Source organism: Pseudomonas sp. A25(2017), from assembly GCF_002001065.1.
GTDB lineage: Bacteria > Pseudomonadota > Gammaproteobacteria > Pseudomonadales > Pseudomonadaceae > Aquipseudomonas > Aquipseudomonas kilonensis.
Window position 1 is genome coordinate 1 of the sequence record NZ_MUOA01000055.1, and the last position, 56207, is coordinate 56207.

General features: G+C 60.8%; 59 protein-coding genes (1 of these 59 running past the window's edge). 31 read left to right on the top strand and 28 right to left on the bottom strand.

The window, feature by feature from the left end:
* Window positions 1–490, bottom strand: a 490-nt coding sequence (locus B0E42_RS11070) for a CaiB/BaiF CoA-transferase family protein (protein ID WP_174599576.1), incomplete at its 3' end; no start/stop codon positions are given.
* Window positions 491–503: 13 nt separating this feature from the next.
* Window positions 504–1685 (bottom strand): acyl-CoA dehydrogenase, encoded by a 1182-nt coding sequence (locus B0E42_RS11075; RefSeq protein WP_014335919.1) that lies wholly within the window; start codon window positions 1683–1685, stop codon window positions 504–506.
* A gap of 156 nt (window positions 1686–1841) precedes the next feature.
* Between B0E42_RS11075 and B0E42_RS11080 the strand changes: the two genes are divergently transcribed.
* The 10 genes from B0E42_RS11080 (at window position 1842) to B0E42_RS11125 (ending at window position 11679) form a co-directional block, all read left to right on the top strand.
* Window positions 1842–2738, top strand: a complete 897-nt coding sequence (locus B0E42_RS11080; RefSeq protein WP_053177483.1) for a LysR family transcriptional regulator — start codon at window positions 1842–1844, stop codon at window positions 2736–2738.
* Window positions 2739–3172: 434 nt separating this feature from the next.
* A complete protein-coding gene (locus B0E42_RS11085) occupies window positions 3173–4294 on the top strand; it encodes a Re/Si-specific NAD(P)(+) transhydrogenase subunit alpha (RefSeq protein WP_077506379.1) in 1122 nt (373 codons plus the stop codon).
* 15 nt (window positions 4295–4309) lie between these two features.
* Complete coding sequence (locus B0E42_RS11090) at window positions 4310–4633, top strand: NAD(P) transhydrogenase subunit alpha (protein WP_003187010.1); 324 nt, start codon at window positions 4310–4312, stop codon at window positions 4631–4633.
* Window positions 4633–6069 carry an NAD(P)(+) transhydrogenase (Re/Si-specific) subunit beta gene (locus B0E42_RS11095; RefSeq protein ID WP_053177479.1) on the top strand — a complete coding sequence of 479 codons (1437 nt, stop codon included), beginning with the start codon at window positions 4633–4635 and terminating at the stop codon, window positions 6067–6069. The genes B0E42_RS11090 and B0E42_RS11095 overlap by 1 nt, the downstream gene beginning before the upstream one ends.
* A 199-nt stretch (window positions 6070–6268) precedes the next feature.
* Window positions 6269–7762: an acetyl-CoA hydrolase/transferase family protein gene (locus B0E42_RS11100; RefSeq protein WP_024616320.1), complete on the top strand. Its 1494-nt coding sequence runs from the start codon at window positions 6269–6271 to the stop codon at window positions 7760–7762.
* 319 nt (window positions 7763–8081) lie between these two features.
* Entirely contained in the window at window positions 8082–8297 is a 216-nt protein-coding gene (locus B0E42_RS11105; RefSeq protein WP_003187014.1) for a DUF1127 domain-containing protein, read from the top strand.
* Between the two features lie 343 nt (window positions 8298–8640).
* Entirely contained in the window at window positions 8641–8958 is a 318-nt protein-coding gene (locus tag B0E42_RS11110; protein ID WP_003196441.1) for a DUF2388 domain-containing protein, read from the top strand.
* Between the two features lie 106 nt (window positions 8959–9064).
* Window positions 9065–9373: a DUF2388 domain-containing protein gene (locus tag B0E42_RS11115; protein WP_024616321.1), complete on the top strand. Its 309-nt coding sequence runs from the start codon at window positions 9065–9067 to the stop codon at window positions 9371–9373.
* A gap of 27 nt (window positions 9374–9400) precedes the next feature.
* Window positions 9401–9721, top strand: coding sequence for a DUF2388 domain-containing protein (locus B0E42_RS11120; RefSeq protein ID WP_003187020.1), 321 nt, complete (start codon window positions 9401–9403; stop codon window positions 9719–9721).
* Window positions 9718–11679: a DUF4105 domain-containing protein gene (locus tag B0E42_RS11125; protein ID WP_053177477.1), complete on the top strand. Its 1962-nt coding sequence runs from the start codon at window positions 9718–9720 to the stop codon at window positions 11677–11679. The genes B0E42_RS11120 and B0E42_RS11125 overlap by 4 nt, the downstream gene beginning before the upstream one ends.
* Before the next feature lie 258 nt (window positions 11680–11937).
* Here B0E42_RS11125 and trpA read toward each other — a convergent pair whose 3' ends face one another.
* Together trpA and trpB are read right to left on the bottom strand one after the other, a co-directional pair.
* Entirely contained in the window at window positions 11938–12750 is an 813-nt protein-coding gene (trpA, locus tag B0E42_RS11130) for a tryptophan synthase subunit alpha (protein WP_018609915.1), read from the bottom strand.
* Complete coding sequence (gene trpB / locus B0E42_RS11135; RefSeq protein ID WP_014335911.1) at window positions 12750–13982, bottom strand: tryptophan synthase subunit beta; 1233 nt, start codon at window positions 13980–13982, stop codon at window positions 12750–12752. Before trpB ends, trpA begins: the two co-directional genes overlap by 1 nt.
* A gap of 112 nt (window positions 13983–14094) precedes the next feature.
* On the opposite strand from trpB, the gene B0E42_RS11140 reads away from it, so the two are divergent.
* Window positions 14095–15012: a LysR family transcriptional regulator gene (locus B0E42_RS11140; RefSeq protein WP_077506380.1), complete on the top strand. Its 918-nt coding sequence runs from the start codon at window positions 14095–14097 to the stop codon at window positions 15010–15012.
* Here B0E42_RS11140 and B0E42_RS11145 read toward each other — a convergent pair.
* Window positions 14985–15311 carry a YqjD family protein gene (locus B0E42_RS11145; RefSeq protein ID WP_003196426.1) on the bottom strand — a complete coding sequence of 109 codons (327 nt, stop codon included), beginning with the start codon at window positions 15309–15311 and terminating at the stop codon, window positions 14985–14987. The two genes, B0E42_RS11140 and B0E42_RS11145, sit on opposite strands and share 28 nt — an antisense overlap.
* 155 nt (window positions 15312–15466) lie before the next feature.
* Here B0E42_RS11145 and B0E42_RS11150 point away from each other — a divergent pair, with 155 nt between their 5' ends.
* Both B0E42_RS11150 and B0E42_RS11155 read left to right on the top strand, forming a co-directional pair.
* The gene (locus B0E42_RS11150) at window positions 15467–15682 is read left to right on the top strand and encodes a dodecin (RefSeq protein ID WP_014335909.1); all 216 of its coding nucleotides are present in this window, start codon (window positions 15467–15469) and stop codon (window positions 15680–15682) included.
* 115 nt (window positions 15683–15797) lie between these two features.
* Entirely contained in the window at window positions 15798–16019 is a 222-nt protein-coding gene (locus tag B0E42_RS11155) for a DUF1161 domain-containing protein (protein ID WP_018609939.1), read from the top strand.
* A 54-nt stretch (window positions 16020–16073) separates the two neighbouring features.
* On the opposite strand, the gene B0E42_RS11160 is transcribed toward B0E42_RS11155, so the two are convergent.
* Window positions 16074–17075 carry an LLM class flavin-dependent oxidoreductase gene (locus B0E42_RS11160; RefSeq protein ID WP_053177472.1) on the bottom strand — a complete coding sequence of 334 codons (1002 nt, stop codon included), beginning with the start codon at window positions 17073–17075 and terminating at the stop codon, window positions 16074–16076.
* Window positions 17076–17313: 238 nt separating this feature from the next.
* Here B0E42_RS11160 and B0E42_RS11165 point away from each other — a divergent pair, with 238 nt between their 5' ends.
* Window positions 17314–17745: an OsmC family protein gene (locus B0E42_RS11165; RefSeq protein ID WP_077506381.1), complete on the top strand. Its 432-nt coding sequence runs from the start codon at window positions 17314–17316 to the stop codon at window positions 17743–17745.
* A gap of 149 nt (window positions 17746–17894) precedes the next feature.
* A complete protein-coding gene (locus tag B0E42_RS11170) occupies window positions 17895–18128 on the top strand; it encodes a DUF1161 domain-containing protein (RefSeq protein WP_018609944.1) in 234 nt (77 codons plus the stop codon).
* A gap of 6 nt (window positions 18129–18134) precedes the next feature.
* Here the strand turns inward: B0E42_RS11170 and B0E42_RS11175 are convergent, their stop codons facing one another.
* Together B0E42_RS11175 and B0E42_RS11180 are read right to left on the bottom strand one after the other, a co-directional pair.
* The gene (locus tag B0E42_RS11175; RefSeq protein ID WP_053177469.1) at window positions 18135–18560 is read right to left on the bottom strand and encodes a hypothetical protein; all 426 of its coding nucleotides are present in this window, start codon (window positions 18558–18560) and stop codon (window positions 18135–18137) included.
* Window positions 18561–18599: 39 nt separating this feature from the next.
* Entirely contained in the window at window positions 18600–19013 is a 414-nt protein-coding gene (locus B0E42_RS11180) for a hypothetical protein (RefSeq protein ID WP_053177467.1), read from the bottom strand.
* Between the two features lie 58 nt (window positions 19014–19071).
* Between B0E42_RS11180 and B0E42_RS11185 the strand changes: the two genes are divergently transcribed.
* Window positions 19072–20163: an aminopeptidase gene (locus tag B0E42_RS11185; protein ID WP_077506382.1), complete on the top strand. Its 1092-nt coding sequence runs from the start codon at window positions 19072–19074 to the stop codon at window positions 20161–20163.
* Between the two features lie 235 nt (window positions 20164–20398).
* On the opposite strand, the gene B0E42_RS11190 is transcribed toward B0E42_RS11185, so the two are convergent.
* The 3 genes from B0E42_RS11190 to B0E42_RS11200 all read right to left on the bottom strand — a co-directional run bounded on the left by B0E42_RS11190 (window position 20399) and on the right by B0E42_RS11200 (window position 22223).
* The gene (locus B0E42_RS11190; protein WP_003177201.1) at window positions 20399–20674 is read right to left on the bottom strand and encodes an HU family DNA-binding protein; all 276 of its coding nucleotides are present in this window, start codon (window positions 20672–20674) and stop codon (window positions 20399–20401) included.
* 191 nt (window positions 20675–20865) lie between these two features.
* Window positions 20866–22014 carry an NAD(P)/FAD-dependent oxidoreductase gene (locus B0E42_RS11195; protein ID WP_077506396.1) on the bottom strand — a complete coding sequence of 383 codons (1149 nt, stop codon included), beginning with the start codon at window positions 22012–22014 and terminating at the stop codon, window positions 20866–20868.
* Between the two features lie 41 nt (window positions 22015–22055).
* A complete protein-coding gene (locus tag B0E42_RS11200; protein WP_003177199.1) occupies window positions 22056–22223 on the bottom strand; it encodes a rubredoxin in 168 nt (55 codons plus the stop codon).
* A gap of 176 nt (window positions 22224–22399) precedes the next feature.
* On the opposite strand from B0E42_RS11200, the gene B0E42_RS11205 reads away from it, so the two are divergent.
* Both B0E42_RS11205 and ubiA read left to right on the top strand, forming a co-directional pair.
* Complete coding sequence (locus B0E42_RS11205) at window positions 22400–22963, top strand: chorismate lyase (RefSeq protein ID WP_033062741.1); 564 nt, start codon at window positions 22400–22402, stop codon at window positions 22961–22963.
* Window positions 22963–23853, top strand: a complete 891-nt coding sequence (gene ubiA / locus B0E42_RS11210; protein ID WP_018609961.1) for a 4-hydroxybenzoate octaprenyltransferase — start codon at window positions 22963–22965, stop codon at window positions 23851–23853. The genes B0E42_RS11205 and ubiA overlap by 1 nt, the downstream gene beginning before the upstream one ends.
* Window positions 23854–24016: 163 nt before the next feature.
* Here the strand turns inward: ubiA and B0E42_RS11220 are convergent, their stop codons facing one another.
* Entirely contained in the window at window positions 24017–24397 is a 381-nt protein-coding gene (locus B0E42_RS11220; RefSeq protein ID WP_077506383.1) for a hypothetical protein, read from the bottom strand.
* 152 nt (window positions 24398–24549) lie between these two features.
* Here B0E42_RS11220 and phoB point away from each other — a divergent pair, with 152 nt between their 5' ends.
* The 3 genes from phoB to B0E42_RS11235 all read left to right on the top strand — a co-directional run bounded on the left by phoB (window position 24550) and on the right by B0E42_RS11235 (window position 28061).
* Complete coding sequence (phoB, locus tag B0E42_RS11225; protein WP_003177195.1) at window positions 24550–25239, top strand: phosphate regulon transcriptional regulator PhoB; 690 nt, start codon at window positions 24550–24552, stop codon at window positions 25237–25239.
* 81 nt (window positions 25240–25320) lie between these two features.
* Window positions 25321–26607, top strand: a complete 1287-nt coding sequence (gene phoR, locus B0E42_RS11230; protein WP_256578287.1) for a phosphate regulon sensor histidine kinase PhoR — start codon at window positions 25321–25323, stop codon at window positions 26605–26607.
* A 113-nt stretch (window positions 26608–26720) separates the two neighbouring features.
* Window positions 26721–28061 carry a hemolysin family protein gene (locus tag B0E42_RS11235; RefSeq protein WP_014335895.1) on the top strand — a complete coding sequence of 447 codons (1341 nt, stop codon included), beginning with the start codon at window positions 26721–26723 and terminating at the stop codon, window positions 28059–28061.
* A 163-nt stretch (window positions 28062–28224) separates the two neighbouring features.
* Here B0E42_RS11235 and B0E42_RS11240 read toward each other — a convergent pair whose 3' ends face one another.
* From B0E42_RS11240 to B0E42_RS11275, 8 genes are all read right to left on the bottom strand, one after another.
* The gene (locus B0E42_RS11240; protein WP_077506385.1) at window positions 28225–29121 is read right to left on the bottom strand and encodes a M23 family metallopeptidase; all 897 of its coding nucleotides are present in this window, start codon (window positions 29119–29121) and stop codon (window positions 28225–28227) included.
* Window positions 29122–29361: 240 nt separating this feature from the next.
* Window positions 29362–30312, bottom strand: a complete 951-nt coding sequence (locus tag B0E42_RS11245; RefSeq protein ID WP_077506386.1) for a response regulator — start codon at window positions 30310–30312, stop codon at window positions 29362–29364.
* Between the two features lie 167 nt (window positions 30313–30479).
* Window positions 30480–31241, bottom strand: coding sequence for a phosphate signaling complex protein PhoU (gene phoU, locus B0E42_RS11250; RefSeq protein ID WP_018609970.1), 762 nt, complete (start codon window positions 31239–31241; stop codon window positions 30480–30482).
* A 97-nt stretch (window positions 31242–31338) separates the two neighbouring features.
* Window positions 31339–32172 (bottom strand): phosphate ABC transporter ATP-binding protein PstB, encoded by an 834-nt coding sequence (pstB, locus tag B0E42_RS11255; RefSeq protein WP_014335891.1) that lies wholly within the window; start codon window positions 32170–32172, stop codon window positions 31339–31341.
* A 175-nt stretch (window positions 32173–32347) separates the two neighbouring features.
* Window positions 32348–34018 (bottom strand): phosphate ABC transporter permease PstA, encoded by a 1671-nt coding sequence (gene pstA, locus B0E42_RS11260; RefSeq protein WP_018609972.1) that lies wholly within the window; start codon window positions 34016–34018, stop codon window positions 32348–32350.
* Between the two features lie 15 nt (window positions 34019–34033).
* On the bottom strand, window positions 34034–36319 hold the full coding sequence (locus B0E42_RS11265; protein ID WP_077506387.1) for an ABC transporter permease subunit: 2286 nt from the start codon (window positions 36317–36319) through the stop codon (window positions 34034–34036).
* Between the two features lie 153 nt (window positions 36320–36472).
* Complete coding sequence (locus B0E42_RS11270; RefSeq protein WP_018609977.1) at window positions 36473–37471, bottom strand: phosphate ABC transporter substrate-binding protein PstS family protein; 999 nt, start codon at window positions 37469–37471, stop codon at window positions 36473–36475.
* Between the two features lie 238 nt (window positions 37472–37709).
* Window positions 37710–39008 carry an MFS transporter gene (locus tag B0E42_RS11275; RefSeq protein WP_018609979.1) on the bottom strand — a complete coding sequence of 433 codons (1299 nt, stop codon included), beginning with the start codon at window positions 39006–39008 and terminating at the stop codon, window positions 37710–37712.
* A gap of 377 nt (window positions 39009–39385) precedes the next feature.
* Between B0E42_RS11275 and B0E42_RS11280 the strand changes: the two genes are divergently transcribed.
* Both B0E42_RS11280 and B0E42_RS11285 read left to right on the top strand, forming a co-directional pair.
* Complete coding sequence (locus tag B0E42_RS11280) at window positions 39386–39790, top strand: acyl-CoA thioesterase (protein WP_003177184.1); 405 nt, start codon at window positions 39386–39388, stop codon at window positions 39788–39790.
* A 57-nt stretch (window positions 39791–39847) separates the two neighbouring features.
* Window positions 39848–40747, top strand: coding sequence for a D-hexose-6-phosphate mutarotase (locus B0E42_RS11285; protein ID WP_077506388.1), 900 nt, complete (start codon window positions 39848–39850; stop codon window positions 40745–40747).
* 142 nt (window positions 40748–40889) lie between these two features.
* Here B0E42_RS11285 and B0E42_RS11290 read toward each other — a convergent pair whose 3' ends face one another.
* From B0E42_RS11290 to B0E42_RS11310, 5 genes are all read right to left on the bottom strand, one after another.
* A complete protein-coding gene (locus tag B0E42_RS11290; protein ID WP_050585389.1) occupies window positions 40890–41426 on the bottom strand; it encodes a DUF3299 domain-containing protein in 537 nt (178 codons plus the stop codon).
* An 89-nt stretch (window positions 41427–41515) separates the two neighbouring features.
* Complete coding sequence (locus tag B0E42_RS11295; RefSeq protein WP_003196372.1) at window positions 41516–41761, bottom strand: GlsB/YeaQ/YmgE family stress response membrane protein; 246 nt, start codon at window positions 41759–41761, stop codon at window positions 41516–41518.
* 102 nt (window positions 41762–41863) lie between these two features.
* On the bottom strand, window positions 41864–42949 hold the full coding sequence (locus tag B0E42_RS11300) for a 5-(carboxyamino)imidazole ribonucleotide synthase (RefSeq protein ID WP_018604709.1): 1086 nt from the start codon (window positions 42947–42949) through the stop codon (window positions 41864–41866).
* Between the two features lie 12 nt (window positions 42950–42961).
* Window positions 42962–43453, bottom strand: a complete 492-nt coding sequence (purE, locus tag B0E42_RS11305; protein ID WP_018604706.1) for a 5-(carboxyamino)imidazole ribonucleotide mutase — start codon at window positions 43451–43453, stop codon at window positions 42962–42964.
* Between the two features lie 333 nt (window positions 43454–43786).
* Window positions 43787–44704: a LysR substrate-binding domain-containing protein gene (locus tag B0E42_RS11310; RefSeq protein WP_018604704.1), complete on the bottom strand. Its 918-nt coding sequence runs from the start codon at window positions 44702–44704 to the stop codon at window positions 43787–43789.
* A gap of 179 nt (window positions 44705–44883) precedes the next feature.
* Between B0E42_RS11310 and aspA the strand changes: the two genes are divergently transcribed.
* The 5 genes from aspA to B0E42_RS11335 all read left to right on the top strand — a co-directional run bounded on the left by aspA (window position 44884) and on the right by B0E42_RS11335 (window position 51215).
* Window positions 44884–46308 (top strand): aspartate ammonia-lyase, encoded by a 1425-nt coding sequence (aspA, locus tag B0E42_RS11315; protein WP_018604702.1) that lies wholly within the window; start codon window positions 44884–44886, stop codon window positions 46306–46308.
* Window positions 46309–46794: 486 nt separating this feature from the next.
* Window positions 46795–48246, top strand: a complete 1452-nt coding sequence (locus B0E42_RS11320) for a sodium:alanine symporter family protein (protein ID WP_053177453.1) — start codon at window positions 46795–46797, stop codon at window positions 48244–48246.
* A 128-nt stretch (window positions 48247–48374) separates the two neighbouring features.
* Window positions 48375–49379: an asparaginase gene (locus tag B0E42_RS11325; RefSeq protein WP_077506389.1), complete on the top strand. Its 1005-nt coding sequence runs from the start codon at window positions 48375–48377 to the stop codon at window positions 49377–49379.
* Between the two features lie 218 nt (window positions 49380–49597).
* Complete coding sequence (locus tag B0E42_RS11330) at window positions 49598–50590, top strand: AraC family transcriptional regulator (protein ID WP_077506390.1); 993 nt, start codon at window positions 49598–49600, stop codon at window positions 50588–50590.
* 166 nt (window positions 50591–50756) lie between these two features.
* Entirely contained in the window at window positions 50757–51215 is a 459-nt protein-coding gene (locus B0E42_RS11335; protein ID WP_077506391.1) for a transposase, read from the top strand.
* Window positions 51216–51221: 6 nt separating this feature from the next.
* Here the strand turns inward: B0E42_RS11335 and B0E42_RS30070 are convergent, their stop codons facing one another.
* The 3 genes from B0E42_RS30070 to B0E42_RS11345 form a co-directional block, all read right to left on the bottom strand.
* Window positions 51222–51767, bottom strand: coding sequence for a hypothetical protein (locus B0E42_RS30070; RefSeq protein ID WP_139353137.1), 546 nt, complete (start codon window positions 51765–51767; stop codon window positions 51222–51224).
* Between the two features lie 45 nt (window positions 51768–51812).
* Window positions 51813–52463 (bottom strand): HAD family hydrolase, encoded by a 651-nt coding sequence (locus B0E42_RS11340; protein ID WP_077506392.1) that lies wholly within the window; start codon window positions 52461–52463, stop codon window positions 51813–51815.
* Window positions 52464–52675: 212 nt separating this feature from the next.
* The gene (locus B0E42_RS11345; RefSeq protein WP_024617709.1) at window positions 52676–53221 is read right to left on the bottom strand and encodes a gamma carbonic anhydrase family protein; all 546 of its coding nucleotides are present in this window, start codon (window positions 53219–53221) and stop codon (window positions 52676–52678) included.
* A 72-nt stretch (window positions 53222–53293) separates the two neighbouring features.
* On the opposite strand from B0E42_RS11345, the gene prlC reads away from it, so the two are divergent.
* The 3 genes from prlC to B0E42_RS11360 form a co-directional block, all read left to right on the top strand.
* Window positions 53294–55372 carry an oligopeptidase A gene (prlC, locus tag B0E42_RS11350; RefSeq protein WP_162843732.1) on the top strand — a complete coding sequence of 693 codons (2079 nt, stop codon included), beginning with the start codon at window positions 53294–53296 and terminating at the stop codon, window positions 55370–55372.
* A complete protein-coding gene (locus B0E42_RS11355) occupies window positions 55369–55647 on the top strand; it encodes a YheV family putative zinc ribbon protein (RefSeq protein WP_018600854.1) in 279 nt (92 codons plus the stop codon). The genes prlC and B0E42_RS11355 overlap by 4 nt, the downstream gene beginning before the upstream one ends.
* A 116-nt stretch (window positions 55648–55763) precedes the next feature.
* Window positions 55764–56207, top strand: partial view of a M3 family metallopeptidase gene (locus B0E42_RS11360; RefSeq protein ID WP_077506393.1) — the start only. Its footprint extends 1572 nt past the window's final position; the window shows 444 of its 2016 coding nt (coding positions 1–444); its start codon is at window positions 55764–55766; its stop codon lies beyond the right edge, outside the window.

The window sequence follows — 56207 nt, forward strand, 5'->3', positions numbered from 1 at the left end:
CCTCAGGGCGGCCAGTCAGGCTCATCAGCCCCCCCAGCCCCTGAATCATGAAGTCATACCCGGCACGCTTGGCATAAGGGCCCGTCTGGCCAAACCCAGTGATCGAGCAATAGATCAATTGCGGATTGATCGCCTTTAGCGACTCATAGTCCAGGCCATAAGCCGCCAGCCCGCCCACCTTGAAATTCTCGATCAGGATGTCGGACTTGGCCGCCAGCTCTCGCACCAGCCGCTGCCCCTCTGGACGCGTGAAATCGATGGTCACCGACTGCTTATTGCGATTGGCCGACAGATAATAAGCCGCCTCGGTCGTGTTCTCGCCTCGGGCATCCTTCAGGAACGGCGGCCCCCAGGCGCGCGTGTCGTCACCATTGCCGGGACGCTCGACCTTGATGACATCAGCCCCCAGGTCCGCCAGGATCTGTCCGGCCCACGGCCCGGCCAGGACCCTCGATAAATCCAGTACCCGCAGATGCGAAAGCGCGCCCATGAACGTTCTCCTATTAATAGAACGCCTGGATACCGGTTTGAGCACGCCCCAGGATCAGCGCATGAACGTCGTGAGTACCTTCGTAGGTGTTTACGACTTCCAGGTTCACGAGATGACGAGCGATACCGAACTCATCGGAAATACCGTTGCCACCCAGCATGTCCCTCGCCATGCGAGCGATATCCAGGGACTTGCCGCAGGAGTTGCGCTTCATGATCGAGGTGATCTCGACCGCTGCCGTGCCTTCATCTTTCATACGCCCCAGACGCAGGCATCCCTGCAAGGCCAGCGTGATTTCGGTCTGCATGTCGGCCAGCTTCTTCTGGATCAACTGATTGGCAGCCAGCGGACGCCCAAACTGCTGTCGGTCCAGCGTGTACTGGCGAGCGGTGTGCCAGCAGAACTCAGCCGCCCCCAAAGCGCCCCAGGAGATGCCATAACGCGCCGAGTTCAGGCAGGTAAACGGGCCCTTCAGGCCGCGGACATCGGGAAAAATGTTCTCTTCCGGAACGAATACGTTGTCCATCACGATTTCGCCAGTGATAGAGGCGCGCAGGCCGACCTTGCCATGAATAGCCGGCGCACTCAGGCCCTTCCAGCCCTTCTCGAGCACGAAGCCGCGGATATCGCCCGCATCATCCTTACCCCAGACGACAAAGACGTCGGCGATCGGACTGTTGGTGATCCACATTTTGCTACCCGTCAGGCTGTAGCCGCCTTCCACTTTGCGCGCACGAGTAATCATCGCGCCCGGGTCAGAACCATGGTTCGGCTCGGTCAGACCAAAGCAACCGATCCATTCACCAGACGCCAGCTTTGGCAGATACTTCTGTTTTTGCGCCTCGGTACCGAATTCATTGATCGGCACCATGACCAGCGAGGACTGCACGCTCATCATTGAGCGATAACCGGAATCGACGCGCTCGACTTCGCGAGCGATCAGGCCATAGCTGACATAGTTCAGCCCACTGCCGCCGTACTGTTCAGGAATGGTTGCCCCCAACAGGCCCACCTCACCCATCTCGCGGAAAATCGCCGGGTCGGTCTTCTCATGGCGGAACGCTTCCAGCACCCGCGGCGCGAGCTTCTGCTGGGCGAACTGCTCGGCAGTGTCGCGGATCATGCGTTCTTCTTCGGTGAGCTGCTGATCCAGCAACAATGGATCGATCCAGTTGAAGCTCGCTTTACCGGCCATGAAAGAGTCCTCGCCAATTAAATGGAAATCGTGGATTGATCCTAGGCGCGCTTTCCTACAAGGGCAAACGAGGATTGCGCACTATCTTGTGCTAATTTCTCACTCCGTAAACGCCATAAACCCCGTTTATGTCGATATTGAGTGAGGCTTGCGTACATGCGCCGTAAAATCCCCAGCACCACCGCCCTGATCAGTTTCGAGGCTGCCGCACGTCATGAGAGCTTCACCAAGGCGGCGCACGAGCTTTCTCTTACGCAAGGCGCTATCTGCCGACAGATCGCCAGCCTGGAAGACTTCCTCAGCGTGGAGCTTTTCCGACGCTCACGTCGAGGCGTCAAACTGACCGAAGCCGGCCTTTCCTACAGCCGTCGAGTTGCCACCCAACTGGATGCCGTCGAGCGCGACACGCTTTCAGTGATGGGCCACACCGGTGCGAACGTGATTGAACTGGCCGTCGTGCCGACCTTCGGCACCCAATGGCTGCTGCCACGCCTCAAGGACTTCCAGCAGCAGCATCCGGAAGTCACCGTCAACCTGACCAACCGCACGCGGCCCTTTCTCTTTGCGGACACAGAGTTTGACGCCGCCATCTATTTTGGTGATGCGGACTGGTCCGGTACCGAATCCCACAAACTGATGGGCGAAAATCCGATGCCGGTATGCAGCCCTACCTTACTGGGAGGCCGGACAAGCCTGACACCTGAGGCCATCGCCGAATTGCCCCTGCTCCAGCAGACCACTCGCCCGTATGCGTGGCGCCAGTGGTTCAACGCCCAGAACCTGAACATTGCACGAGACCTGACAGGCCCGCGTTATGAACTATTCTCCATGCTTGCCCAAGCGGCCATGCACGACATGGGCATTGCGCTGATTCCGCCCTTCTTGATCCAGCGCGAGCTGGCAGAGAAACGACTGGTCGTGGCCAACCGCAGCGCGCTATCGAGCATCAAGGCCTACTACCTGATGATTCCAGAGCGAAAGGTCGAATCCGCCTCTCTTCGAGCTTTTCGCGATTGGCTCGTGAAGCAAGCAAGCAACTATCACCTTGATTAATGAAGAAAAACTTAAAACAGACTTAGGTAGTCAACTAACAGAAGACGCTACAGATATAAGTTTATGTCGCATTCAGTCAATCTGTTATGAAGCCCGTGCAGTAGTCTCCAAAGCGTTTAAATACATGGCTTTGAGCCATATTGCGCAGCGCATCAGGGCCTATTCATCTGACCGATGGGAAAAGTTGTCAATTTGAACCTGAATCCTTGGAAAGCACGGCCTACAAGGGATGCCGATCGATAATTGCGACATTCGGTCACAGGGTGACTTGTAGTTAATTTTCCGTCACCCGTCATAATCCCTTGAAGGGCTGAATTTTCGCCTGCAAAATGCCGCGCCCCGCCTGGTTTGGCGGGATCGTGCTGATCGGCCGCCCCAGCCGCACCATCCGAAGTGCCTGGGTTTACTCAATAAGATCACGCAGGAGATTTGACGTGCACATTGGTGTTCCCCTCGAAACCCAAACGGGTGAAACACGGGTTGCTGCTACCCCGGAAACCATCAAGAAGTTGATCGGCCAAGGCCATAAAGTCACTGTTCAAAGCGGCGCCGGCATCAAGGCCAGCGTTATCGACAGTGCCTATGAGGCGGCGGGCGCAAGCATTGGCAGTGCCAGTGATGCATTCGGGGCCGAGCTGATCCTCAAGGTGGTTGCCCCCAGCGACAGCGAACTGGCGCTGATCAAGAGCGGCACCGTTCTGGTGGGCATGCTCAATCCGTTCAACAACGAAACCATCGCCAAGCTGGCCGACCGCGGCATTACCGCTTTCGCCCTTGAGGCCGCGCCACGTACCTCCCGTGCCCAAAGCCTGGACGTGCTGTCGTCTCAAGCGAACATTGCCGGCTATAAAGCCGTGCTGCTGGCCGCCCACCACTACCCGCGCTTCATGCCGATGCTGATGACCGCCGCAGGCACCGTGAAAGCGGCGCGCGTGCTGATTCTCGGCGCGGGCGTGGCCGGGCTGCAGGCGATTGCCACGGCCAAGCGCCTGGGCGCGGTGATCGAAGCCTCGGATGTGCGTCCGGCGGTCAAGGAACAAATCGAATCCCTTGGCGCCAAGTTCGTCGACGTGCCTTACGAAACCGATGAAGAGCGTGAATGCGCCGTCGGCGTCGGTGGTTACGCCCGGCCGATGCCGGCCAGCTGGATGCAGCGCCAGGCCCAAGCGGTGCACGAGCGCGCCAAGCAGGCGGACATCGTCATCACCACCGCACTGATTCCGGGCCGCAAGGCACCGACACTGCTGAGTACCGAAACCGTCGCGCAGATGAAACCCGGCTCGGTGGTCATCGACCTCGCGGCAGCCCAGGGTGGTAACTGCCCGCTGACCGTGGCCGACCAGGTCGTGATCGAGAATGGCGTGACCATTTGCGGTCCGACCAACCTGGCCGGTGAAGTCGCGGCAGACGCTTCGGCGCTGTACGCCCGCAACCTGCTGGACTTCCTGAAGCTGGTCTTCACCAAGGAAGGTCAGTTCGACGTGAACCTGGAAGACGACATCGTTGCCGCGTGCCTGATGTGCCGCGACGGCCAAGTCATCCGCAAAAACGCCTAAGCAGGGATTCAGACAATGGAAGAGCTTATCTCCCCCGGTATCTACAACCTGATCATCTTTGTGCTGGCAATTTATGTCGGTTATCACGTGGTCTGGAACGTAACACCCGCGCTGCACACACCATTGATGGCGGTGACCAACGCCATTTCGGCGATCGTGATCGTCGGCGCCATGCTCGCCGCTGCGCTGACCGTAACGCCTCTGGGCAAGACCATGGGCACCCTCGCCGTGGCCCTGGCCGCGGTCAACGTATTCGGTGGCTTCCTGGTGACGCGCCGCATGCTTGAGATGTTCAAGAAAAAAGCCCCGAAAGCCGTAAAAGAAGAGGCGCCCAAGTAATGAGCATGAACCTGGTAACGACGCTCTACCTGATCGCGTCGATCTGCTTCATCCAGGCCCTCAAAGGCCTGTCGCACCCCACCACCTCTCGCCGTGGCAACCTGTTCGGTATGCTCGGCATGGCGCTGGCGGTGATCACCACTGTGGGCCTCATCTATAAGCTCGGTGCTGAGCTGGCCACTGCTGGCATCGGCTACGTCATCGTCGGCCTGCTGGTCGGCGGTACCGCCGGCTCGATCATGGCCAAGCGCGTCGAGATGACCAAGATGCCCGAGCTGGTGGCGTTCATGCACAGCATGATCGGCCTGGCGGCGGTGTTCATTGCCATCGCGGCGGTCGTCGAGCCGCAATCCCTGGGCATCGTCAAGCAACTGGGTGATTCGATTCCGGCCGGTAACCGCCTGGAACTGTTCCTCGGCGCAGCCATTGGTGCAATTACCTTCTCCGGTTCGGTGATCGCCTTCGGCAAGCTCTCCGGCAAGTACAAGTTCCGTCTGTTCCAGGGCGCACCGGTACAGTTTGGTGGCCAGCACAAGCTCAACCTGATCCTGGGCCTGGCAACGCTGGGCCTGGGCCTGACCTTCATGTTCACCGGCAACCTCGGCGCGTTCGCCTTGATGCTGGCCCTGGCCTTTGTTCTGGGCGTGCTGATCATCATCCCGATCGGCGGCGCGGACATGCCGGTGGTGGTCTCGATGCTCAACAGTTATTCCGGTTGGGCCGCCGCGGGTATCGGTTTCTCGCTGAACAACTCGATGCTGATCATTGCCGGTTCGTTGGTGGGTTCGAGCGGTGCGATCCTGTCGTACATCATGTGCAAGGCGATGAACCGCTCGTTCTTCAACGTGCTGCTCGGCGGTTTCGGCAACACAGCAGATGCTGCTGGCCCGGCAGGCTCCAAAGAAGCCCGCCCAGTGAAATCCGGCTCGGCTGACGACGCGACCTTCCTGCTGACCAACGCCGACACGGTGATCATCGTCCCAGGCTACGGCCTGGCGGTGGCACGGGCGCAGCACGCGCTGAAAGAGCTGACCGAGAAGCTGACCCACCACGGTGTGACCGTTAAATACGCGATCCACCCGGTGGCCGGTCGCATGCCCGGGCACATGAACGTATTGCTGGCCGAGGCCGAAGTGCCTTACGACCAGGTGTTCGAGATGGAAGACATCAACTCCGAGTTCGGCCAGGCAGATGTGGTGCTGGTGCTGGGCGCCAACGACGTGGTCAACCCGGCGGCGAAGAACGATCCGAAGTCGCCGATTGCCGGCATGCCGATCCTCGAGGCCTTCAAGGCCAAGACCATCATCGTCAACAAGCGCTCGATGGCCAGCGGCTATGCGGGCCTGGACAACGAACTGTTCTATCTCGACAAGACCATGATGGTGTTCGGTGACGCCAAGAAGGTCATCGAAGACATGGTCAAAGCGGTGGAATAACGCTCACGGCTTCACCATCAACGCCCCGACTTGTCGGGGCGTTTTGATTTGTATCAAGGCCGAACGTTACCGATCCGGTAATAATGTTTTGCCTGAAACCCCCGTAATAGAGGCCTCAAATGCGACCTTTGTAGCGGGTCGGGCACCGCGCGAATTCACTAGACTGCGCATCTTGCTTTCCAGCCCGAGATAACAACCTATGTACCGTGATCGCATCCGCTTGCCTTCGTTATTGAATAAAGTGATGAGCGCTGCCGAAGCAGCCTTGTTGATTCAGGACGGCATGACCGTCGGCATGAGCGGCTTTACCCGCGCCGGAGAAGCGAAAGCAGTGCCCCACGCCCTGGCCGAGCGCGCCAAGGTCACTCCGCTGAAAATCAGCCTGATGACCGGTGCGAGCCTGGGTAACGACCTCGACAAGGAACTCACTGAGGCCGGCGTGCTGGCGCGACGTATGCCATTCCAGGTCGACAGCACGTTGCGCAAGGCGATCAACGCAGGCGAGGTGATGTTCATCGACCAGCATCTCTCGGAAACTGTTGAGCAACTGCGCAACGGCCAGCTCAAGCTGCCCGACATTGCCGTGATCGAAGCGGTGGCCATCACCGAGCAAGGGCATATCGTACCGACCACATCGGTAGGTAACTCGGCCAGTTTCGCCATCTTCGCCCGGCAAGTGATCATCGAGATCAACATGGCCCACAACCCGAACCTGGAAGGCTTGCACGACATCTATATCCCGACTTATCGCCCGACCCGCACCCCAATCCCCCTGGTGAAAGTCGACGACCGTATTGGCAGCCCCGCCATCCCGATCCCGCCGGAAAAAATTGCCGCCATTGTCATCACCAACCAAGGGGACTCGCCTTCGACCGTCGCGCCTCCGGACAGCGACACCCAGGCCATCGCCGATCACCTGATCGACTTCTTCAAGCAGGAAGTTGCAGCCGGGCGCATGACCAACAAGCTCGGGCCGTTGCAGGCCGGGATTGGCAACATCGCCAACGCTGTGATGTGCGGGCTGATCGATTCCCCGTTCGAAGACCTGACCATGTATTCCGAGGTCCTGCAGGACTCGACATTTGACTTGATCGATTCTGGCAAGCTGGGCTTCGCCTCCGGCAGCTCTATCACGCTGTCGAGTCGACGTAACGCCGACGTATTCGGAAATCTGGAAAGGTATAAGGACAAACTGGTCCTGCGCCCGCAGGAAATCTCCAACCATCCCGAAGTCGTACGCCGCCTCGGCATCATTGGTATCAACACCGCGCTGGAGTTCGACCTCTACGGCAACGTCAACTCCACCCACATCTGCGGCACTCGGATGATGAATGGCATTGGCGGTTCGGGGGATTTCGCCCGCAACGCCCACTTGGCGATTTTCGTCACCAAGTCGATTGCCAAGGGCGGCGCCATTTCCAGTGTCGTGCCGATGGTCAGCCATGTGGACCATACCGAACACGATGTCGACATCCTGGTGACCGAGATCGGCCTGGCCGACCTGCGTGGCCTGGCGCCAAGGGAGCGGGCACGAGTGGTCATCGACAACTGCGTGCACCCGTCCTACCGCCAGGCGTTGAATGATTATTTCGAAGCAGCGTGCGCTCTGGGTGGGCATACCCCGCATATCTTGCGCGATGCACTGAGTTGGCACGTCAACCTCGAAGAAACCGGGCGCATGTTGGCCGTCTGATACAGCTGGATCACCGCTATCGCAAATACAGTTTTGATTGGAGGCTGGCACCCAAGCCTGACGCGACAAAAACTGTACTGCTGTACCGGTGTTTTCTTACAGTCTTTTCCCACAAAACATTAGGCAACCATCTAAAACGCACCAATACAGTGCTGATAGGTACAGTTGCCTCAATATTGACCAGTACACCGCTCTTTAACAGTTAACTGGTCTCTCACAATACAGGTGAACTGTATCTAGAGAGACTGGCCAAACGAGAGGATCATGGGCACCAGTTAAACCACTACCTAATCCCGCCACAAGCGGAAGGATGTCAACCATGGAACGTACACTCAGTTCCGAGCTGTTTTTCGAAGACAAAGCTGAAAAAAACCAGGCTTCCCTGCCTCTTCGCGTTATCGCTAACCTGATGTTGTGGCAGCGCCGCATCGCCAGCCGCCACCAACTGGCTCGTCTGGATTCGCGCCTGCTGGCTGACGCCGGTATCAGCGAAGCACAACGTTACGAAGAGCTGAGCAAGCCGTTCTGGCGCTAACTCAGCGTCGCTGGCCCTGACCCACCGGGTCCACCGCCAGCACCGAATTGAACAAACAAGACCCGTCGCGGGAAACCGCGACGGGTCTTGTCGTTTCCGGGCCCGTTTTTTTGAAGACCGGAGAGACATAACAGTTTTCCGACAATCAAAAACATACCAGTACAGTTAATCTTGAGCCGTAGCGCCCAATGCGGGCATCATGCTGCCGATGACTGTTGCAAAGGGCTGTCAGCCAACGCGTTCTGTCCTAATATCGATACGAACGTGGCGAAGCGAGTCGAGCATGCGTCTCTTCTTCCAGCTACACGCACCGGCATCACCTCATCCTTCAAGGAGTTTCCTCATGATCCGTCTTCGCCTGCTCAGCGCAGTTGCCCTGCTGGCCGTAGCCGCCCACTCCAACGCCAGCAGCTTTATCGTTACCACTGACTCGATCGTCGGCGCACTCAAGGCCACGTCCGACGTGACCTCCGATGCAACCTCATCACTGCGGGACAACAAGATCGTTCAAGCCGCCCGTGATGACGCCGCCAGCTTCGTGGCCAGCGAAGGCGCCATCCGGGGTGTGAAACTGGAAAGTGCCCTGGATTACATCCGCCAGCAGGCACCACAGCTCAACGCCACCGATGCACAGCTGGCCCAGGCTATCCTGGTGATCTGATGCAACATGAAACATCGGGCACCAAATGGTGTTCCGATGTTTCAGCGCTGGCTCTGGCCCGCAGGTTTGCGCTAGCCTTCAGGCTCGCCATCAACCGTCGAGCCCCATGCGTTTTTACTCAGATCTGTTCATCGCGTCTTTCTTCGTCGTTTTTTGTTGGTCTGTTCCGGCCCATGCTTTCGATGTGTCCACCCAGCAAGTGGTGGTCAGCGGCTATGCCACGAGCATGGTGACCTCCGCGCCCTTCGACCATAAACTGATCGTCGCCGCTCACGATGACGCTGCGGCCTTCATTGCCAGCGACGGGCAGTTGCGAGGTGCACAACTGGAATCGGCCCTGGATTACCTGCGCCGGACCCAGCCAAAACTTCACGTCAGCGACCTTGAACTGGCACAGGCAATTCTCGTCCAATAGTTATCCTTATTTCTCCGGAGTCGTTCCATGCGTAGCCCGCTGATTGCTGCCGCCCTAGGCCTGCTGGTGTTGGCCGATGTGGCCCAGGCACATACCCTGGTAGCCACCAGTAACATCATCGTTCGCGCATCCCAGCGCACGATTGATTTCACTTCCGACACCACCACCTCCATCCGTGACTCAAAAATCGTCCGCGAAGCCCATGACGATGCGGCCAGTTTTGTCGCCAGTAATGGTGAGATTCGTGGCGCTCATCTCGAGGCCGCCTTCGACACCTTGCGCACCCGCGTGCCGGAAGCCCGCGACGCCAGTGACCAGGTTCTCGCCGAAGCCATCCTCGCATTGTGAGGCGATTCGCCGCCTGGCTGGCGGCCGGGGTCTTGCTGCTCACGGGCAGCATGGCCCAGGCCGGCCTGCAACTGCACCTCAACGTCGAAGGACTGAGCCCGGCGCAACAGCAGGCCAGCCAGGCGCTGCTCGATGAAGCCATGCAGGCGCTGCCGCCGCGCTTCATCGAGCGGCTGGACCGACGCATCGATGTCGGCTGGACCGACCAGATGCCGGCCAACGCCTACGGCCAGGCCTCGCTGGTGTCGCAACTGGACCTCAACAGCAACCTGCTCGACAGCCTTGTCGACGGCAGCGCCGCGACGCAAAAGACCCATCGCCCCCACGGCACCGTGCGACGGGAAATGCTCGCCACCGTTTTGCACGAACTGACCCACATTTATGACCGCTCGCGTCTATGGCCCGATGCCGAGCGTGCGCTGATCCAGCGTTGCACTCGACGCAACAGCAGCGCCGGGTTGATCGGCCTTCCCGATGAATGCCGGGGCCAGAACGACCGCCGCTTCACCCTCAGCGATGATCCTCGGTTGCTGGACCTCGCCGGCTGGCCACAATACGTCGGCCGGCGCGGTGAGCGGGAACAGCACAACCGCCAAGTCGCCCGCAGCCCGGATCTCTATGAAACGAGCAGCCCCAAGGAGTTCGTCGCGGTCAACATGGAGTACTTTCTCCTCGACCCGAGCTACGCCTGCCGACGCCCCGCCCTGTATCGCTATTACCAGGAACACTTCGACTGGGCACCCGCCGCCAAGGACACCTGCGCCAAATCGTTCGCGTTCCTCAACGCCGGCAACGACTTCGCCAAGACGCCACTGGGCAAAGTTGATCCCGAGCGGGTCTATGCCATTGATTACCTGCTGGCCGAAGCCAACCAGAACTGGGTGAGCCGCTGGGGCCACAGCATGCTCCGGCTGGTAATCTGCGCACCGGGTCGTCCACGTGGCCCGGACTGCCGACTGGATCTGGACCAACACCTGGTGCTGTCATACCGCGCCTTCGTCGGCGATGTGCAGCTGTCGAGTTGGGATGGGCTGGTCGGCAAATACCCGTCGCGCCTGTTCGTATTGCCGTTGGCCCAGGTGATCGATGAATACACCAAGACCGAACTGCGCAGCCTGGCATCGGTGCCGCTGAACCTGTCGCGCACCGAGATCGAGGAGACAGTCGAGCACGCCGCCGAAATGCATTGGAGCTACGACGGCAACTATTACTTCCTGTCCAATAACTGCGCCGTGGAAAGCTTGAAGTTGCTACGTAGCGGCAGCAATAACGCGCAGCTCAACGGCCTGGACAGCATCCTGCCCAACGGCTTGTTGGAAGTCCTCAAGGGCCGAGGCCTGGCGGACACCAGCGTGCTGGATGATCCCAAGGAAGCCTTGCGCCTGGGCTACCGCTTCGACTCATTCCGTGAGCGGTATCAGGCGATGTTCGATGTGCTGAAGAAGTATCTGCCGATCAAGCAGCAAACGGTGGAAGACTGGCTGGCCCTGGACGCCGCCGAACGCCGCGTCTGGTTCGAAAAGGCCGACCTGCGCACCAGCGCGGCGCTGTTGCTGCTGGAACAGGCCAGTTATCGTCGGCAACTGCTGTTGGCGCAGGATGAAGTCAAACAGCGTTACCTCGGAGCCCGTGAATTGCAGAATGGCGGTATGGAAAGGGCTAACGCGACGTTGCAGCAGATCCTCGCCAACAGCGGCTTCCTCAGCCGTCCCGCCGAGTTGTTGGGCAGCAGCGGCTACGGCTTGCCGCAACCCAGCGAGTGGCAACGCCTGGAATCGGAAAGCAGCTTGCGTCAGAAACAGCTTCAAACGCTGACAGGCGACCTGGACAAGGAAGTCCGGGCATTGCTTGAGCCGAGTCGCGCGGCTGAAATTGCTGCCAGCGAGGCCAATGTGAAAGCGATCGGCGAGCATTTGCGCAAACTGCACAAGGCCGGGGGCGGGTTGGAGTTGCCCTGATCTCCCTGCCACATGTTAAGACAGGCGACATGATGAACCTGTGGCGAGGGGATTTATCCCCGCTGGACTGCGAAGCAGTCCCGAGAAGTCGATACTGCATGGAGCTGAATTGGGGCCGCTTCGCGCCCCAGCGGGGATAAATCCCCTCGCCACAAAAGCCAGGCCTCAGACATCAACCGCCAAGCATTTCATGCGCAATAAAAAAGGGTTCAGAACTAAGTTCTGAACCCTTTTTTGTGCCTGCGAGTCGAATCAAAATCAGCCTAGACGCGCCTTGCGCACACCATCAGCCAGGGCGGCACACAAGCTCAACACGCCATCAATCGCCTGCTCCGACGTATCGGCACTGGCGATATGGTCGATCAGCGCCGAGCCCACCACCACCCCATCAGCCAATCGTGCGATGGCCGCCGCCTGCTCCGGCGTACGAATACCGAAACCAATGCTGATCGGCAAATCGGTGTGGCGACGCAGCCGCGCCACAGCTTCTTCCACGTGCTCCAGCGTCGCGGCACCGGCACCGGTCACACCCGCCACCGACACGTAATATACAAAGCCCGAACTACCGTTGAGCACCGTCGGCAAACGCACGTCGTCGGTGGTTGGCGTGGTCAGGCGGATGAAGTCCAGGCCAGCTGCCTGGGCCGGTTCGCACAGTTCGCTGTTGTGCTCGGGCGGCATGTCCACAACGATCAGGCCATCCACGCCAGATTCCAGCGCCTCGCCAATGAAACGCTGCACGCCATAACGGTGGATCGGGTTGAAGTACCCCATCAGCACCAGCGGTGTCTGGCTGTTGTCTTTGCGGAACTCACGAACCATCTGCAGGGTTTTCGCCAGGTTCTGCTGGGCCCCCAGGGCCCGGATGTTTGCCAACTGGATCGCCGGGCCATCGGCCATCGGGTCGGTGAACGGCATACCCAACTCGATCACGTCGGCACCGGCCGCCGGCAGGCCCTTGAGGATCGCCAGCGAGGTGTCGTAGTTCGGGTCGCCAGCCGTGACGAAAGTCACCAGGGCGGCGCGGTTCTGTTCCTTGAGTTCGGCAAAACGGGTTTGCAGGCGGCTCATCAGTGTTTCTCCTGCTGGGACTGTTCCATGTGGTGCATCACGGTTTGCATGTCTTTGTCGCCACGGCCGGACAGGTTGACCACCATCAGGTGATCTTTCGGCAGGTTGGGTGCGCGTTTGAACACTTCCGCCAGGGCATGGGCGCTTTCCAATGCAGGAATGATCCCTTCCAGTCGGCAGCATTTGTGAAAGGCTTCCAGGGCTTCGGCGTCAGTCACCGAGGTGTACTGGACGCGGCCAATGTCGTGCAACCAGGCGTGTTCCGGACCGATACCGGGGTAGTCGAGACCTGCGGAAATCGAATGGGCGTCGATGATCTGACCGTCGTCGTCCTGCAACAGGAAGGTGCGGTTGCCGTGCAGTACACCGGGGACGCCGCCGTTCAGGCTCGCCGCATGCTTACCGGTCTCGATGCCATAACCGGCGGCTTCGACGCCGATGATCTCGACACTCTTGTCGTCCAGGAACGGGTGGAACAGGCCCATGGCGTTGGAGCCGCCGCCGATGCACGCCACCAGGCTGTCCGGCAGGCGACCTTCCTGGGCTTGCAACTGCTCGCGGGTTTCCTTGCCGATCACGGCCTGGAAGTCACGCACCATCGCCGGATACGGATGCGGGCCAGCCACCGTACCGATCAGGTAGAACGTGCTATCAACGTTGGTGACCCAGTCACGCAGGGCCTCGTTCATTGCATCCTTCAGGGTACCGGTGCCAGCGACCACCGGGATCACTTCAGCGCCCAGCAGCTTCATGCGGAACACGTTGGCCTGCTGGCGTTCGATGTCGGTGGTACCCATGTAGATCACGCAATCGAGGCCAAAACGCGCGGCTACGGTGGCGGTGGCCACACCGTGCATGCCGGCGCCGGTCTCGGCGATGATGCGTTTCTTGCCCATGCGCCGCGCCAGCAGGATCTGGCCGATGCAGTTGTTGATCTTGTGCGCGCCGGTGTGGTTCAGCTCTTCACGCTTGAGATAGATCTTGGCGCCGCCGCAGTATTCGGTCAGGCGCTCGGCGAAGTAGAGCGGACTCGGACGACCGACGTAATCGCGCTGGAAGTAGGCCAATTCTTCGAGGAACGCCGGATCTTCCTTCGCCACTTCATATTCGCGGGCCAGATCGAGGATCAGCGGCATCAGGGTTTCGGCCACATAGCGGCCACCGAACGCACCGAACAGGCCGTTGGCATCGGGACCGCTGCGCAGGTTGAAAGGGGTCGTGGACTGGGTCATCGGGCGCTCCAAGCAAATGCGTTGAAAGACAATGAGGTTCACTCTACCCCTGACATCCCCGACTGAAAACCGATAAGATCGCCACAACCTGTCATAAAAACTCACAGATCACATGAGCCACGACCTTCCCCCCCTCAACGCCTTGCGCGCCTTCGAGGCCACCGCCCGCCTGAACAGCGTAAGCCAGGCGGCCGAACAGCTGCACGTCACCCATGGCGCTGTAAGTCGACAGCTGAAGGTACTGGAAGAGCATTTAGGTGTCAGCCTGTTCGTCAAGGATGGACGCGGCTTGAAACTCACAGATGCCGGCCTGCGCCTGCGGGATGTCAGCGCCGATGCGTTCGAGCGACTGCGTGGTGTTTGTGCGCAGCTGACGCAAAGTACGGCCGATGCCCCGTTTGTCCTGGGCTGCTCGGGAAGTTTGCTGGCACGCTGGTTTATTCCCCGCCTGGGCAGGCTCAATGCCGACCTGCCGGATTTGCGCCTGCACCTGTCCGCTGGCGAGGGCGACCTGGACCCCAGGCGACCGGGACTGGACGCTTTGCTGGTATTCGCCGAACCACCCTGGCCGGCCGACATGCAGGTGTATGAACTGGTGAGCGAGCGGATCGGCCCCGTGATGAGCCCGCACTACGCCGGGTTCGCCCGCCTGCAGGCCGCACCGGCCAGCGCGTTGCTGGACGAATCGTTGCTGCACACCACCTCCCGCCCACAGGCCTGGCCGACCTGGGCACAGCAAAACAACCTTGATCCCCGGACATTGAAATTCGGGCAAGGATTCGAGCATTTATATTATTTGCTGGAGGCCGCTGTAGCGGGGCTCGGCGTGGCGATCGCGCCCGAGCCGCTGGTGGCTGAGGACGTGCGCGCCGGTCGCCTGGTCGCGCCGTGGGGTTTCGATGAGACGGCGGCGCGCCTGGCGTTGTGGCTACCCAAGCGCGCCGCAGACGGGCGCGCTCGGCAATTGGCCCAGTGGCTCAGGCATGAGCTGAGCCAACCGACTCAGTCACCGCGTTTGCACAGCAAGTAAGCCGCCAGTAAACCAAGCGCACCGACCGCGACACCCGCTGTGGTCCATGGGTGTTCCTGCGCGTAGTCGCGTGTGGCGATCCCGGTTTCACGGGTTTTCACCTTGACCTCTTCATACGCGTCGCTGAGCAGATGGCGAGAATGTTTCAGGGCGTTCTCGGCATTGGCCTTGAGCGACTTGAGGGTCTTACGCGACTCGTCCGAAGCGTCGTCCTTCAGGCTTTCCAACGACTTGAGCAGACTCTCGATCTCCGCTTCCATGCTTTGCAACGAGGCTTTGCGTAACGAATTGCTGGCCATGGTGGCTCTCTCCTGCAGTGGTTGAGTGGCGTGTGTGAATTGGGACTGCGGACGTTTCTGAAAGTGCAGTAAATCTGAACTTCAGCGCGCAAACGGCGACACACGTATGACGAAAAATCGCTGCTAGGCTGTTAAAAACAACCAAGGAGAACCTCATGAGTGATCATCACACTTACAAAAAAGTCGAGCTGGTCGGCTCGTCTCCCACCAGCATTGAAGACGCCATCAACAACGCCCTGGCCGAGGCCAGCAAAAGCCTCAAGCACCTGGAGTGGTTCGAAGTCACGGAAACCCGCGGCCACATCGCAAACGGCCGGGCAGCGCACTTCCAAGTGACCATCAAAGTCGGCTTCCGGATTGCCAATAGCTGAGGGGCGGTGAACTTGCACGCTGGCGGAGTGCCATAGGGAATGGCGATGCGCTATGGTGTGCGCATCCTGTTTTTCCAATACCTGCCCTATTTGATCCGACCAAGGAGTGCGAGCGATGAAAAAGTTGATGGTAGCCCTGGGTTTGCTGAGCCTTGCCGGTGGTGCGTTTGCGGCCGGCAAGCCCTGCGAGGAGCTGAAAAGCGAAATCGCGGCGAAGCTGGATGCCAAGGGGGTGTCAGGTTATTCGCTGGAAATCGTCGATAAGGGCGCAGCGGCTGACGGAAAAGTCGTAGGCACCTGTGAGGGCGGTACGAAAGAAATCGTCTATAAAAAGTGATTCTTTTCGAACGTCAAAGCCGACGCAGTGCGTCGGCTTTTTTATGCGCGTCATTCAGCCTTTCATGACCTGCGCCAGCAACTCGTATGAGTGCAAACGATCGGCATGCTCGTACAGGTCGCTGGTGAAAATCAGCTCATCGGCCTGGGTTTGCTCGATCAACACGTCGAGCTTGGCGCGAATCTTCTGCGGGCTGCCGACCATGGCCAGTCCCAGGAAATCACCAACCGCTTCTTTTTCATGGGGCAACCAGAGGCCGTTCATGGTGTCGACCGGCGGACGCTGCACCAGGCTCTGGCCGCGCATCAGCGCCAGGATCCGCTGGTACACCGACGTCGCCAGGTAATCGGCCTGTTCATCCGTGTCCGCCGCCACCAGCGGTACGCCGAGCATCACATAAGGCTTGTCGAGCACTGCCGACGGCTTGAAATGGTTGCGGTAGATACGAATCGCCTCGTGCATGTAGCGCGGTGCGAAATGGGAGGCGAACGCGTAGGGCAAACCGCGCTCACCGGCCAATTGCGCACTGAACAGGCTCGAACCCAGCAGCCACACCGGCACGTTGGTGCCGGTGCCAGGCATGGCGATGATGCGTTGGTCCGGGGTGCGTGGGCCCAGATAACGCATCAGCTCGGCCACGTCTTCGGGGAAATCGTCCGCGCTGCCGGAGCGCTCGCGACGCAGCGCCCGGGCGGTCATCTGGTCGGAACCTGGCGCACGCCCCAACCCCAGGTCGATTCGACCCGGGTAGAGACTTTCCAGCGTGCCGAACTGTTCGGCGATGATCAACGGTGCGTGATTGGGCAACATGACGCCTCCGGAGCCGACACGAATGGTCGAAGTCCCCCCCGCCAGATAACCCAGCAGCACCGCCGTCGCGGAACTGGCGATACCGTCCATGTTGTGGTGTTCGGCCACCCAGAAGCGGGTGTAACCGTATTTTTCCACGTGCTGCGCCAGGTCCAGCGAGTTGCGCAAGGACTGGGCGGCATTGCCATCGGCGCGGACAGGCACCAGGTCGAGGGTTGAGAATTTCACTTCGGACAGCTGTTTCATGGGCCGGGATCTCCAACGGCGTTCCGGGCTTTTCCCGAGGGCAAAAGCCTGCCGTTTCTAAAGGTGTGTTCCATGCAATGTGGGCATATACCCGAGTTTCAATAGCCGCGAAGAATTTTCCTACTAAATTCGTCGGCTAATCGACAAGGTGAACTTTTCCGGGCGGTCTATCCTCACAACCCAGACAGTTAAAAAAACACCCAGGCGCGCTCTCGCGCCGGATCTTCAGGAGGCAGACATGGCTATCATCAAGAAAGCATCGGCTCATTGGGAAGGTGACCTGAAAACCGGTATCGGCTCCATTTCCACGGAAACCGGTGTGCTGCGCGAAGCGCCCTACGGCTTCAAGGCGCGCTTCGAAGGCGGCAAGGGCACCAACCCAGAGGAATTGATCGGCGCGGCCCACGCCAGCTGCTTTTCCATGGCCTTTTCGATGATCCTCGGCGATGCCGGGCTCAAGGCCGACAGCATCGACACCAATGCTGAAGTGACCTTGGACCAGGTCGATGGCGGTTTCGCGATCACGGCGGTCAAGCTGGTGCTCAAGGCGAAAATCCCCGGCGCCAGCCAGGCGCAATTCGACGAACTGAGCAAGAAGGCCAAGGAAGGGTGCCCGGTTTCCAAGGTATTGAACGCCCAGATCACCCTGGATGCGACGCTGTTGAACTGACGCGTGAAAGGGGCGCAGCCTTCGCAGGCGTTGCCGAAGGCTGCGATTTCTTGAATACAGTCGAGCTGTTTACCCTGGCGCAATTATGATCGAATGAAGCCTGCAGTTTCAGCGCACAGGCAGTGCGCGCTGCCATGAGGAATTCGAACATGAAACGAGCAGCCTTGGTGGTCATCGGTTGCGCATTCACTGCATCAGCCCTTGCAGCACCCAAATCCTGCGAAGAGCTGAAAGCGGAAATCGAAGCGAAGATCCAAGCCAATAACGTGTCGTCCTACACCCTGGAAATCGTCACGAATGACGAAGTTCACGACCAGAACATGGTGGTGGGCAGTTGCGAAGGCGGCACGAAGAAAATCATCTACCAGAAGAACGACCGCTAGGACGCTCTACGGAACGCAATTGATTTGTCGCTCTTCGGCCACGATTTGACGCTTGGCATCATAGAGCCGGGCGCTGGGCGTGAACGCCAGGTTGCGAGCCTCCAGCCGATAGCGCTGGCCGGCCTCGAAATGGTCATAACGCACGAGCATGTAGCACAGCCGCTCTTGCGGTTCGGCTTGCATGCCCAGCCCACCACCGCTAAACACTTCGAAGTCGAAGCGCACTTTCAGTTCGTGGCTGCCCGGCGAAACCTGAAAGAACCGGCCGTCTCGCAATCGCTGGCCATCCAGGCTTTCAGCCATCAGCATTTTGCCGCCCGGCATGGGGGTAGCGAAATCGATCCACGCCATGTTCGGATCGACCTGGGGCAGTGGGCTCGTTGCACAACTGCTCATGGAGACCAGGACCAGTAACAGCAGAGGTAAGCGCATGGTGAATTTCCTGAAATCAGACCCTGAGCATAGCGCCAATCACGTTTGCTGGCAGCCCGCCGGCGTACCTTGCCCCACCACTTTGCGTTGCTGATCGTAAAGCTTGGCCCATGGCCGGAAACCAATGCTGCCGGCCTGCAGCTGGTAACGTTGGCCGGCGTTGAAGTCCTTGAATTTCACGTTCAACCGGCAATCACGCCACAGCGGCTCGGCATCCGGGCCGATGTTGCCGGGTTCGACGGCAAATTGATAACGCACCGTCAGTTCATGGCTGCCGGGTTGCACTTCGAAATAGCGCCGGTCGATGGACGTCCTGTCATCGACTTTTAACGCTTGCAGCGCGGTGTCCTGCTGGTTTCCCAGGTCGATCCACGCTTGGGATGGATCAGGATCAGGCAAACCGGCGCAACCGGTCAGCAGCAACAGGCCGCTCGTCAGCATCAACACGCGCATAGCGAAGCTCCAGGCAAGCGAGATAGTCTTGTGGACAGACTTCCCAGGGTGATTCCAATTGATCAGGCCGCGTTCAAGCCATCGGTTACTCGACCGCGTTTTCCAGATTTTGTTTCCAGGCCTCCTGCTTTTGTTACTGAACGGTTGCACAAGCGCCGGTTACTACAGCCAGCTCGTCGGTGGGCAACTGCGGTTGTTGCAGGCCCGGGAGCCTATCGACCAGGTCATTGCCGACCCTGCTCGTGATGCCCAACTGAAGGCGCACCTGACCCAGGCGCGCGAGGCACGGGCGTTCGCCAGCGCTCACCTGCACTTGCCGGACAATCAAAGCTATCGCCTGTATGCGGACATTGGCCGGCCATTCGTCGTCTGGAATGTCTTCGCCACGCCGGAGTTTTCCCTGGCGCCGCTAAATCATTGTTTCCCGATTGCCGGTTGCGTGGCTTATCGCGGTTATTACAGCCAGGGCGCCGCCCGTGGCGAGGCCGCATTGCAGCGTTTGCAAGGCATGGACGTGTCGATCGGTGGTGTAGAGGCCTACTCGACGCTGGGCTGGTTCAATGATCCGATCCTGAGTTCGATGATGCATTGGGGCGACGAACGCCTGGCGACGCTGATCTTTCATGAACTGGCGCACCAGCGCTTTTATGTAAAGGACGACACCGAATTCAATGAGTCCTTCGCCACCTTCGTCGAGCAGGAGGGCAGCCGGCAATGGCGCGCCAGTCGTGGGCTGGCGCCGGATAACGGCAAGCAGGTGCGCCAGCGCGACCAATTCATCCAATTGATCCTCGACACCCGCCAGCGCCTGGAAAAGCTCTACGCCCACCCCCTGCCGACCGACCAGATGCGCCAACGCAAGACACAGGCATTCGAACGCCTGCGCACCGACTATGAGCAGTTGCGCGACACTCAATGGGCCGGCGACAAACGCTACGATGCCTGGGTCTATGCCCCCCTGAACAACGCGCGGTTGCTGCCGTTCGGACTATATGACCAATGGGTGCCGGCGTTTGCGGCGCTGTTCAAGCGGGAGGGCGGGGACTGGATCGGGTTTTACGCAGCGGTGGAAAAGCTCGGAAAATTGCCGATCGACGAGCGCAAAGCGGCCTTGAAGGCGTTGGCAGCGCCGAATACGCCTACTGATTAGGCGGACGTCATCGCGAGCAAGCTCGCTCCCACAGGGGCATCTCCAAATCCTGTGGCGAGGGAGCTTGCTCCCGCTCGGCTGCGCAGCAGTCGTCGCTTTTAGGGCCGCTTCGCGACCCAGCGGGAGCAAGCTCCCTAGCCACGGACAACCCAGCACAAAAAAGGGCATACCGATTCATCGGTATGCCCTTTTTGATTGCCGCTTTCTTCCCCCTAGCCGAGGTACTCCGCAGCAATTACGGGTTGACGCTGTCTTTCAGGAATTTGCCTGGTTTGAAGGCAACGGTGTTGCTGGCCTTGATCTTCACCGGCTCACCGGTCTGTGGGTTTTTGCCAGTGCGGGCGCCGCGGTGGCGTTGCAGGAAAGTGCCGAAGCCCACCAGGGTGACACTGTCCTTGCGATGCAGGGCACCGGTGATTTCTTCGAGGACGGCGTTGAGGACGCGGTTGGCTTGTTCTTTGGTGAGGTCTGCTTTTTCCGCGATGGCGGCGGCGAGTTCTGGTTTACGCATGAATGAAGCCCCTTTGACGTTTTTTTTGTTGTTATGTCCGTGCCGTTCTCTTTGGAACAGCCCCTAAGGCGCCGCAGGCTCTACTCTGCGGCAGACGGGAGTGAGGATGGCACGGTGCCGAAAACGGCGCCAGTGGCCGGGCGACCTTTGTGGGACCAAAAGTAGGGTTTTTGCGACAGAACGACCAGTATTTACGCCAGCAGGGGTGGAAGTTCCTTGTTCAGTGCCAGTTTCTCCATCACCGCCGCACCTGTCAGCGCGTAGCCCAGCAGATTGCCTTGAGCGTCGCGGCATAGTGCCTTGATATCCGCGCCCTGCCCTTCGACACTCCACACGCCCTCGCTGCCTCGCGGGGGTGGCGACACCACCAGTGGGCACACCGGAGTTTTTACGGTAATCGGCATGGCGCCGTAGCTGACGGCCGTCGGCTTGCCGGCCAGGGTCTGGGCCAGGGCGCGGGCACAGCTCATCAGCGGCATGACATACAGCAGGTTCAAGCCGTCGACCTCGGCGCAGTCACCCAGGGCGTAAATGTTGGCGTGGGAGGTTTTCAGGTGGCGGTCGACCACGACGCCGCGGTTGACCACCAGGCCCGCCGCGGCTGCCAGATCGATGCGTGGGCGCAGGCCGATGGCCGAAACCACCAGGTCGCAGGCGATCACCTGGCCGTCGGACAGGTGCGCCTCCAGCCCGTCGGCGACCTTCTGCAAGCGGTTGAGCACCGGGCCCAGGTGGAAACGCGCGCCAAGGCCTTCCAGCCCAGCCTGGACCGCTGCGGCAGCGGCCGGGTGCAACAGCGTCGGCATGACTTGCTCGCACGGCGCCACCAGCTGCACTTCGTAGCCACCCAGGCTCAGGTCGTTGGCGAACTCGCAGCCGATCAGGCCAGCGCCGAGCAACAACACCCGGCGCTTGCCGGTGGCCGCGGCCCTGAAGCGTGCATAGTCTTCCAGGTCGTTGATCGGGAAAATCAGCTCCGCCGCATCGCCCTGCACCGGTACGCGCACGATTTCGGCGCCCCAGGCCAGGATCAGGTCACGGTAGTTCACCGCTTCTTCGCCGATCCACAGCCGTTTGTGGCCCGGATCGATGCCGCTGATACGGGTGTGGGTGCGTACTTCGGCCTTGAGTTGCTCGGCCATCGCGCCCGGTTCGGCCATGCTCAGGCCGTCGGCATCCTTGTTTTTTCCAAAACCTGTGGAGAGCATCGGCTTGGAATACGAGCGACCGTCGTCCGCGGTGATCAGCAGCAACGGGGTTTCGCTATCGAGCTTGCGAAACTCCCGGGCCAGGTTGTAACCGGCCAGCCCAGTACCGACGATGACGACAGGTGCACTCATGTTGCTCTCCATTTGATGCTCTCCATGCAGGTGAGGAACGATCAGTTGATTTCGATCATTTCGAAATCCATTTTGCCGACGCCGCAGTCCGGGCACAGCCAGTCTGCCGGTACGTCCTCCCAGCGAGTGCCGGGCGCGATGCCATCATCCGGCCAGCCGTCAGCTTCGTTGTAGATCAGGCCGCAGACGATACATTGCCACTTCTTCATTCCAATACTTCCTCAAGATGTCAGGCCTTGGCCGGTATTTTCCGGCTCAGGGCCGTTTTGTACTGATCGGTCGCGACAGATGCAAGCACGATCAGCCGGGCAGGCGGCCGGGCCAGTCAAAACCGGCGACCGACATGGTAAGCTCGCGGCCTCATTTGCTGCCATTCAAGACCTCTGTGCCGCATACAAATTCGATATTTCCAACACTCCAATGGCTGCCCCAGCCCCTGCTGTCGCCCCGGCCCGATGCGGGTGTCCTCGACTGGCTGTTCGACGAAGGCTCCCTGACCCGGCGCCTCACACGTCTGTCGGACGGCCATTTCAGCGTAACGCCGTTGTTCGAAGGCTGGCAGCCATTGCGCACCGACGAATGCGCGGCTCTGGACCTGGCCGAGGGCAGCGAGGGCTGGGTGCGCGAGGTATATCTGCGCGGCCGCGACCAGCCTTGGGTGTTCGCCCGCAGTGTGGCGGCGCGCAGCGCCTTGCAGGGTGACGGCTTGCAGATGGACGAACTGGGTAGCCGTTCCCTGGGGGAGTTGCTGTTTTGCGACCAGGCATTCCAGCGCCGAGCCATCGAGGTCTGCCATTACCCCGACGCCGGGTTGCCGGAAGAAGTGCGCGCCAGCGGGCTGTGGGGTCGCCGCTCACGTTTCGACCGCGGTGCGTTGAGCGTGCTGGTGGCGGAAATTTTTCTGCCGCGCCTGTGGACCGTCGCCCGCGCCTATTCGGAGAACTTCTGATGTACGTGCAACTGCTCAAATCCTTGAATCGCCTGAATCCACGGGCGTGGGACTTCGTGCAACTGACCCGTATGGACAAGCCCATTGGCATCTACCTGCTGCTGTGGCCGACGTTGTGGGCGCTGTGGATTGCCGGTGAAGGCTCACCGTCCATCGCCAACGTGGTGATCTTCGTCCTCGGCGTGGTGCTGACCCGCGCTGGCGGCTGTGTGATCAATGACTGGGCCGACCGCAAGGTGGACGGTCACGTCAAGCGCACCGAGCAGCGCCCGCTGGTGAGCGGCAAGATCAGTTCGAAAGAGGCGCTGGTGTTCTTCGCCGTGCTGATGAGCGTGAGTTTCCTGCTGGTGCTGTGCACCAACGCTCCGACTATCCTGCTCTCCCTCGGTGGCCTGGCGCTGGCGTTCAGTTACCCGTTCATGAAGCGCTATACCTACTACCCGCAAGTGGTCCTGGGCGCGGCGTTCTCCTGGGGCATGCCGATGGCGTTCACCGCCGAAACCGGTCATCTGCCGGCCGCCGCCTGGTTGCTGTACATCGCCAACCTGCTGTGGACGGTGGGCTACGACACCTATTACGCGATGACCGACCGGGACGATGACCTGCGCATTGGCGTGAAGTCCACGGCGATCCTGTTTGGCGATGCCGACCGGGTGATCATCCTGACGTTGCAAGGCCTGGCCTTGGGCTGCCTGCTGCTGGCCGGGTCGAAATTCCAACTCGGCGGCTGGTTCCACCTGGGGCTGGTGGCCGCTGCCGCATGCTTCGCCTGGGAGTTCTGGTACACCCGTGACCGGGACCGGATGCGCTGCTTCAAGGCGTTCCTGCACAACCACTGGGCCGGGTTGGCGATTTTCGTGGGGATTGTGCTGGATTACGCGTTGCGTTGATTCCCCTTGTGGCGAGGGAATTTATGTGGGAGCAAGGCTTGCCCGCGATGAAGGCGCTGCGGTCTCTTAGAAATCGAGGTGCCTGTTTCGCGAGCAAGCTTTGCTCCCACATAAACCCCCTCGCCACAGATGATCTGTCGTTACCTTGGTGGAAATATTTCAGTCAGGGCTTGGCGACCTTCCAGGCACCGTCCATTTTGCCGTCGCCAGTCATGTCTCCGGCCTTCTTGTCCATCACGAAGGTATACAGCGGCATACCCTGATAGGCCCACTGCATTGAGTCATCATCACGCTTGATCACGGTCCAGTCACCCATGGATTTATCACCCGCCTCAGCCATCAGCGGTGGCCAATTGGCTGCACACTTGTCATTGCACGCCGACTTGCCGGCCGAGTCCTTGGCGAAGGTGTAAAGCGTCATGCCCTTATGGTCGGTGAACATACCGTCCTTTTCCATCGCAGGATCGGCTGCCATCGCCAATCCAGGCAGCGTCAGGGCAGCAGCCATCAGCAGGGCTTTGAAAGAAACAGTCATTTGTTTCATGGAAACCTTCCTTTGTAGTTGTCAGAATTCGGACTGAGAAGCTTAGTCCAGGATCCCTTTCACCGCCGCCCCCCGAAATAACTGTCACACGACTGCAATAATTCCGTTATCTAATGCGGCGCAAGACAGTTAAATGACAAGAGGATTACCCCATGGTTGGCAGGAGCATTCTGATCGTCGACGACGAGGCGCCCATCCGCGAGATGATCGCCGTTGCGTTGGAGATGGCCGGCTATGACTGCATGGAAGCAGAAAACTCTCAACAGGCCCACGCCATCATCGTCGACCGCAAGCCCGACCTGATCCTGCTGGACTGGATGCTGCCCGGCACTTCGGGCATCGAACTGGCGCGGCGGCTCAAGCGCGACGAGCTGACCGGCGATATTCCGATCATCATGCTCACCGCCAAGGGCGAAGAGGACAACAAGATCCAGGGCCTGGAAGTCGGCGCCGACGACTACATCACCAAGCCGTTTTCCCCACGGGAGCTGGTGGCGCGTCTGAAAGCCGTGCTGCGACGCGCCGGACCGACGGATGGCGAAGCCCCCATCGAAGTCGGTGGCCTGCTGCTCGACCCGATCAGCCATCGCGTGACCATCGACGGCAAACCCGCCGAAATGGGCCCGACCGAATACCGCTTGCTGCAATTTTTCATGACTCACCAGGAACGTGCCTACACCCGCGGCCAACTGTTGGACCAGGTCTGGGGCGGCAACGTCTATGTCGAGGAGCGCACCGTGGACGTGCATATCCGGCGCCTGCGCAAGGCCCTCGGCGATGCCTATGAAAATCTGGTACAAACCGTGCGCGGCACCGGTTATCGTTTTTCGACCAAGGCCTGATCCGAGCCCTTACCGCCCGACAAAGCTGACAAGGACGCGCGTCACGTGAACCAAAACTGGCATGGCACCCTGATTCGCCACATGTTGTTGCTGGTGACCGGCTGTTTGCTGATCGGCCTGATCAGTGGTTATTACGGTTGGAGCCTGGCCGCGGGCCTGGGGCTTTACCTGGCCTGGACACTCAAGCAATTGCTGCGCCTGCATGAATGGCTGCGCCTGCACCAACCCGACGAAGCGCCGCCCGACGGCTATGGCCTGTGGGGTGAGGTGTTCGACAGCATCTACCACCTGCAACGGCGCGACCAGCGCGTTCGCGGGCGCCTGCAGGCGGTGATCGACCGGGTCCAGGAGTCCACCGCCGCGCTGAAAGACGCGGTGATCATGCTCGACAGCGACGGCAACCTGGAGTGGTGGAACCGCGCCGCCGAGACCCTGCTGGGCCTCAAGACGCCACAGGACAGCGGCCAGCCGGTGACCAACCTGGTGCGTCATCCGCGCTTCAAGGAATATTTCGAGCAGGCCAATTACGCCGAGCCGCTGGAGATCCCTTCGCCCACCAATGATCGGCTACGCATCCAGCTGTACATCACTCGCTATGGCAACAATGAGCACTTGATGCTGGTGCGCGACGTCACGCGTATCCATCAGCTGGAACAGATGCGCAAGGACTTCATCGCCAACGTTTCCCACGAACTGCGCACGCCGTTGACGGTGATCTGTGGTTATCTGGAAACCCTGCTCGACAACGTCGAGGAGGTGAACCCGCGCTGGAGCCGGGCCTTGCAACAGATGCACCAGCAAAGCGGGCGCATGCAGACCCTGCTCAACGACTTGTTGCTGCTGGCGAAGCTGGAAGCCACCGACTACCCGTCGGACAACCAGCCAGTGCCCATCGACGACCTGCTGCAAATCATTGTCGAAGATGCGCAGGAACTGTCCGGCCCCAAGCAGCAGACCATCACCCTGGAGGCCGACCCGGCCGTGCAGCTCAAAGGCAGCGAGGCGGAACTGCGCAGTGCGTTTTCCAACCTGGTGTTCAACGCGGTCAAGTACACGCCGGAGCAAGGCCGCATCCATGTGCGCTGGTGGGGCGATGAGCAAGGCGCGCACCTGAGCGTGCGCGATTCAGGCATTGGCATCGACAGCAAGCACCTGCCGCGCCTGACCGAACGTTTCTACCGCGTCGACTCCAGCCGCAACTCCAATACCGGGGGTACCGGGCTGGGCCTGGCCATCGTCAAACACGTCCTGCTGCGCCACCGCGCCCGCATGGAAATCAGCAGCGTACCCGGCCATGGCAGCACCTTTACCTGCCATTTCGCTCCGACCCAGGTGGTTCGCGCACGCCTCGCCCGCCCCGCTGATTAAGCCCGCCCCCTAGGCAATCGCCGAGTCAGCCGCTACATTGGCTGACTTGCGCCTGCCTTTTCAGGCGCTCACTTTCAATTCCTACGACTATACGGAACCCGCAAAACTCCATCATGGACCCTTCCCCTGGCTTGTCCCTCGTTACACTCTTCGCCGAATTCGGCATGATTCTTTTTGCTCTGATCCTGGTTTTGCTCAACGGTTTTTTCGTTGCGGCCGAATTCGCCATGGTCAAGTTGCGCTCGACCCGGGTCGAAGCCATTGCCGAGCAGAACGGCTGGCGCGGGCACATCCTGCGCACCGTTCATAGCCAGCTCGACGCCTACCTGTCGGCGTGCCAGTTGGGTATCACCCTGGCCTCCCTGGGGCTGGGCTGGGTCGGTGAGCCGGCGTTCGCCCACATCCTCGAGCCGCTGCTGGGCGCTGTCGGCGTACAGTCGCCGGAAGTGATCAAGGGCGTGTCGTTCTTCACCGCGTTCTTCATCATTTCGTACCTGCACATCGTGGTCGGTGAACTGGCGCCCAAATCCTGGGCCATTCGCAAACCCGAGCTGCTGTCGCTGTGGACCGCCGTGCCGCTGTACCTGTTCTACTGGGCCATGTACCCGGCGATCTACCTGCTCAACGCCAGCGCCAACGCCATTTTGCGCATCGCCGGCCAAGGCGAGCCCGGCCCGCATCACGAACACCATTACAGCCGCGAAGAACTGAAGCTGATCCTGCACTCCAGCCGTGGCCAGGACCCGAGCGACCAAGGCATGCGCGTGCTGGCCTCGGCCGTGGAAATGGGCGAGCTGGAAGTGGTGGACTGGGCCAACTCCCGGGAGGACCTGGTGACGCTGGAGTTCAACGCGCCGCTCAAGGAAATCCTGGCGATGTTCCGTCGCCACAAGTTCAGCCGTTACCCGGTGTATGACAGCGAGCGCCAGGAGTTCGTCGGCCTGCTGCACATCAAGGACCTGCTGCTGGAACTGGCGGCCCTGGATCACATTCCCGAGTCGTTCAACCTGGCCGAACTGACCCGGCCGCTGGAGCGCGTGTCGCGGCACATGCCGCTGTCGCAATTGCTGGAGCAGTTCCGCAAGGGCGGCTCGCACTTCGCCCTGGTCGAGGAAGCCGACGGCAACATCATCGGCTACCTGACCATGGAAGACGTGCTGGAAGTGCTGGTGGGCGACATCCAGGACGAACACCGCAAGGCCGAACGCGGCATCCTGGCCTACCAGCCGGGCAAGCTGCTGGTACGCGGTGATACGCCGCTGTTCAAGGTAGAGCGCCTGCTGGGGATCGACCTGGACCACATCGAAGCCGAAACCCTGGCCGGGCTGGTCTATGAAACCCTCAAGCGCGTGCCGGAAGAGGAAGAAGTACTGGAAGTCGAAGGCCTGCGGATCATCATCAAGAAGATGAAAGGGCCGAAGATCATCCTGGCGAAGGTGTTGATGCTCGATTGAGTATCAGCCCGTTCCGGCGAGCCGGTGGCAAAGCTGTGGGAGCAAAGCTTGCTCGCGATACAGGCGACTCGATTCTGAAAGACCGAGTCGCTTTCATCGCGGGCAAGCCTTGCTCCCACAGATAAATCCCTCCACCACAAAAGCTCCTTCGCATCTGCAGAAGCTACTGCTTGCCCACCGCAAAGTTGGGCAGGTCGCCCACCGGTTGATTGAACTGGTAGGGAATCGACACCAGCCCCAAGCCGGTATTGCGCTGCACCACGAAATGCAGGTGCGGGCCTGAGCTGTTGCCGGTATTGCCCGACAACGCCAACGGCGCGCCCACCCCGACCCGCTGCCCTTCCCGTACGCTCACCGAGCCTTTCTGCAAGTGCAGGTAGACGCCCATGGTCCCGTCATCGTGCAGCACCCGCACGAAGTTGCCCGAAGGGTCGTCCCCACGACCGGTCTGCTCGTTTTCGGTCTTGATGACCACGCCACCCCGCGCCGCGATGATCGGCGTGCCCACGGGCATGGCAATGTCCATGGCGTAGCGGTTCTTCGGGCCGTAATGGCTGTACTGGCCGTTGGCACCCTGGCTCAGCCGGAACGGCCCGCCACGCCACGGCAACGGGTACTGATAGGCCTGTGCCGCGCCTGCGGGGTCGCCCAGGGAATATTCGAACCTTGGGGTGTAGACCAGCGGCCTCCCGGGCGCAGTGGCCGTGAGCAGCGCCAGGCGCAGGTTGCTGCGTGCCGGCAGTACCCGACGAATCGGCCGGCTCGGCGCCCCGCTGACGTTGCGCAGCCCGGCGAAACTCAACTCGATCTCCACCGGCGCATACAAATCGTTGCGCACGAACACCGCGTCCGCGCCGTTCTGTTTCTTGATATCGAGGAATACCTGTCGCTCCAGGCGCTCGACCATGCGGTCGCGGAACACGAACACCTGGGCGCCCTTGCTGGGGCGGTCGCTATAGGACACCACGCCATTGGCATCGGTGGATTTGTAGATCGTCATGGCCACGGCCGAGGTGGAGGCCAGGACAAGACCACAGGCAAACAGCAGGGGTGCGAGCATGGGTAAGGGTTCTGTCGAAAAATGAAGGCCTGCACAGCAGCCTAGCAGCTGGGATGGACCAGCGTAGTCGACGGATGTTTCAAAATGGGTGGGCAGATGAGGCTGTGTCGAGACCGATGGCCCCATCGCGAGCAGGCTCGCTCCCACACTAGATCTGTTGTGGACACAAATTTTGTGGACAACTGAGATCACTGTGGGAGCGAGCCTGCTCGCGATAGCGGACTCAAGGGCGCCGCCGAATCAGGCGCCAGGTACGAAGTGCTTCTGCGCGGTGCCGCGGGCGATCAGGCGGGAGATGTAGTCGAGTTTCTGCGGGTCTTTGTCGACGAAGCGGAACGTCAATTGCAGCCACTCGCTGTCGGGCGTCTGCTCATGGGCGACGATGGCGTGCAGGTAGCCGTTGAGACGCGCGGTTTCGGCGTTGTCGCCCTGCTCCATGTCCAGCACTGCGCTTTCGAGCACTTGTGGCAGGGTCTCGCTGCGCTTGACCACCAGCAGCGCTTCCTTGAGGCTCAGGGCCTTGATCACGCATTGCTGGGTGCCGCTGGACAGGCGCAACTGGCCTTGGCCACGGTTGGTCGTCGAAGCGGCGGCTACCGGTGCCTTGACGGGTGGGCTGTTGAGCAGGCCACGGGCCGGGGTAGCAGCGGCGGGAGCGGGGGCAGCAGCCGGCTTGGCAAAAGGATTCACCACAGGCGCCGAAGCGACCGCCGCCACCGCAGCCTTGCCGCCCGTCAGGGCGCTTAGGGAGTCATTGCCGAACGCCGAGTTCATCTTGGTCGGGGCACTGTTCATCAGCGTGTCGAGCTTGCCGACCTTATGCAGGGCCTGCTTGACCTTGGTCAGCAGCTGCTCGTTGGTGAACGGCTTGCTGACATAACCGGAGACGCCGGCCTGGATCGCCTGGACCACGTTTTCCTTGTCGCCGCGGCTGGTGACCATCACGAACGGCATGCCCTTGAGGTTGTCCTGCTGGCGGCACCAGGTCAGCAGTTCCAGGCCGGACATTTCCGGCATTTCCCAATCGCACAGCACCAGGTCGAACGCCTCTCGAGCCAGCAGGGCCTGGGCTTTCTTGCCGTTCACCGCGTCTTCGATGCGCACGCCCGGGAAGTAGTTGCGCAGGCACTTCTTCACCAGGTCACGAATGAACGAAGCATCGTCCACGACCAACACACTGACCTTACTCATCCAGATACACCTCTAAAAAATCCCGGCAAGCATACCGCTTTTACTGATGGCACATTGCCAAAAACCTTCAGTCACGCCGGGACTTTTCGTTCGCGGGGTGCTGCTTTCGATTAAAAAAAACCCAAAAAAAAGCCCGACCAGAAGGCCGGGCGCTTTTCTTGGCAATCTTACTTATCGTCAGTTTCGCCCGGAACATTAGCAGTTTCGGACGGGGTGCCCTCAACTTCTTCCTTCATGCGCTTGAGCCCCAGATGCCGCACATCGGTGCCGCGCACCAGGTAGATGACAAGTTCCGAGATGTTGCGCGCATGATCGCCGATACGCTCCAGAGAACGCAGCACCCAGATGATGCTCAACACCCGCGAGATAGAGCGCGGATCTTCCATCATGTAAGTCGCCAGCTCGCGCAGGGCGGTCTTGTATTCGCGGTCGATGATCTTGTCGTACTGGGCCACCGACAGTGCCAGGTCGGCGTCGAAGCGGGCAAAGGCGTCCAGTGCATCGCGGACCATGTTGCGCACCTGGTCGCCAATGTGGCGAACCTCGACGTAACCGCGCGGCGCCTCGCCTTCTTCGCACAACTGAATGGCACGACGGGCGATCTTGGTGGCTTCGTCGCCGATTCGCTCAAGATCGATCACCGACTTGGAGATGCTGATGATCAGGCGCAGGTCAGAAGCCGCCGGCTGTCGACGGGCCAGGATACGCAGGCACTCCTCGTCGATGTTGCGCTCCATCTGGTTGATCTGGTCATCGATTTCACGCACCTGCTGGGCCAGGCCGGAGTCGGCCTCGATCAGCGCGGTCACCGCGTCGTTGACCTGCTTTTCCACCAGCCCGCCCATGGCCAGCAAGTGACTGCGCACTTCCTCAAGCTCAGCGTTGAACTGTGCGGAAATGTGGTGAGTAAGGCCTTCCTTCGAAATCATCTTGTTCGCTCCGCGAAAGTTGCAAGCTTCAAGCTGCAAGCTTCAAGCAGTTAAATGTTGATCCTGATAGCGCAGTGCGGCTATGCAGCAGCCTCGACTAGCCGTAACGACCGGTGATGTAGTCCTCGGTCTGTTTCTTGGCCGGATTGGTGAACAGGGTATCGGTGTCGCCGAATTCCACCAGTTTGCCCATGTACATGAACGCCGTGTAGTCGGAAACCCGCGCCGCCTGTTGCATGTTGTGGGTCACGATGACGATGGTGAACTTGGACTTGAGCTCGTAGATCAGTTCTTCGACTTTCAGCGTCGAGATCGGGTCCAGGGCCGAGCAAGGTTCGTCGAGCAGCAGCACTTCCGGCTCCACGGCGATGGTGCGGGCGATCACCAGACGCTGCTGCTGACCGCCGGACAGACCGAGGGCCGATTCATGCAGACGGTCCTTGACCTCATCCCACAGCGCCGCGCCCTTGAGGGCCCATTCCACGGCTTCGTCGAGGATGCGCTTCTTGTTGATGCCCTGGATGCGCAAGCCGTAGACCACGTTCTCGTAGATGGTTTTCGGGAACGGGTTGGGCTTCTGGAACACCATGCCCACGCGACGACGCAACTCGGCCACGTCTTCGCCCTTGCGGTAGATGTTGTTGCCGTAGAGGTTGATTTCCCCTTCGACACGGCAGCCGTCCACCAGGTCGTTCATGCGGTTGAAGGTGCGCAGCAAGGTCGACTTGCCGCAGCCCGACGGGCCGATGAACGCGGTGACGCGCTGTTTCGGGATATTCAGGCTGACGTCATACAGCGCCTGCTTGTCGCCGTAGAACAGGTTCAGGCCGGGCACTTCGATGGCGACGGTTTCCTGAGCCAGGTCCAGGCTCTGCTTGTCGCGGCCCAGGGCCGACATGTTGATGCCGTGTGTGTGTGCTTCGTGTTGCATGGGAGGCTCCCTGTGCTAACAAATTCGGTTCGGTTGGCCACTGAGCGGCCATGCCAATCTGTGTATGTGTCTGTGTGGGAGCGAGCCTGCTCGCGATTCAGGCGACTCGGTCTGGCTTTGAACCGAGGTGATGCCATCGCGAGCAGGCTCGCTCCCACAGAAAATCAATGTGCAATCAACTATCCAGTGCCTTGTACTTCTCGCGCAGGTGGTTACGGATCCACACCGCCGACAGGTTGAGCGTGGCGATCACCAGCACCAGCAGCAGCGCCGTGGCGTACACCAGCGGTCGCGCCGCTTCGACGTTCGGGCTCTGGAAGCCCACGTCATAGATATGGAAGCCCAGGTGCATGATCTTCTGGTCCAGGTGCAGGTACGGGTAGTTGCCGTCCAGCGGTAGCGACGGCGCCAGTTTCACCACGCCTACCAGCATCAACGGCGCCACTTCACCGGCAGCACGGGCCACGGCGAGGATCATGCCGGTCATCATCGCCGGGCTCGCCATGGGCAGGACGATTTTCCACAGGGTCTCGGCCTTGGTCGCGCCGAGGGCCAGGGAGCCTTCGCGCACGGTACGCGGGATCCGCGCCAGGCCTTCCTCGGTGGCCACGATCACCACCGGCACCGCCAGCAGCGCCAGGGTCAGGGATGCCCAAAGCAGGCCCGGGGTGCCGAAGGTCGGCGCCGGCAAGGCCTCGGGGAAGAACAGGCGGTCAACCGAACCACCCAGCACGTAGACGAAGAAGCCCAGGCCAAACACACCGTAGACGATGGCCGGAACACCCGCCAGGTTGTTCACCGCGATGCGGATCAGGCGGGTCATCGGGCCTTGGCGGGCGTATTCACGTAGGTAGACCGCCGCCAGCACGCCGAACGGCGTCACGATCATCGCCATGATCAGGGTCATCATCACGGTGCCGAAAATCGCCGGGAAGATGCCACCTTCAGTGTTGGCTTCACGCGGGTCGTCGCTGAGGAATTCCCAGACCTTGCTGACGTAGAAACCCATCTTGGTGAACGTCCCCATGCCGTTTGGCTGGTAGGCGTGCACCACTTTGCCGATTTCGATTTCCACTTCCTTGCCGTTGGCATCGCGGGCGGTCAGGCTGTCGCGATTGAACTGCGCATGCAGGTCGGCCAGGCGCGCTTCGATATCCTTGTAGCGGGCATTGAGTTCGGCACGCTCGCTTTCCAGGTCCGCCTGGGCAGAAGCGTCGAGCTTGCCGTCCAGTTCCAGTTTGCGACCGTGCAGACGGATGCGTTCCAGGCCGGCGTTGATTGCACCGATGTCGACTTTTTCCAGGGTCTTGAGCTCGGAGGCCAACTGGTTGACGCGCTCTACGCGAGCCTGCAGTTGCGGCCAGGCGGCCTCGCCTTCGGCGATGACCTTGCCGTCTTCCTTGACGTTGACCAGGTAGCCGTAGAAGTTGCCCCACTCACGACGCTCGATGGCCATCAGCTCCGGCGGCGTGGTCTGGTTGGTCAGCCAGTCGCCAACGATCCAGGTGAAGTCGGTGCCGTTCAGGTCCCGGTTGCCAACCTTGATCAGTTCGCGGGTCATGAACTCGGGGCCTTCGTCGGGCACCGGCAGGCCAGCGCTTTTCAGGCGCTCACGAGGCACTTCTTCCTTCTGCACGACTTCGCCGACCACCAGGTGCGCAGGCATTCCCGGCACGTTGTAGCTAGCGTGGACCAGGTCCGCCGGCCAGAAGTGGCCCAGGCCGCGCACGGCGATCACCGCCAGCAGGCCAATGGTCATGATGACCGCGATGGACACCGCGCCGCCGCTGATCCAGACGCCGGGGGCGCCGCTCTTGAACCATCCTTTCAGGGAGTTCTGTTTCACAGACTTCTACCTTTGTTAAAGCGACGAATATTTCTTGCGCAGACGCTGACGGATCAGCTCGGCGAGGGTGTTCATGACGAAGGTGAACAACAGCAGCACCAGGGCCGACAGGAACAGCACGCGGTAATGGCTGCCGCCGACTTCCGACTCAGGCATCTCCACCGCCACGTTGGCCGCCAGGGTGCGCAGGCCTTCGAACAGGTTCATTTCCATGACCGGCGTGTTACCGGTGGCCATCAGCACGATCATGGTCTCGCCCACCGCACGGCCCATGCCGATCATCAGCGCCGAGAAGATGCCGGGGCTGGCGGTGAGGATCACCACGCGGGTCATGGTCTGCCACGGCGTGGCACCGAGGGCCAGGGAGCCCAGGGTCAAGCCGCGCGGCACGCTGAACACGGCGTCTTCGGCGATGGAGTAGATGTTCGGGATCACCGCGAAACCCATCGCCAGGCCGACCACCAGGGCGTTGCGCTGGTCGTAGGTGATGCCCAGGTCATGGGAGATCCACATGCGCATGTCGCCGCCGAAGAACCAGGCTTCCATGTACGGGCTCATGTACAGCGAGAGCCAGCCCACGAACAGGATCACCGGGATCAGCAGGGCGCTTTCCCAGCCGTCCGGCACTCTCAGGCGAATGGATTCCGGCAGCCGGCTGAAGACGAAACCGGCGACCAGGATGCCAATTGGCAGCAACATCAGCAGGCTGAAAATACCCGGCAGGTGCCCTTCGACGTACGGCGCCAGGAACAGGCCGGCGAAGAACCCGAGGATCACCGTCGGCATCGCTTCCATCAGCTCGATCACCGGTTTGACCTTGCGGCGCATGCCCGGGGCCATGAAGTAGGCGGTGTAGATCGCGGCGGCAATGGCCAGCGGCGCAGCCAGCAACATCGCGTAGAACGCCGCTTTCAGGGTGCCAAAGGTCAGCGGCGAAAGACTCATCTTGGGTTCGAAGTCGGTGTTGGCGGCGGTCGATTGCCAGACGTACTTGGGTTCGTCGTAGTTTTCGTACCAGACCTTGCTCCACAACGCGCTCCACGACACTTCCGGGTGCGGATTGTCCAGCGTCAAGGGTTGCAGCTTGCCGCCCTGTTCAACGATCAGGCGGTTGGCCCGTGGCGATATGCCGAACAGGCCCTGGCCGTCGACCACCTGGTCCACCAGCAGAGTACGGTGGGCGGTGCTGTGGAACACGCCAAGCTTGCCGGCGGCGTCGAGCGCAACAAAGCCTTTGCGACGTTCTTCGGCGCTGATCTCGACGATGGGCGTGCTGCCCATCTGGAAGGTACGAATCTGTTTGAAGCGCAACTCGCCGTCCGGATCACGGGCCATGAACCACTGGGCCAGGCCGCCCTTGGAGTCGCCGATGATCAGCGAAATCCCGCCCACCAGCTGGGTGGCGGCGGTGACTTGGGCGTCGGCGTTCTCGAGCAGTTTGTAGCGGCCATTGAGGCTCTTGTCCCGCAGGCTGAACACATCGGCCTGGGCACGTCCGTTGACCACATACAGCCATTGCTGGCGCGGGTCGACGAAGATGTTCTTCACCGGCTCAGTCATCTGCGGCAGGTCGATACGCGTCTGCTCGCTGGTGACCTCACCGGTCATCATGTTTTCTTCGCTGGTGAGCGACAGCACTTGCAGCTGGGCACCGCTGGAACCGGCCAGCAGCAGGGTCGAATCGGTGGCGTTGAGGCTGACATGTTCCAGGGCCAAGCCCTGTTCGTTCAACGCGATCGGCGTCTCGCCGTAAGGATATTCGACGGCGGGCGAGATGGTTTTCTTGCCGTCCGGGTAGCTGACCTTATAGGTGTGACGGAATACCAAAGCCTGGCCGTTGGACAGGCCGATCGCCACCAGTGGGCTGCCGGGCTGGTCTTCGCCAATGGCCGTCACGCTGGCGCCAGCCGGAATCGGCAGGTCGACGCGGCGCAGTTCGGCACCGCTGTCGAGGTCGTAGAACAGCGCCTGGCCCTTGTCGGAAACCCGCATGGCCACTTGGTTCTGTTCTTCGATGGCGATCATCAGCGGCTTGCCGGCATCTTGCATCCAGGCCGGGGTGATCGAGTCCTTGGCCTCCAGGTCCGCGCCCTGGAACAGGGGCAGCACGACGTAGGCCAGGAAGAAGAAGATCAACGTAATGGCGGCGAGGACGGCGAGGCCGCCGACCAGCACGTACCAGCGGGTCAGGCGATCCTTGAGCGCGCGAATGCGGCGCTTGCGTTGCAGCTCAGGCGTATTGAAGTCAATGCGCTTGGGAGGGGAAGTCGTAGTCATTGTGGAATTGGCCAGATCATTCATGCGCACACCCTAGCGATCCTGTATGACAGAAAGATGACAATGCAGTGACGCAACAAATCCGCCGCCAGCAGAAAGCGGCAGCGGACAGGAATTTGGGTTGTGGGAGCAACCTTCACTCCCACAGGAGTCCGGGCGTTGGCCCGGGCTCAGGTATTACTTCTTGGCGACGTTGCCGCCTTCTTGCAGACCCAGGTCAGCCAGTGCCTTGGCGGCTACTTTGGCTGGCAGCGGGATGTAGCCGTCCTTGACCACGACTTCCTGGCCTTGCTTGGACAGGATCAGCTTCACGAACTCGGCTTCCAGCGGGGCCAGAGGCTTGTTCGGTGCCTTGTTGACGTAAACGTAGAGGAAGCGCGACAGCGGGTACTTGCCGTTCAGGGCGTTTTCTTCGGTGTCTTCGATGAACTCGCCACCTTCTTTCTTGGCCAGGGCAACGGTTTTCACGCTGGCGGTCTTGTAGCCGATACCCGAGTAGCCAACGCCGTTGAGCGAGCTGCTGATCGACTGTACAACCGAGGCCGAGCCAGGCTGTTCATTGACGTTGGACTTGTAGTCACCTTTGCACAGGGCTTCTTCTTTGAAGTAGCCGTAGGTGCCGGACACCGAGTTACGACCGAACAACTGGACTGGCTTGTTGGCCAGGTCACCGGTCACGCCCAGGTCGCCCCAGGTCTTGACGTCAGCCTTGGCGCCGCACAGACGAGTGGAGGAGAAAATCGCATCAACCTGAGCCATGGTCAGGCCTTTGATCGGGTTGTCCTTGTGTACGAATACCGCCAGGGCGTCCACGGCAACCGGGATGGCGGTAGGCTTGTAACCGTATTTGGTTTCGAAAGCCTGCAGCTCGTTGTCCTTCATCTTGCGGCTCATCGGGCCCAGGTTGGAGGTGCCTTCGGTGAGCGCGGGTGGCGCGGTGGAAGAACCGGCAGCCTGAATCTGGATGTTTACGTTCGGGTATTCTTTCTTGTAGTTCTCAGCCCACAAGGTCATCAGGTTGGCCAGGGTATCGGAGCCGACGCTGGACAGGTTGCCCGATACACCAGTGGTCTTGGTGTAGCTCGGGATCGCAGGGTCAACAGCGGCCACCGCGTTGGCAGTCGCAACGCCAGCAGCGACAAAAGTCATTGCCGCCATCAAACGCTTCAGTTTCATGCCTTACTCCTAGCAGATAGGGTGTGTTAAGTCGGCCAAGTATCGGTAAGCCGTGTGAACACTCTATGGCTGAAATATGACAATTGGATGAAAGGCCAGTATCGAGTTTTACAAAATGATTCGTGACGCCCTCTTCGCGAGCAGGCTCGCTCCCACAAGGGAATTGCGCTGCATGCAAAACCATGTGGGAGCGAGCCTGCTCGCGAAGGGGCCAGCACAGTGATGAAATAGTCCGGGCTTAGCGCCCCTTCTTCCAAAGATAACCGCCCACCACAATCCCGATCCCGCAGATGGCCGCCACGTAATACGCCGGCCCCATCGAGCTCTCTTTCAACAGCAGGGTCACGATCATCGGCGTCAACCCGCCGAAGATTGCATAGGCCAGGTTGTAGGAAAATGACAGGCCGCTGAAACGCACCACGGCCGGGAAGGCATTGACCATCACATAGGGCACCGCGCCGATGGTACCCACCAGCAAGCCACTCAAGGCATACAGCGGGAACAGCCACTCGGGGTGATCGAACAGGCAGTGGTAGAAGGTCCAGAAGGTGATCAACAGCAAACCGCTGCCGAAGACAAACACCCGGCCGGCGCCAAAACGGTCGGCCAGCACACCCGCACCGATGCAACCGAAACTCAGGAACACGATCGCCAGGCTGTTGGCCTGCAGCGCGGTGGTCGGACTGAAGTGGTACACCGTCTGCAGCACAGTCGGTGTCATCAGGATGACCACAATGACGCCGGCCGACAGCAGCCAGGTCAACAGCATGGAAATGGCGATGGCGCCGCGATGATCACGCAGCACGGCCCGCAGCGGCACTTCCTCGGCCAGGGCCTTGCGCAGTTGCAGCTCGGCGAACACTGGGGTTTCGTGCAACCAGCGGCGCAGGTACACCGAAAACAGCCCGAACACGCCACCCAGCAGGAACGGGATCCGCCAGGCGTAATCGGCCACTTCCACGGGTGTATAAATGCTGTTGATCGCCGTGGCGACCAGCGAACCCAACAAAATTCCCGCCGTCAGGCCGCAAGTCAGCGTGCCGCAGGCATAGCCGATGTGGCGCGCCGGAACGTGTTCGGAAACGAATACCCAGGCGCCCGGCACTTCTCCGCCGATGGCCGCGCCCTGGATCACCCGCATCAGCAACAGCAGGATGGGCGCCCACATGCCGATCTGCGCATAAGTGGGCAGCAGGCCCATGATCAGGGTCGGCACCGCCATCATGAAAATGCTCAGGGTGAACATCTTCTTGCGCCCCAGCAGGTCGCCGAAGTGGGCCATGACGATCCCGCCCAGCGGCCGGGCCAGGTAACCGGCGGCAAAAATGCCGAACGTCTGCATCAAGCGCAGCCACTCAGGCATTTCGGCAGGGAAGAACAATTTGCCGACCACGGTGGCAAAGAACACGAAAATGATGAAATCGTAGAACTCCAGCGCACCACCCAAGGCAGAAAGCGACAGGGTCTTGTAATCGTTGCGGGTCAGTGGACGTGCCGGTTGTGCGGGCGTCGCCGTGCTCGAAGGCGCAGTGGTCATGGCAAGGACTTCTCTTATAGTTGGTTCTGCAACCCTGTTAACACGGGTTGGGGGCCTGGGCAGGTCCGGCACGATAGCAAATTGTTCAAAAAAGCACATAGAGGTGCGTATTTGATAGTCAAAATCAGAACCGAGTGGTCGTCTCGACGTCTATCGCCCGATATACTCGCAACCTTGCAGTACTCTGTAAGGGGTTGCTGTGCGAAAACGTCGTTGGTGGTGTAGTACCAGAACCAGCCGGTTTCGCAGAGTTTCCCTTTGGCACGCCTTTACGAAAAACGTGACGAACGCAGTATGTTCGGGCTGAATCGTTTTTTACAAAGACGGCTATTCACCTGAAGTACAAGACAGCGTTACGGGTCAGAGGCACCCCCGGCATGATAGAGCTCGAACAAGAAGATCCAATCCCGCAAGGCGACCTGGCCCTGCAAATCACCGCGCTCCCTCGCGAGACCAACGGCTTCGGCGATATTTTCGGCGGCTGGCTGGTGTCCCAGATGGATCTGGCCGGCACCGCCATGGCCAGCAAAGTGGCCGGCGGACGCGTGGCCACCGTGGCGATCGATCGCATGGCGTTCCTCGTGCCGGTGGCAGTGGGCGCGCAGCTTTCCTTTTATACCCAGGCGCTGGAAATCGGCCGCAGTTCGATCCAGATGATGGTCGAAGTCTGGAGCGACGACCCGCTGTCCAGTGAATGGCGCAAGGTGACCGAGGCGGTATTTGTCTTCGTCGCCATCGACGGCAGCGGTCGCACCCGCTCGGTTCCGCCGCGCGCCCGTTAAACACGACGGCCGTTTTGCGGTCCATTGCAGTCCCTGTTCCCGAGCGAGATTTGCAACATGCCTACGCCCAACGTCGAAGCCGTCAAACTGGATGAACTGAACGCCTGGCGCATCCGCCACGGTCAGGCCGAGTTGCTGGTGGCCCAACAAGGCGCGCATATCCTCAGCTATCAAGTGGACGGCCAGCCGCCGCTGATCTGGCTCAACGACCAGGCCACCTTCAAGGCCGGCAAGAGCATCCGCGCGGGCGTGCCGGTGTGCTGGCCGTGGTTCGGCAACCTGACGCGCAACCCCGACAGCGTACAGGCCATGCGCGTGAGCAACGACCCGGCCACCGCCCACGGCCTGGTGCGGGCGATGGATTGGTCGTTGAAGGGCATCGAAGCCGAAGGCGAAAGCCTCAAGGTGGAATTCGTGCTGCCCTACCCCGAGAACGGCCTCCCCGGCTGGCCTCATCAGGTCGACCTGACGCTGACCATCGTGATGGACGAGCAACTGCACATCCGCCTCACCAGCCATAACCGTGGCAGCGAAACCGTCAGCCTCAGCCAGGCGCTGCACAGCTACTTTGCCGTGAGCGACGTGCGCAACGTGCAGGTCGAAGGGGTGGATGGCTTGAGCTATATCGAGACCCTGGACGACTGGAAAACCGTCACCCAGGCCGGCAACCTGCACTTTGCCGGCGAGACCGACCGCATCTACCTCGATACCCCACCGAAGCTGAGCATCATTGACCCGCTGTGGGAACGCCGGATCGAGCTGACCAGCAGTGGTTCGCGCTCGGCGGTGATCTGGAACCCCTGGACCGAACGCGCCAAGGCCTTCAGTGACATGGCCGACGATGGCTGGCAGCGCATGCTGTGCATCGAGACGGCCAATGTGATGGACGATGTGGTGACGTTGTTGCCAGAAGCCAGCCATACCCTGGGCGTGAGCCTCTGCAGCAAGCCGCTCTAAGTCTAAGCCACACCATAAAATCGACTGTGGGAGCGGGCTTGCTCGCGAAGGCGGTGTATCAGTTGATACTCATTTGACTGACACGCCGCCTTCGCGAGCAAGCCCGCTCCCACATTTGGATCTACGCCATATCTGCGGCCTATTACAAATCAGCCTCCTGCACCACCCGCACCTTCTCCGCCTCCAGCGCATACGCCGCACTCGCCAGATCATTGTCGACCTTTTCGATCTTCAACGTGCCCGTCACCCACAGCGGTGTGTAGATGTCGTCCAGCTTCAGGCCCTTGGGAAAGCGCACCAGCACCAACTGGTTAGGCGGCGGTGGCGGGACGTGGATGCAGGCGCCGGGGTAGGGCACCAGGAAAAACAGCGTGCTGCGGCCCTTGGCGTCGGTTTCCAGCGGCACCGGGTAACCGCCGATGCGGATGTGCTTGTCATTCATGGCCGCCACGGTCTTGGTCGAATACATCACCGCCGGCAAGCCTTTGCTTTGCTTCAGGCCGCCTTTTTCGGTGAAGGTGCCGTTGGCTTCGGGGGAGTCGTGGTCGATCTCGGGCATGGCCTCGAGGGCTTTCTGGTCCGACTTGGGCATCAGTTCGAGCCAGTCGGTTTCCGGCAGCTCGGCGGCATGGGCCAGGCCACTGCCCAGCAGAAGAAGGGTCAACACTAGACGGCGCATGAAAGGGCTCGGCAATGAGTGGAAAGTGAACCGCCGAGCATTCTAGCCCCCTCTGCGCGCCAGGCAGAGAGGGCTTTATTGCATTTGAATCAGTTTCTTTTGATCAGGCCGTAGATCACCAGCAATACCACCGCGCCCACCAGGGCCCCGATGAAACCAGCACCTTGGCCGGCCTGGTAGATGCCCAGGGCCTGGCCGCCGTAAGTGGCCGCCAACGAACCGCCGATACCGAGCAGGATGGTCATGATCCAGCCCATGCTGTCATCGCCCGGTTTCAGGAAGCGTGCCAGCAGGCCAACGATCAAGCCGATAAAAATGGTTCCGATGATTCCCATGGCATTGCCCTCTGGTTGAGTCACTCAGCCAAAGCCCGGTCAGGCTTTGGCACTTAGCCATGAGAGAGATTAGCCGACGAATGGTTCCACCGGCGCCCCAGATTATTGTTCGGCGATCAGCGTCTCGACCTTGATGATCTGCTGGGCCAGCGTGGCCCGGTCAGCACAGCGCAGGTTGGCGTGGCCGACCTTGCGCCCGACCTTGAACGCCTTGCCATAGTGATGCAGATGGCAGTCAGCGATCGACAGGACTTTCTCGCTGTCCGGCACCTTGCCGATGAAGTTGAGCATGGCGCTTTCACCGACCTTGGCGGTCGACCCCAGTGGCAGCCCGGCCACCGCCCGCAGGTGGTTTTCGAACTGGCTGCACTCGGCGCCTTCGGTGGTCCAGTGCCCGGAGTTGTGGACCCGAGGGGCGATTTCGTTGGCCTTGAGGCCGCCGTCCACTTCAAAGAACTCGAACGCCATCACGCCGACATAATCGAGCTGCTTGAGCACCCGGCTGGAATAGTCTTCGGCCAGGGCCTGCAACGGATGGTCGGTGCTGGCGACGGACAGCTTGAGGATGCCGTCCTTGTGAGTGTTGTGCACCAGCGGGTAGAAACGGATCTCACCGTCACGGGCACGCACGGCGATCAGCGAGACTTCCCCGGTGAATGGCACGAAGCCTTCCAGCAGGCAGGCCACGCTGCCGAGTTCGGCGAACGTACCGACCACGTCTTCAGGCTTGCGCAGGACTTTCTGGCCCTTGCCGTCGTAACCCAGGGTGCGGGTCTTGAGCACGGCGGGCAGGCCGATGGCAGCGACGGCAGCGTCCAGGTCGGCCTGGGACTGAATGTCGGCGAAGGCTGGCGTGGGAATGCCCAGGTCCTTGAACATGTTCTTTTCGAACCAGCGGTCACGGGCGATCCGCAAGGCTTCGGCGCTCGGGTAGACCGGGACGAACTGGGACAGGAAGGCCACGGTTTCGGCCGGGACGCTTTCGAACTCGAAGGTCACCAGGTCAACTTCATCAGCCAATTGACGCAGGTGATCCTGGTCGCCGTAGTCGGCCCGCAGGTGTTCACCCAGTGCCGCGGCGCAGGCGTCCGGCGCCGGGTCCAGGAAAGCGAAGTTCATCCCCAGCGGTGTACCTGCCAGGGCCAACATGCGACCCAACTGGCCGCCACCGATTACACCGATCTTCATTCGTCAACAACCTCAGGCAATGCGTGGGTCTGGATTGTCCAGGACGCTGTCTGTCTGCTCAGCGCGGAATTTTTTCAGCACGGTATGAAATTGTGGGTGCTTGGCGCCCAGGATGCTCGCCGACAGCAGGGCCGCGTTGATCGCGCCAGCCTTGCCGATGGCCAGGGTCGCGACCGGGATGCCGGCCGGCATCTGCACGATCGACAGCAACGAATCGACACCCGAGAGCATCGCAGACTGGACCGGCACGCCCAGCACCGGCAGGTGGGTCTTGGCCGCACACATGCCTGGCAAATGGGCGGCGCCACCGGCACCGGCGATGATCACCTCGATGCCACGCGCCTCGGCCTCTTCGGCGTACTGGAACAGCAGGTCCGGGGTACGGTGGGCGGAGACCACTTTCACCTCGTAAGGGATGCCGAGCTTTTCCAGCATATCGGCGGTGTGGCTAAGGGTGGACCAATCGGACTTGGAGCCCATGATCACGCCAACCAGTGCACTCATCGTCGTGCCTCTTCTCTCTGGGCGCCCGCAGGCGCGTCAAAAAACAACAAGCCACGCAGGAAACCGGCGTGGCTTGTTGTACGAATTATGGCCGGGCGAACCGACCGAAGGCCGGGCAGTATACCGAAAATGGTGCGTTAAACGCACTTTCGCCGACCATCTGTCATTTGTGGTGAAGTGGCGGTTTTATTGACTCGCAGGTCAGCGAGGGAACAGCGCTGATCCCTTGTGGGAGCGGGCTTGCTCGCGAATGCGGTGTGTCAGTTAAGAAGGTGGCGACTGACACACCGCATTCGCGAGCAAGCCCGCTCCCACAGGGGTTCTGCGTGGGTTTCAGGACCCGATGGCACCCTGCGCCACGCCGCCTTCGAGCTTGCGCCACAACAACCGCACATTGGCCTTGCGCACCAAGGCGCAGCGGTACAGGCGGATCTCCAACGGCACGTGCCATTGCGGGCCGCCGCAGATCACCAGTTCGCCCCGGGCCAGTTCGGCGCGTACGCTCAGGTGCGGCACCCAGGCGATGCCCAGGCCTTCCAGGGCCATGCTTTTCAGGCTGTCGGCCATGGCCGTCTCGTAGATCGTGGTGAACCGCAGCGCCCGCTGGCGCAGCAACTGGTTGACCGAACGCCCGAGGAACGCCCCGGCGCTGTAGGCCAGCAGCGGCACGCTGGCCTCGCCTTCAGGGTCGAACAGCGGCTTGCCATCGGCATCGGCGGCGCACACCGGGAGCATCTCGGTCTGGCCCAGGTGCAGCGACGGGAAAATCTCCGGGTCCATCTGCATGGCCGAATCCGGATCGTAGAAGGCCAGCATCAGGTCGCAGCCCCCTTCACGCAAGGCGTGGACGGCATCGCCGACGTTGGTCGCCACCAGCCGCGTGGCGATGTTCATCCCTTCGTTGCGCAATTGCGCGATCCAGCGCGGGAAAAAGCCCAGCGCCAGGGAGTGGGCAGCGGCCACTTGGATGACTTCGCCCTGTCCACCTTCCAGGTGATGCAAATGACGCAGCACTTCACCCAGTTGCTCGACCACCGTGCGCGCCGTCACCAGGAACAACTGCCCCGCCGCCGTCAGCTCGACCGGCGTGCGCGAACGGTTGACCAGGGTCAGCCCCAGCGCCGCCTCGAGGCTGCGGATTCGCCGGCTGAAGGCCGGTTGGGTCACGAAACGCCGCTCGGCCGCCTGGGAGAAACTGCGGGTAGCGGCCAGGGCACTGAAGTCCTCAAGCCATTTGCTTTCAAGATTCATCACGCCTCCCTTAAACGCACCAAAACAGGTCACACGTTCGTCGCACCGCCGACGTCACACCGACATTATGCCGAATATGCATAGGCCAGTGCTTAACAGCATTGGCCCTATTTTTTTCCAGAGCCTAGGATTCGCAGCGTTCCGGCTCAGACCGGGTCCTTATCGAGATGATTTCCATCATGTCCTCCGCTGCATCATTCCGCACAGAAAAAGACCTGCTTGGCGTACTCGAAGTACCGGCGCAAGCGTATTACGGCATCCAGACCCTACGAGCGGTAAACAACTTCCGTCTCTCCGGCGTCCCGATCTCGCATTACCCTAAGCTGGTGGTCGGTCTGGCAATGGTCAAACAGGCCGCCGCTGACGCCAACCGCGAACTGGGCCAGCTCAGCGAAGCCAAGCACGCCGCCATCAGTGAAGCCTGTGCACGATTGATCCGCGGCGACTTCCACGAAGAATTCGTGGTGGACATGATCCAGGGCGGCGCTGGCACGTCGACCAACATGAATGCCAACGAAGTCATCGCCAACATCGCGCTGGAGGCCATGGGCCACCAGAAAGGCGAGTACCAGTACCTGCACCCCAACAACGACGTGAACATGGCGCAGTCCACCAACGACGCCTACCCAACCGCGATCCGCCTGGGTCTGCTGCTGGGCCACGACGCGTTGCTGGCCAGCCTCGACAGCCTGATCCAGGCATTCGCGGTCAAAGGTGAAGAATTCAGCCACGTCCTGAAAATGGGCCGCACCCAGCTGCAAGACGCCGTGCCGATGACCCTTGGCCAGGAATTCCGCGCCTTCGCCACCACCCTGAGCGAAGACCTGGCGCGCCTCAAAACCCTGGCGCCTGAACTGCTCACTGAAGTGAACCTGGGCGGCACCGCCATCGGCACCGGCATCAACGCCGACCCGCGCTACCAGGCCCTGGCCGTACAGCGCCTGGCAACCATCAGCGGCCAGCCGCTGGTTCCGGCCGCCGACCTGATCGAAGCCACCTCCGACATGGGCGCCTTCGTGCTGTTCTCCGGCATGCTCAAGCGCACTGCGGTCAAGCTGTCGAAGATCTGCAACGACCTGCGCCTGCTGTCCAGCGGCCCGCGCACCGGCATCAACGAAATCAACCTGCCGGCTCGCCAGCCAGGCAGCTCGATCATGCCCGGCAAGGTCAACCCGGTGATCCCCGAAGCGGTCAACCAGGTGGCCTTCCAGATCATTGGCAACGACCTGGCCCTGACCATCGCGGCCGAAGGCGGCCAACTGCAACTGAACGTGATGGAACCGCTGATCGCCTTCAAGATCTTCGACTCGATCCGCCTGCTGCAACGGGCCATGGACATGCTGCGCGAGCACTGCATCGTCGGCATCACCGCCAACGAAGCGCGCTGCCGTGAACTGGTCGAGCACTCGATCGGCCTGGTCACCGCCTTGAACCCTTACATCGGCTATGAAAACGCCACCCGCATCGCCCGTATTGCCCTGGAAAGTGGCCGCGGCGTGCTGGAACTGGTGCGCGAAGAAGGCTTGCTCGACGACGCCATGCTCGACGACATCCTGCGCCCGGAAAACATGATTGCTCCGCGTCTGGTACCGCTCAAAGCGTGATCGACACGAACACCGCTCACCAGGTCGAGGGACTAGACACCTCTCACCTTTTGAGGGCTTGGGGATCTTCCCCAAGCCCTTTTTTTAATTGATAGCAGCAAAGGATGACTGAATCTGTGGGAAGGAACCTACTCGCGATAAACAACGACGTGCTGCCCGTAGTAAACCGCGTCGCCAGCCAACGCGAGCAGGCTTGCCCCCACAATAACCTGACCGAAAGGCCAGGTGTTTCAAAGGATTCGTTTCGTCGGATGCACCACAACTGTGCAGACGGGCACCGCGCTGATAGGTATAGTGCCGCCCCTCTTCGCATGAGTGATCGTCTGCAGCGAGATCCTTAAACATGCGAAAACCGAACTAATAACAACCCGCAAAAATGGACCAGGACGAAACATTGCCTCACCTGTCGTGCCGCGCGCCGACCGATGTAACGCGACATTTCAAATGGCCAGCATTTGCTTAAACAAAAAACAGCGAGGAATACTCATGCTCGAAGTCATCAACGACTTCCTTTCAGGGAAAGTGCTGATCGTGCTCATTGTCGGGCTCGGTGGCTACTTCACGATCCGCTCGCGTTTCGTGCAGTTCCGTCATTTCTTTCACATGTTCACGGTGTTCCGTGACAGCCTGAAAAGCAGCACTGACCAACTCAGTTCCTTCCAGGCCCTGATGCTCAGCCTGGCTGGCCGTGTCGGCGCGGGCAACATCGCCGGTGTCGGCATCGCCGTGACCCTGGGTGGTCCTGGTGCGGTGTTCTGGATGTGGGTGACTGCCCTGGTCGGTATGTCCAGCAGCTTCTTCGAATGCTCCCTCGGCCAGCTCTACAAGCGCTGCGACTCCGAAGGCCAGTACCGTGGCGGCCCGTCCTACTACATCCAGCACGGCCTGCAGAAACGCTGGTTGGGCATGATCATGGCGTTCCTGCTGCTGATCACCTTCGGCTTCGCCTTCAACGGCCTGCAAGCCCACGCCGTGACCCACTCCCTGAACAACGCTTTCGGCTTTGACACCACCTACACCGGCCTGGCCCTGGCGGTATTGCTGGGCCTGGTGTTCATTGGCGGGATCAAGCGCATCGCCAAGGTGGCCGACCTGCTGGTACCGGTCAAAACCCTGGCGTACATAGGCGTAACTCTCTACGTGATCGTGCTGCAGTTCGAACACGTACCGGACATGCTGGCGACTATTGTCAGAAGTGCGTTCGGCCTGGATCAAGCCTTTGGCGGTCTGATCGGCAGCGCCATCATCATGGGCGTCAAGCGTGGCGTATTCGCCAACGAAGCCGGCCTGGGCAGTGCGCCTAACGTGGCCGCCGTAGCCTCGGTCGAGCATCCGGTAGCACAGGGTGTGGTCCAGGCGTTCAGCGTGTTCCTGGACACCTTCGTGATCTGCACCTGCACCGCGCTGCTGATCCTGTTGTCGGGCTTCTACACCCCTGGCTTCGAAGGCGACGGCATTGCTCTGACCCAGAACTCCCTGGCCGCCGTGGTCGGTGACTGGGGTCGGATTTTCATCTCCGTGGCCCTGTCGTTGTTCGTGTTCACCTCGATCCTCTACAACTACTACCTGGGTGAAAACAATCTGCGCTTCATGGTCGGTGAAAACCGCAAGGTGCTGATCGGCTATCGCGCCCTGGTGCTGGTATTGATCTTCTGGGGTGCCATCGAAAACCTGGGTACCGTGTTCGCCTTCGCAGACATCACCATGACCCTGCTGGCGTTCGTGAACCTGATCGCGCTGTTCCTGCTGTTCAAGGTCGGCATGCGCATCCTGCGTGACTACGATGACCAGCGTGCGGCCGGCATCAAGGTTCCAGTCTTCGACTCCAGCAAGTTCCCGGACCTGGACCTGGACCGCAACGCATGGCCAGCCACCCCGTCGGCACCGGTCGCCAAACCTGACGCCGAGACTGCTGGCGTGGCCGCAGCGCAACGCTGATCGGTAACAAGCAAAAAACCGGGCGCATCCCCTGCGCCCGGCGTGACACAGCCTAAGGTCGGCGTCATGCTCGGCCTTATGTTGTGGCAGCGAAGTAGAGCTGCCGTTTTCGTCCTCGGAGAACCCCCATGAATTCCTCGACCTATCCTGCCGCGCAGCACGTCATGGTGCTCTACACCGGTGGAACCATCGGCATGCAGGCCAGCGCCCACGGCCTGGCCCCGGCATCCGGTTTCGAAGCGCGGATGCGCGATTACCTGCGCAGCCAACCCGAACTCGTCGTCCCGCAATGGCGTTTCCGGGAAATGTCGCCGCTGATCGACAGCGCCAACATGACCCCGGCCTATTGGCAGCAACTGCGCGAAGCCGTGGTCGATGCCGTGGACGTGCAGGGTTGCGACAGCATCCTGATCCTGCACGGCACCGACACCCTGGCCTACAGCGCCGCAGCGATGAGCTTCCAACTGTTGGGCCTGCATGCGCGAGTCTGCTTCACCGGCTCGATGCTGCCCGCCGGCGTGACCGACAGCGACGCCTGGGAAAACCTCAGCGGCGCGCTGGTCGCCCTTGGCCAGGGTCTGGCGCCGGGCGTGCACCTGTACTTCCACGGTGAGCTGCTGGCGCCAACCCGTTGCGCGAAAGTGCGCAGCTTTGGTCGTCACCCGTTCAAGCGCCTGGAACGCCAGGGTGGCGGCGTCAAAGCCTCCTCGCTGCCGGCGCAGTTGAATTACAACCAGCCCAAGCAACTGGCGAACATCGCGGCGCTGCCGCTGTTTCCCGGCATCAGCGCGCAGATCCTGGACGGCCTGCTGGGCAGCGGCATCCAGGGCCTGGTGCTGGAATGCTACGGCAGCGGCACCGGGCCGAGCGACAACCCGGCCTTCCTCGCCAGCCTCGAGCGGGCGCGGGACAGGGGCGTGGTGGTGGTGGCGGTGACCCAATGCCATGAAGGTGGCGTCGAGCTGGATGTCTATGAAGCCGGTAGCCGCTTGCGTGGCGTTGGCGTGCTGTCCGGCGGCGGCATGACCCGCGAGGCCGCGTTCGGCAAGTTGCAGGCCTTGATTGGCGCAGGGCTGCCAGTGGATGAGGTTCGGCGGCTGGTAGAGCTGGACCTGTGTGGCGAGCTGAGCTGAGCTTAGACACTGCAAAACCTGTGGGAGGGGGCACTTGTGGGAGCAAAGCTTGCTCGCGATGCAGGCGACACGGATCAACTGTAAGGTCGCGTCATCGCTCTTCGCGAGCAGCTTTGCTCCCACAGGTTAATCCCACATTAGAGGTTGTGTTGAACCTTCGATTTTCATCCGGCATATAACTTGCTCCGTTTCCAACCTCCCCCAGGCTGGAAACGGACATGCTTCATTCCCACCTCACCACCCTCAACGCCGTCTCCCTGGTACTGAGCACCTTCAAGAGCCAAGGGCTGTCCAGTGAGGCATTGCTGGCCGGCAGCGGCATCAGCGCGGCGGACCTGAGCCGGGCCGATACGCGCATCACCACCAACCAGGAGATGCAAGTCTGCGCCAACGCCGTGGCCCTCAAGCGCGACATCGGCCTGGAACTGGGCCGGCGCATGCACGTTTCGTCCTACGGCATGCTCGGTTATGCCCTGCTCACCAGTGCCACCTTGGGTGACGCCTTGCGCCTGGCGCGGCGCTATCCGGCGCTATTGGGAACACTCTTCGAACTGAACCTGGACGATGACGGCCAGTACATCTGGTTCAGCGCCAGCGATTATCGGGAGAACCCGGCCCTGGCGGTGTTCAATGCCGAGTTCTGCATGGTTTCGCTGAAGGTCATCTGTAACGACCTCCTTGGTCATGCACTGCCCTTGCGTGCGGCACGCTTCGAACATCCGGCGCCCGACTACCAGGTACGCTACACCGCGCCCTTCGACTGCCCGGTGCGCTTTGACAGCGACGATAATGCGTTCGCCTTCGAGCGCCACTGGCTCGAACAACCCTTGCCCCTGGCCGACCCCATCACCCATCACGCCATGGCCGAACGTTGCCGCCGGCAAAACACCGAGTTCACCGGACGCCAGGCCTGGCTGGGGCGGATCCGCCAGTTGCTCGACGCCCAACTGGACGCCGCACCCGGGCTGGAAGGCCTGGCCGAACAGATGAACTGTTCGGCGCGCACCTTGCGCCGGCACCTCAAGGACCTGGGCTGCAGCTACCAGGAACTGCTGGACGAACTGCGCTTCGAACGGGCCAAGCAGATGCTCTGCGAGGACCAATTGCCAATCTATCGAATCGCCGAACGACTGGGCTTCAGCGAAACCGCCAGCTTCCGCCACGCCTTCGTGCGCTGGAGCGGCGTGGCGCCAAGCCAGTTCAGGGCCTGACCCCTTCCTGGGAGTCGCCGCTTGCATGGACGACATCTAATCCCTGTGGGAGCAAGGCTTGCCCGCGATGGCGTCAGACCAGACACATCCTGCTCCAACATTCCAAGTCGGATCTACTCCTGCTGTCCTAGCCTTGAACTAAAGGACAGATTAAGGATGATCACTTGTGACAACACTGCCTCATTCCCAACAGTTGCGTTCCGGACGTTATTCGCAGTCCGGACAAATCTATTTACTGACCGTGAATACGCACGACCGCGAGCCGTTTTTTGGCCGCTTCGAGACCGGACGCTTAGTAGTCGATGCCTTCCGAAAGGCTCAGGAAGAACAATTTGCCCATTCGTTGGCCTGGGTGGTGATGCCAGACCATTTTCACTGGCTGATCGAATTGCAGGGTATAGAACTCTCCAAGCTGATCGCGCGAACAAAGTCTCGGACCACGGTTGTCTTCAATCGATTGATGCAGCGGGAAGGATCGCTTTGGCAGGAGGGATTTCATGACCGGGCCATTCGCAAGGAGGAAGATCTGCAAACAGTCGCTCGATATATCGTGGCAAACCCGCTGCGAGCCGGTTTAGTTACAAAAATTGGGGACTACCCATTGTGGGACGCGATCTGGATCTGATGCGATTCAAGCTGCGCCCATGATGGCCTCATCGCGGGCAAGCCTTGCTCCCACTGGTATTCCAAATGCTGCTTTTGGGGGGAGCAAACCTGCTTCCACAGGCATTCCAAATGCTGCCTTTGGGAGGAGTAAACCCGCTTCCACAGGTATTCCAAATGCTGCCTTTGGGAGGAGTAAACCTGCTTCCACAGGCATTCCAAATGCTGCCTTTGGGAGGAGTAAACCTGCTTCCACAGGCATTCCAAATGCTGCCTTTCGGGGGAGCAAACCTGCTTCCACAGGCATTCCAAATGCTGCCTTTGGGGGGAGCAAACCTGCTTCCACAGGCATTCCAAATGCTGCCTTTGGGGGGAGCAAACCTGCTTCCACAGGCATTCCAAATGCTGCCTTTGGGAGGAGCAAACCTGCTTCCACAGGTATTCCAAATGCTGCCTTTGGGGGGAGCAAACCTGCTTCCACAGGCATTCCAAATGCTGCCTTTTGGGGGGCCTGCTCCCACAGGTACTCCAGATGCTGCTTTTTGGGGAGCAGCCTTGCCCCCATGGCATTCAAGGCGCGGTCCTGTGGGAGCATGGCTTGCCCGCGATGGCAATATGACTAACCCCGCAAAAACGCCTGGTGCAACTCATCCAATGTTTGGAAATGATACGCCGGGCCCTCGGCGCTGAGTTCTTCATGGCTGCCAAACCCATACCCCACCGCTGCCGCATCCAGGCCATTGCGGTGGGCGCCGATCAGGTCGTGCTTGCGGTCGCCGATCATCAGGGTGTTGGCCGGGTCGAGGCCTTCTTCGGCCAGCAGGTGGGCGATCAGCTCGACTTTGTTGGTGCGGGTGCCGTCCAGTTCGCTGCCGTAGATCACCTTGAAGTACCGGGCGAAGTCGAAGTGGCGGGCGATTTCCCGGGCGAAGATCCAGGGTTTGGAGGTGGCGATGTACAACTGGCGCCCTTGGCCGCCCAAGGTTTCCAGCAGTGGCATCACGCCATCGAAGACGCGATTTTCGTATAGGCCGGTGACCTTGAAGCGTTCGCGATAGAAATTCACCGCCTCCCAGGCCTTCGCTTCATCGAAGTCGTAAAACTGCATGAAGGCCTGCAGCAGCGGTGGGCCGATGAAATGCTCGAGGCGGGTCAGGTCGGGTTCGTCGATGCCCAGTTTGCTCAAGGCGAACTGGATCGAACGGGTGATGCCCTCGCGAGGGTCGGTGAGGGTGCCATCGAGGTCGAAGAGTACAGTCTGGTAATGCATTGCAGTTCCTGGGTGATCATGAAGTTCACTCAACAGGCTTGAATGAAACTGTGGCGAGGGGATTTATCCCCGCTGGGCTGCGCAGCAGCCCCCAAAAAACTGAATGTAACAAACTTGGCACACTGCGGTGGCAGGGTTTGGGGCTGCTACGCAGCCCAGCGGGGATAAATCCCCTCGCCACAATGGTTCATTCGACATCTTAGGTAGGCGATTCAGGGCTGGTCGTAGCCTTCAGCCAGATGCAGGTCCTTGAGCTTCACGTAGTTCGCCGCGCTGTAGGTGAAAAACGCGCGCTCCTTGTCCGTCAGCGGCCGGGCCTGCTTCACCGGGCTGCCCACATATAAAAAGCCGCTTTCCAGGCGCTTGCCCGGCGGTACCAGGCTGCCGGCACCGATGATCACATCATCTTCGACCACCGCGCCGTCCATGACGATGCTGCCCATGCCGATCAGGATCCGGCTGCCCACGGAGCAGCCATGGAGCATGACCTTGTGGGCGATGGTCACGTCGTCGCCGATCAGCAACGGGAAACCCTCGGGATTGAACGGCCCGGCGTGGGTGATGTGCAGCACGCAACCATCCTGGACGCTGGTACGCGCACCGATACGGATGCGGTGCATGTCGCCACGAATGACCGTCAGCGGCCAGACGGAGCTGTCTTCGCCGATTTCGACGTCGCCGATCACCACCGCGGTGCTGTCGACAAAAGCGCCACGGGCTAGCCGCGGGCTGTGGTTCTGGTACGTGCGAAGGGTCACGATAGGCTCTCTCTTATCCGGTGATAGGCGCTGCTAGCTGCGGTGAACGTCGATTGTAATTAAGATGGGCCCATGTTTCTTCCAGCCAAGGTGTCGACCGTGAGCGTGAACAACCCTCTTTTGCAGCCCTATGACCTGCCGCCATTCTCGGCGATCCGTGCCGAGCACGTGCAACCGGCCATCGAGCAGATCCTGGCTGACAACCGTGCTGCCATCGCCGAGCTCCTCAAGACCCAAGTCCAGCAGCCTACCTGGGCCGGCCTGGTGTTGGCGATGGACGAGCTCAATGATCGCCTGGGCGCCGCCTGGAGCCCGGTCAGTCATCTGAACGCCGTGCGCAACAGCCCCGAACTGCGCGAAGCCTACGAGGCCTGCCTGCCGGCGCTGAGTGCCTACTCCACCGAGCTGGGCCAGAACCGCGAGCTGTTCCAGGCCTTCGAAGCCCTGGCGAGCAGCCCTGAAGCCGCGGGTTTCGACGTGGCGCAGAAAACCATCCTGGAACATTCCCTGCGTGACTTCCGCCTGTCGGGCATCGACCTGCCACCCGAGCAGCAGAAGCGCTACGCCGAAGTGCAGAGCAAACTGTCCGAACTGGGCAGCCGCTTCTCCAATCAACTGCTGGACGCGACCCAGGCCTGGACCAAGCACGTCACCTTTGAGGCCGCCCTCGCCGGCCTGACCGACTCGGCCAAGGCGCAAATGGCCGCGGCCGCCCAGGCCAAGGAGCTGGACGGCTGGCTGATCAACCTGGAATTCCCCAGCTATTACGCGGTGATGACCTACGCCGAAGACCGCGCCCTGCGTGAAGAAGTCTACGCCGCCTACTGCACGCGTGCGTCGGACCAGGGCCCGAATGCCGGCCAGAACGACAACGGCCCGGTGATGGAACAGATCCTCGACCTGCGTCAGGAACTGGCCCAATTGCTCGGCTTCGCCAACTTCGCCGAGTTGAGCCTGGCGACCAAGATGGCCGAATCCAGCGATCAGGTCCTCAGTTTCCTGCGCGACCTGGCCAAGCGCAGCAAGCCGTTCGCCGCCCTGGACCTGGAGCAGCTCAAAGCCTTCGCCGCCGAACAGGGCTGCCCCGACCTGCAAAGCTGGGACAGCGGTTTCTACGGTGAAAAACTGCGCCAGCAGCGTTACAGCGTGGCCCAGGAAGCCCTGCGTGCGTACTTCCCGATCGACAAGGTACTGGGCGGCCTGTTCGCCATCGTGCAGCGCCTCTATGGCATCGAGATCGCCGAACTGAAAGGCTTCGACAGCTGGCACCCGGACGTGCGCCTGTTCGAAATCAAGGAAAACGGCCAGCACGTCGGCCGCTTCTTCTTCGACCTCTACGCCCGCGCCAACAAGCGTGGCGGTGCCTGGATGGATGGCGCCCGCGACCGTCGTCGCACCTTCGAAGGCGTCCTGCAAAGCCCGGTCGCCAACCTGGTGTGCAACTTCACCCCGGCGGACAGCGGCAAGCCGGCGCTGCTGACCCACGATGAAGTCACCACCCTGTTCCACGAATTCGGCCATGGCCTGCACCACCTGCTGACCCGCGTCGAACACGCCGGCGTGTCCGGCATCAACGGCGTGGCCTGGGATGCCGTGGAGCTGCCGAGCCAGTTCATGGAAAACTGGTGCTGGGAGCCTGAAGGCCTGGCGCTGATTTCCGGCCACTACGAAACCGGCGAGCCGCTGCCCCAGGACCTGCTGGAGAAAATGCTCGCGGCGAAAAACTTCCAGTCCGGCCTGATGATGGTCCGCCAACTGGAGTTCTCGCTGTTCGACTTCGAGCTGCACGCCACCCACGGCGATGGCCGCAGCGTGCTGCAAGTGCTCGAAGGCGTGCGCGACGAAGTGTCGGTCATGCGTCCACCGGCCTACAACCGCTTCCCCAACAGCTTCGCCCACATCTTCGCCGGCGGTTATGCGGCGGGCTACTACAGCTACAAATGGGCGGAAGTGTTGTCGGCCGACGCCTTCTCCAAGTTCGAAGAGGACGGCGTGCTCAACGCCGACACCGGACGTGCCTTCCGTGAGGCGATCCTGGCCCGTGGCGGCTCGCAGGAGCCGATGGTGCTGTTCGTCGACTTCCGTGGCCGTGAGCCGTCGATTGACGCACTCTTGCGCCACAGCGGCCTGACCGAGGACGCGGCAGCATGAGCGAGGGACCTGTGATTACCAAGCGACGCTTTATCGCCGGGGCGGTCTGCCCGGCCTGCAGCGAGCCGGACAAGTTGATGATGTGGAACGAAGACGGCGTGCCGCACCGTGAATGTGTGGCCTGCGGTTATTCCGACACACTCAACGAGCAAGGCCTGTCGGTGCCCAAGGAATTGGGCACCCGGGTCAATACCTCGGCGCTCAAGGCGCCGGACGCCAAGGTTCAGGCGGTGCAGTTTTTCCCCAACCCGAAGCTGAAGAAAAAAACCGACTGACATCTTTGGCATCACCTTCCGGGCCGCCCGGCCCGGAAGCGTTACATATGTACCGCAGCGCCTCATGCATTCCTCATCAGACTGGCCTGACACGTCCAGACTGACAGGAAGCCTCCATGTACCGCCCTTATGATCCCCTCTTGCAGGCCTATGTCCTGCCACCTTTTTCAAACATCCGCGTCGAACACTTCTCTCCCGCGCTAGACCAGATCATTGCCGAAAGCCTTGCCAAAGTCGCCGAGATCATCAAGACCCAGACACCGTACCCTACGTGGGATGACCTGGTGTTGGCGATGGATGAAATCCACGCACGCCTGAGAAGCTTCGGCTTTGTATTGGAACTCATGGCATCGACCAGGACTGACGATGCCTGGGAGCAGGTTTCGGACGATTGCCAACAACGGCTGCAAGATTTCCAGCGATCGCTGATGCAACATCCCGAACTGTTTCAGCTTTACCAACGCTTGGCGAACAGCCAGGTCGGCCTGCATTTTTCCCCCGTGCGAAAACGAACGCTGGCGAAAATCCTGCGGCGGTTGCGCCAGAATGGAATGGGATCG

Coding starts and splice junctions, on each gene's coding strand:
- B0E42_RS11270 (WP_018609977.1), bottom strand. CDS start 37,471: ATGAAACTGAAGCGTTTGATGGCGGCAATGACTTTTGTCGCTGCTGGC.
- B0E42_RS11245 (WP_077506386.1), bottom strand. CDS start 30,312: ATGAGTAAGGTCAGTGTGTTGGTCGTGGACGATGCTTCGTTCATTCGT.
- B0E42_RS11180 (WP_053177467.1), bottom strand. CDS start 19,013: ATGCGCGTGTTGATGCTGACGAGCGGCCTGTTGCTGCTGACCGGTTGC.
- B0E42_RS11120 (WP_003187020.1), top strand. CDS start 9,401: ATGCGTAGCCCGCTGATTGCTGCCGCCCTAGGCCTGCTGGTGTTGGCC.
- B0E42_RS11190 (WP_003177201.1), bottom strand. CDS start 20,674: ATGCGTAAACCAGAACTCGCCGCCGCCATCGCGGAAAAAGCAGACCTC.
- ubiA (WP_018609961.1), top strand. CDS start 22,963: ATGTACGTGCAACTGCTCAAATCCTTGAATCGCCTGAATCCACGGGCG.
- B0E42_RS11170 (WP_018609944.1), top strand. CDS start 17,895: ATGAAACGAGCAGCCTTGGTGGTCATCGGTTGCGCATTCACTGCATCA.
- B0E42_RS11330 (WP_077506390.1), top strand. CDS start 49,598: ATGCTTCATTCCCACCTCACCACCCTCAACGCCGTCTCCCTGGTACTG.
- B0E42_RS11220 (WP_077506383.1), bottom strand. CDS start 24,397: ATGAAACAAATGACTGTTTCTTTCAAAGCCCTGCTGATGGCTGCTGCC.
- B0E42_RS11310 (WP_018604704.1), bottom strand. CDS start 44,704: ATGAATCTTGAAAGCAAATGGCTTGAGGACTTCAGTGCCCTGGCCGCT.
- B0E42_RS11165 (WP_077506381.1), top strand. CDS start 17,314: ATGGCTATCATCAAGAAAGCATCGGCTCATTGGGAAGGTGACCTGAAA.
- B0E42_RS11325 (WP_077506389.1), top strand. CDS start 48,375: ATGAATTCCTCGACCTATCCTGCCGCGCAGCACGTCATGGTGCTCTAC.
- B0E42_RS11340 (WP_077506392.1), bottom strand. CDS start 52,463: ATGCATTACCAGACTGTACTCTTCGACCTCGATGGCACCCTCACCGAC.
- B0E42_RS11355 (WP_018600854.1), top strand. CDS start 55,369: ATGAGCGAGGGACCTGTGATTACCAAGCGACGCTTTATCGCCGGGGCG.
- purE (WP_018604706.1), bottom strand. CDS start 43,453: ATGAGTGCACTGGTTGGCGTGATCATGGGCTCCAAGTCCGATTGGTCC.
- trpA (WP_018609915.1), bottom strand. CDS start 12,750: ATGAGCCGCCTGCAAACCCGTTTTGCCGAACTCAAGGAACAGAACCGC.
- trpB (WP_014335911.1), bottom strand. CDS start 13,982: ATGACCCAGTCCACGACCCCTTTCAACCTGCGCAGCGGTCCCGATGCC.
- B0E42_RS11175 (WP_053177469.1), bottom strand. CDS start 18,560: ATGCGCTTACCTCTGCTGTTACTGGTCCTGGTCTCCATGAGCAGTTGT.
- B0E42_RS11285 (WP_077506388.1), top strand. CDS start 39,848: ATGCCTACGCCCAACGTCGAAGCCGTCAAACTGGATGAACTGAACGCC.
- B0E42_RS11235 (WP_014335895.1), top strand. CDS start 26,721: ATGGACCCTTCCCCTGGCTTGTCCCTCGTTACACTCTTCGCCGAATTC.
- B0E42_RS11140 (WP_077506380.1), top strand. CDS start 14,095: ATGAGCCACGACCTTCCCCCCCTCAACGCCTTGCGCGCCTTCGAGGCC.
- B0E42_RS11265 (WP_077506387.1), bottom strand. CDS start 36,319: ATGAATGATCTGGCCAATTCCACAATGACTACGACTTCCCCTCCCAAG.
- aspA (WP_018604702.1), top strand. CDS start 44,884: ATGTCCTCCGCTGCATCATTCCGCACAGAAAAAGACCTGCTTGGCGTA.
- B0E42_RS11160 (WP_053177472.1), bottom strand. CDS start 17,075: ATGAAACAGCTGTCCGAAGTGAAATTCTCAACCCTCGACCTGGTGCCT.
- phoR (WP_256578287.1), top strand. CDS start 25,321: ATGTTGTTGCTGGTGACCGGCTGTTTGCTGATCGGCCTGATCAGTGGT.
- B0E42_RS11300 (WP_018604709.1), bottom strand. CDS start 42,949: ATGAAGATCGGTGTAATCGGTGGCGGCCAGTTGGGTCGCATGTTGGCC.
- phoU (WP_018609970.1), bottom strand. CDS start 31,241: ATGATTTCGAAGGAAGGCCTTACTCACCACATTTCCGCACAGTTCAAC.
- B0E42_RS11320 (WP_053177453.1), top strand. CDS start 46,795: ATGCTCGAAGTCATCAACGACTTCCTTTCAGGGAAAGTGCTGATCGTG.
- B0E42_RS11095 (WP_053177479.1), top strand. CDS start 4,633: ATGAGCATGAACCTGGTAACGACGCTCTACCTGATCGCGTCGATCTGC.
- B0E42_RS11275 (WP_018609979.1), bottom strand. CDS start 39,008: ATGACCACTGCGCCTTCGAGCACGGCGACGCCCGCACAACCGGCACGT.
- B0E42_RS11090 (WP_003187010.1), top strand. CDS start 4,310: ATGGAAGAGCTTATCTCCCCCGGTATCTACAACCTGATCATCTTTGTG.
- B0E42_RS11145 (WP_003196426.1), bottom strand. CDS start 15,311: ATGGCCAGCAATTCGTTACGCAAAGCCTCGTTGCAAAGCATGGAAGCG.
- B0E42_RS11280 (WP_003177184.1), top strand. CDS start 39,386: ATGATAGAGCTCGAACAAGAAGATCCAATCCCGCAAGGCGACCTGGCC.
- B0E42_RS11150 (WP_014335909.1), top strand. CDS start 15,467: ATGAGTGATCATCACACTTACAAAAAAGTCGAGCTGGTCGGCTCGTCT.
- B0E42_RS11110 (WP_003196441.1), top strand. CDS start 8,641: ATGATCCGTCTTCGCCTGCTCAGCGCAGTTGCCCTGCTGGCCGTAGCC.
- pstB (WP_014335891.1), bottom strand. CDS start 32,172: ATGCAACACGAAGCACACACACACGGCATCAACATGTCGGCCCTGGGC.
- B0E42_RS11200 (WP_003177199.1), bottom strand. CDS start 22,223: ATGAAGAAGTGGCAATGTATCGTCTGCGGCCTGATCTACAACGAAGCT.
- B0E42_RS11240 (WP_077506385.1), bottom strand. CDS start 29,121: ATGCTCGCACCCCTGCTGTTTGCCTGTGGTCTTGTCCTGGCCTCCACC.
- B0E42_RS11195 (WP_077506396.1), bottom strand. CDS start 22,014: ATGAGTGCACCTGTCGTCATCGTCGGTACTGGGCTGGCCGGTTACAAC.
- B0E42_RS11105 (WP_003187014.1), top strand. CDS start 8,082: ATGGAACGTACACTCAGTTCCGAGCTGTTTTTCGAAGACAAAGCTGAA.
- B0E42_RS11100 (WP_024616320.1), top strand. CDS start 6,269: ATGTACCGTGATCGCATCCGCTTGCCTTCGTTATTGAATAAAGTGATG.
- B0E42_RS11115 (WP_024616321.1), top strand. CDS start 9,065: ATGCGTTTTTACTCAGATCTGTTCATCGCGTCTTTCTTCGTCGTTTTT.
- B0E42_RS11155 (WP_018609939.1), top strand. CDS start 15,798: ATGAAAAAGTTGATGGTAGCCCTGGGTTTGCTGAGCCTTGCCGGTGGT.
- prlC (WP_162843732.1), top strand. CDS start 53,294: ATGTTTCTTCCAGCCAAGGTGTCGACCGTGAGCGTGAACAACCCTCTT.
- B0E42_RS11080 (WP_053177483.1), top strand. CDS start 1,842: ATGCGCCGTAAAATCCCCAGCACCACCGCCCTGATCAGTTTCGAGGCT.
- phoB (WP_003177195.1), top strand. CDS start 24,550: ATGGTTGGCAGGAGCATTCTGATCGTCGACGACGAGGCGCCCATCCGC.
- B0E42_RS11295 (WP_003196372.1), bottom strand. CDS start 41,761: ATGGGAATCATCGGAACCATTTTTATCGGCTTGATCGTTGGCCTGCTG.
- B0E42_RS11075 (WP_014335919.1), bottom strand. CDS start 1,685: ATGGCCGGTAAAGCGAGCTTCAACTGGATCGATCCATTGTTGCTGGAT.
- B0E42_RS11290 (WP_050585389.1), bottom strand. CDS start 41,426: ATGCGCCGTCTAGTGTTGACCCTTCTTCTGCTGGGCAGTGGCCTGGCC.